Origin of the sequence: Demequina globuliformis, assembly GCF_000975155.1 — a bacterium.
Lineage (GTDB): Bacteria > Actinomycetota > Actinomycetes > Actinomycetales > Demequinaceae > Demequina > Demequina globuliformis.
Map to the genome: position 1 here is coordinate 1,264,289 of NZ_BBRG01000001.1, position 54,823 is coordinate 1,319,111.

A 54,823-nucleotide genomic window follows, 5' to 3' on the forward strand; every position below is an offset into this window, starting at 1 on the left:
CCTTCCCCGCCCCCTTCCCCGCCCCCTTTCCCGCCAAATGGCTCCATTTCGCTGTTTTAGCGCCCTATAACAGGCGTTTTGTGCCACTTCAGTGGCGCTAGAGGCGCTCACCGGGCCGATGCCGTGGTCACCGCCCGCTCTCGGCGAGGGCTGCCGCTGGCGTCCCCAGGGCTGATGAGCGTGCCCGGTCATCCACGGATCGTGTCCGCGTGCTGGGCGGGCCAGCGCAGCGTACCTAGCGTCTGTGCCATGACACCGCGTTCCAGGTTTGCCGTCTTCTCGCTCGTCGCCGCGTTCCAAGACTCTGGGCTGGCTCATCACCGGCGTGAGGTGGAACAACGCTGGTCCACTGCAACCCTGACGGAGGCGTTGCGCTCCGGCGACGTGGTGCGGGTGGGCCCGGCCTTGTATGCGCATCGCGATGCCGCGCACACGCTCGGGTGCAAGCTGTCGGTCGCCGCGCAGTGGCTGCCGGCCAGTGGAGCAGTGGCCGGCCGCGCGGCACTGTGGTGCGCTGGCTGGCGCGATTCCGAGCCTGCCGCGCTCCACGCCGTCGTGCCACGCGTGGTGCGGGCGCCCGCACCACGCGTCCTGACCCTCCGCCGCACTGACGTTCCGATGGATACCGACGTCATTGATGGTGTGCGCGTGGTCAACCCCGCAGATGCCCTGATCCTCGCGTGGCAATGGACGGCTTCACGTGATCGCATGGGTTTCGCGCTCGATGCCTTCCGGTCAGGGATCGTGGAGCCTCGCGATGTGGCGCGCCGGTCCGCGTTCCATCCGCGGGTGCCCCAACGCGCCCTCCTCGAGGAGGCCTGCTTGCTCGCGAGCCGCGGCGTCACGTCCATGCTGGAGTACCGGGCGCGGACAGAGGTCTTCACCGGCGACGAATGGAGCGACTGGGAGATGCAGGGTGAGGTCCGTGCGGCCGGCCGTACCTTCATCGTCGACTTGCTGCTCCGAGAAGCAAAGGTGGCCGTGGAGTTCGACGGCTCTCGCTACCACTCCGACGATGCCCGCCGGCGTCGCGACCTTGAGCGCGATGCGTTGCTCGCGAGTGAGGGGTTTGTGACCATCCGCCTCACGTGGGAGGACATCGTGGGCCGCCCAGAGTGGTGCCGCGAACAGGTGCGCAAGGTCGTGGCGCAGCGGACTGCGCAGGTGGGGTTTGGTGTCTGAGCGCCCTGAAGTGGCACAAAACGCCTGTTATAGGGCGCTAAAACAGCGAAATGGAGCCATTTGGCGGGAGGGGGCGAAGAGGGAAGGGGCGCGGCGGGACGGGGCGGAGCGCGGAAAGAGCGGCGAAGTCAGTCGACCGGGATGCGCACCGTGAGGGCCGCGGGCTCGATGTGGCCGCGCAAGCGGATCGCCCTGCCCAACGACTCTCCGTCCACCTGGACGCGCTGCGGGCTCTCCATCTCGATCGACACCGACTTGGCGCGCGCATGGTCAATCCGCGAGGTCCGCCAGGCGCGCAGTACTTCTGATTGCTTGATGCCCGCACCCTGAGCGACGACTGAGCCAAACAGCTCCGTCCACCCGACCAGCCCGCCGCGAGCGTCGAGCGTCGCGATGTCGAGCTCGCCATCAGTGATCGAGGCATCGGGGATGAGCTGCAGACCGCCGGGAAGGCGCCCCGCATTGGCCAGCAGCACGGTGCGCATCTCCGTGGTGGTGGATGGCCCGTCGTCCACGGCTACGGTCACCTTCATGCGCTTGTCGCCCAAGTGCTCGATGGCTGCGAAGAAGTAAGCGAGCCAGCCCACACGCTTCTTGAGTGTGGCGTCCGCGCTCGCGACCATCTCTGCGTCCATCCCTGCGCCAGCCATCACGAGGAACAGGTGTCGACCGTCCTCGCCATGGCCAGGGAACGCGCGCTCGACGTCCATGTATCCGACGTCGACGCGCTGGTCGGCGCCCTCGAGCACGGTGCGGAGCAGCGCGGTCGTGTCCGTCAACGGCAGGTCGAGATTGCGTGCGAACAAGTTTCCGGTCCCCATGGGGATGATGCCCATGGCGACGTCGGTGCCTGCGAGTGCATCGGCCACCGCACGAACGGTGCCGTCGCCGCCAATGGCGACCACGACATCGGCCCCCTGCGCGATGGCGGCCGCCGCCTGCCCAGTCCCCGGGTCCTCGACGGTGGTGTGCAGCCACAACGGCTCCGGCAAGTAGCGCTCCGAGCACGCGCGCATGGCGCGCTCACGCAGTTCCGCGACGCCATTCTTTGACGGGTTGGCGACGAACGCAATGAGTTGCCGCTCGCGTCCGGCGAGGGCGCCCGTGTGTTCGGCGGTGGCGGCGGAGATGGGCTTGATGCGGAGCATGCGGCGCCAAAACGGCGGCACCGACAAGGGGTCACGCGATCCGATGCGCCGTACGACCGTGATCGCCAGCGTCAACGCGATCACCGCGATGACAAGGGCGGATACCCCGAGCGTGATGGGCCAGATCATGACAGGAGCCTACCGAGCCTGCGCCCGTTAGACTCGCGCACATGATTGACCTCAAGCTTCTGCGTGCTGAGCCCGAGATTGTTCGCGAGAGCCAGCGCTCCCGCGGCGACGACCCTGCGGTGGTGGATCAGGTGCTGGCGGCGGACGCTGAACAGCGTGCGGCCTTGACGGAGTTCGAGGTCAAGCGCGCTGAGCAAAAGGCGATGGGGAAGCAGGTGGCGCAGGCCCAGGGTGACGAGAAGCAGGCGCTGCTTGCGCACACCAAGGAGCTGGCAGCTGAGGTCAAGGAGCTGCAGGCGAAGGCCGACGCCGCGGCGACCCGCGCGGTTGAGCTCGCCCGGTCGCTAGGCAACATTCCTGAGCCGGGCGTGCCGTCCGGTGGCGAAGACGACTTTGCGGTCCTGCGTCACGAGGGCACGGTGCGCGACTTTGCTGCCGAAGGCATTGAGGTGCAGGACCACCTGGCCATTGGCGAGGGCCTGCAGGCGATCGACATGGAGCGCGGTGCCAAGGTGTCTGGCGCGCGCTTTTACTTCCTCACGGGCGTGGGAGCTCAGCTGGAGTTGGCGGTGCTCAACGCCGCGATGAACCTCGCGAGCGAGCGCGGCTTTAGCCCCATGATCACGCCCACGTTGGTGCGCCCGGAGACCATGGCTGGCACGGGCTTCTTGGGCAAGCACGCCGACGAGATCTACTTCCTTGAGCGCGACGAGCTGTACCTGGTGGGCACCTCCGAGGTTGCGCTGGCGGGGTATCACTCCGACGAGATCATCGACCTGAGCGATGGCCCCAAGCGCTACGCCGGGTGGAGCGCGTGCTACCGCCGCGAGGCCGGATCGGCGGGCCGGGACACGCGCGGCATCATTCGCGTCCACCAGTTTCACAAGGTGGAGATGTTTGCCTACACGCGCGCCGAGGATGCCGCTGCGGAGCACGCGCGCTTCCTGGCCGTCGAGGAGGAGATGCTGAAGGCGCTCGAGTTGCCGTACCGCGTGATTGATACGGCGGCCGGCGACCTGGGCTCGAGCGCTGCCCGCAAGTTCGACTGCGAAGCGTGGCTGCCGAGCCAGGAGCGGTGGATGGAGGTCACGTCCACCTCAAACTGCACCACCTACCAGGCGCGACGCCTCGCGATTCGCGAGCGCGTTGACAAGGGCACCACTCCCGTCGCGACCATCAACGGCACCATCGGCACCACGCGGTGGATTGTCGCGTTGCTCGAGAACCACCAGCAGGCGGACGGTTCCGTCTATGTCCCCGAGGTGCTGCGCCCGTACCTGGGCGGCCGCGAGGTCCTGACCCCCGTCATTTAGGGCCGATGCCCCGGGGCCGCACCCTGGCACCTCACCTGTGGTGCGGGTCGGGCGGCGTGGGGGCGTCACTGGCGTGTCACCTGGCCGTCGTAGGCTCGTGTCATGAGCCCGGCCCTGGAAGACATGAATCCTCCGCTCGGTCCCGACACGTGGAGGCTGCTGGGCCTCGACATTGACGGCACCCTGATGCACTGGGGCGGTGAGATCTCGCCCGCGATTGCGCGGGCCGTCGAACAGGTGCGGATGTGTCGCAACCACGTCATCCTTGCGACGGGGCGCAACATTGTCGCCACGCTGCCCGTCGCCGAACAGCTCGGGATTCGCCGTGGCTGGGCCGTGTGTTCCAACGGCGCGGTCACGATTCGCCTGAACCCCGCGACGCCCGGCGGCTACGACATCGTGGAGACCGTGACGTTCAACCCGCGCGCCGCGCTCGAACTCATCCGGTCGGAGATCCCTGACGCGTTCTTCGCGGTCGAGGACCTGGGCGTGGGTTTCCGCGTCAGCCGCGAGTTCCCGATGGGCGAGTTGGTGGGGCGCCAGCGGGTAGTCGAGGACTTCGACGAACTGTCCCATGAGGAAGCCACTCGCGTCGTGATCCGCGCTCCGGGCGCGGACGTGAGCCACTTCGACGACCTCGTCCACCGGATTGGCCTCAACGACGTCACCTATGCCGTCGGGTACTCCGCATGGCTGGACCTCACCCCTCCAGGGGTGACCAAGGCATCGGCTCTCGAGGCGTTGCGACGCAAACTGGGGGTCTACCCCGACCACACGGTGGCCGTGGGCGACGGCAACAACGACACCGAGATGCTGCGCTGGGCCGGCCAGTCCGCGGCGATGGGCAGCGCTCCTCGAGAAGTGATGGAGGCGGCCGACGAGGTCGTGGGTTCCGTGGATGAGGACGGCCTGCTCACGGTGCTGGAGCGCCTGATCGATCCCGAGCGGCTGGCGGTTCTCTAGGCGCGGGTCGCCGGGCCTCGCTAGGGTGGCGCCATGACGTGGCTGACCACCCCTGCACATCACCGTTGGCTCGAGTCGGAGAGCGCGCGCCTCCTGGACTTTGGGCGGGGTAGTCGCCACCCGCGCGGCGGGTTTGGCGGCGTCGATGCGCAGGGAACGCTCGCGGAGGACGCGGACGCCGAACTGTGGATTACCTGCCGCATGACCCACTGCTACGCGCTGGCGACGCTCATGGGCCGGCCGGGTTCGGCTGCGCTCGTCGACCACGGCATCGACGCCCTGCGCTCGCGGCTACGGGACGACGAGCACGGTGGCTGGTTCGCCGCGGTAGGTGCCGAGGGCCCCACTGACGACTCCAAGCAGGCCTACGCGCATGCCTTTGTGGTGCTTGCCGCGTCCTCCGCGGCCGCTGCGGGCAGGCCAGAGGCGCGCGACTTGCTTGACGAGGCGCTCGAGGTGATCGAGAAGCACTTCTGGGATGACGATGCGCAGACCACGCGCGAGGACTTCAGCCGCGATTGGGAGGCGCTCGAGGACTATCGAGGCTTGAACTCCACGATGCACATGGTGGAGGCCTTTATCGCGGCAGCTGACGTCACCGGTGAGCGGGTGTGGCTCGACCGCGCCACGCGGATCGTGGAGCGGGTCATGTATGACCTCGCTCCGCGCCACGACTGGCGGTTGCCGGAACACTTCGACTCCGCTGGCACGGTCCAGCTCGACTACAACGCAGACGATCCCAAGCATCCGTTCCGGCCCTTTGGCGCCACCATTGGCCACGGCTTCGAGTGGGCTCGGCTCACCGTGCAGTTGGCGGTGTCCCTGCAGCAGCGAGGGCTAGGGGCACCCGAATGGATGGTGGATTCGGCGCGTGCGCTCTACGACGCGTCCGCGCGTGACGGTTGGACGGTTGACGGCCAGCGTGGGTTCGTCTACACAGTGGATTGGGAGGGCCAGCCGGTGGTCCGCGAACGGATGCACTGGGTGAGTGCTGAGGCCATCGCGGCCGCGGCGGTCCTGTGGCGCGCCACCAAGGTGCCGATGTACGCGGAGAATTACCAAGAGTGGTGGGACTTCGTGGGGGACCACCACCTGGACCTGAAGGACGGGTCGTGGTGGCATGAGCTGGATCCGCACTTGCAGGTAGCGGGCACGGTCTGGCCCGGCAAGGTGGATCTGTATCACGCGCTCCAGGCGACGCTCATTCCGCGCCTGCCGGTGACGCCTTCGCTGGCCTCGTCGCTGGCGGCGGGCAACCTCCCCTAACCCCCGCCCCCCCTTCGCCAAATGGCTCCATTTCGTTGTTTTACGGGGCTATAACCGCGGTTTTTTGCCATTTCACAAGGTGGGACCTGTGCGCGGGGTGCGGCGGCATCGGCCGCACAGCGATGACAGGGACGGGCCGATGCCGTGGTCACGGTGAGTGGGCGTTGTCGCGTGCGCGAGGGGTCGCCGCGCGCCGGCGCTGAAGCGGCACAAAGTGCGCGTTTTAGGGGGCTATAACAGCCAAATGGAGCCATTTGGCGAAAAGCGGGGTGGGGCGCTAGGGCGCTAGGACGCCGGGGTGAGGACCAGCTTGCCGAAGACGCCTCCGGCCCTGAGCGCGTCGTGGGCGGCCTGCGCCTCACTCAACGGATAGGTCGCGTGAATCACCGGCGCCACCTGCTCCGGAATCCACGGCCACACATGTGCGCGCACCGACGCCACAATCGCGGCCCGTTCGTCGAGCGGCCGCGATCGCAAGGTGGTGCCCACCACCCGCGCGCGCTTGGCCAACAGCCGCCCCAGGTCGAGTTCGCCGCGCGCACCGCGCTGCAGGCCAATGACGACAAGCGCACCGCCTGTGGTGAGGCACCGGAGGTTGGCGTCCAGCGCGCCTGCGCCAAGGACGTCGAGGATGACGTCCGCCCCGCCCGCCTCTCTCACCCGTGCGACCACGTCCTCGCTACGGTGGTCGATCGCGACGTCCGCGCCAAGGTCGAGGCACCGCTGCACCCGCTCGGGCCCACCGGCAGTGGTCAGCACCCGCATCCCGGCCGCGCGTGCGATCTGGATCGCGAGACTTCCAACCCCGCCGGAGCCGCCGTGGATCAGGACCGTCTGGCCTGCACGGGCGCCGGCGGCCTCGAAGTTTGACCAGGCCGTGCACGCCGCTTCCATGAGCCCGCCGGCCGCCACGAGGTCCACGCCGCCGGGTACTGGCAGCACCAGGTCGTGGTGAACGGCAACGCGGTCGGCGTAGCCGCCGCCTGGCAGGAGCGCCATGACGGCGTCGCCTGGCCGATGCCCGCTCACCTCAGCGCCCGTCCTCACCACGGTCCCGCTCACTTCAAGACCCGGCCACTCGGGCGCGCCGGGGGGAGGGGGATAGTGGCCCTCGACCTGGAGTAAGTCGGCCCGATTGACGCCGGCGCCGGCCACATCGATGAGCACGTCGTGCGGCCCTGGTTCAGGTTCGGGCGCCTGGGCCGGTGCCAGGAATGCCCCAGAAGTTCCCGTCTGGGAAGTGGAAATGATCACACCGCACCCCTAAGGTTTCGCGTCGTCACCGCCACGTTATAGCGTGTCCACTCAAAGATGGGCTCACATCTCTTCAAGGTTGTTGGTGGACGCGCCGATAACCCGAGGAGCCGGGACGGCAGTGACGTCGCCCCGGTGATTCGTGTGTGGCGGATCATGATGGCTCGTGAGGGTGAGGGTAAATGCTCGACAGACTGGGTATCCGGGGCAAGGTGCTGGCGGTTGTCGCCGTGCCAATTCTGGTCCTCATCCTTGCCGCAGGCTTCATTGTCGCGCAGGCCGCTCAGTCGCTGGGCCAGGCCCGCGACGCCGAGCGAGTCCTTGGCGTCCTAACGTCGATCCAGGACGTCCAAGGCGACTTCCAAAACGAACGCTGGGCCGCGACCAACTTTGTGCACGCCATTCAGGACGGCGGGAGCAAGTTGGACGACTCCTACGACTCCACTGACGCCGCGCTGGCCGACATCCAGGAACAACTCGACGTGCTCGCCGCGGACTCCGAGATCACCGCAGAGGGGCCGTCGGTCGAGGAGATTCAGACCGAGCTCGACTCCGCAATCTCGCGCACCGCCTCGGGCGCGTACCTTGCTGACCCTCGCTCAGTGACCATTGGCGTGCCGACCGAGGAATCCGGCGGCTGGGTCGTGTTCCCCACCGAGGACGCCATTGCCGGAATGCAGAGCGGGTATGAGTCTGCTGCGGATGCCGTTGACGCGCTCGCGGACTCGCTGCCGGATGAGTACGACCTTGACGTGCCGCTCGCCGCGCTCGCCTTCCGTATCGGAAACGAGTCTTCCTTCGCCACCAACCTTTTCACCGAGCCGCAGGAGTACCGCTCGGAGCTCGAGCAGGCGGCCAACGCCGTGAACAGCTCGGTGCAGCAACTCGGTGTCGACTCTTCGCTGCTGCAGGTTAACGCTGAGAACGAGCAGGCGATCGCGGTCCTGAACGAGGCAGAGGAAGCACTCGCCTCGCTGCCGCAGATCCGTCAGTCGACCATGGACGCCAGCGTCAACGTGTCCTTCCTGACGAACTTCTACTCCGCGGTGATTGACGCGACCGTGCGGTCCTCGAACGTCGTGGGCGTGACGATGGGCAACTCGGACATCGTGTCGAACCTGCAGGCATTCGCCGACCTTGACCTCCTCGTCGAGTCCATGCTCTTCGAGGAAGCCGTGACGCAGCGCCTGATCCGTGCGGGTGAGTACCTCCCCGGTGAAGAGGCGCAGGTTCGTACGATGACCACGCGCACGGACATCGCATTGTCTTCCTCGCAGCAGGCGAACGCTGGTATCGACGGTGCTCCCGAGGTGCCCGGCTATGGCGCCTCTGCGGCTGACGTCGACGGCGACGCCGACTCGTTTGTCTCCGTGCGAACCCAGGTGCTGTCCGGCCTGAACGCGGCCCTGGTGGGTGAGCGCGAGTCCAACTGGCCCGCTCAGGTTGAGGCCGAAGTCGCGGTTTACCAGGATATTCGCACCGAGATGTGGGACCGCGTCGAGAGCGCCGCGTCGTCGGCTCGCTCGTCTGCGCTTCTCCAGACCATCCTGACCGCCGTCGCGGCCGTCGTGATTATTGGGTTCTCGCTCGTGGTGGCGCTCCTGATCGCTCGCCGCATCGTTGGTCCTATGCGCCGCCTGACCACGACGGCTACCGCCGTGCGTACCGAGCTTCCGCGTCTCGTGGAGCGTGTCGCGGTCCCCGGTGAAGACGTGGACGTGTCCGAGGTGCAGATCCCCGTGGAGTCGCAGGATGAGGTGGGCCGTCTGGCCGATGCCTTTAACGCGATTAATGCCACGACGCTGGGCATTGCGGCTGAGCAGGCCGCTCTGCGTGGATCGATCTCTGAGATGTTCGTCAACGTCGCGCGTCGCGACCAGGTGCTGCTGAACCGCCAGCTCGCGTCGATTGATGACATGGAGCGCACTGAGGACGACCCGGACACGCTGACCAAGCTGTTCGCGCTGGACCACCTCGCTACCCGAATGCGTCGTAACTCGGAGTCGCTGCTGGTGCTCGCAGGCATCGACACCGGCCGCCGTCTGCGCCGGCCCATGCCGCTGTCCGACGTGATCCGTACGGCATCGTCCGAGATCGAGTTGTACGAGCGGGTCGAGCTCGACCTGCACGACGACCCCGCGATGCTCGGTCACGCCGCGTTGACGACCGCCCACCTGTTCGCGGAGCTGCTCGAGAACGCGACGGTGTTCTCTGACCCGGGCTCGCCGGTCACCGTGACGACGTCGCGTACCGATGCGGGCTACATCGTGACCGTGTCCGATGATGGCATCGGCATGACCGAGTCCGAGGTCGGTGACGCAAATGCGCGTGTGGCCTCGACGGCTGCGTCCGAGATTCTGGGTGCGCAGCGACTGGGCCTGTTCGTGGTCGGTCGTATTGCCCGCCGTGTGGGTGCGACCGTGTCCATCGAATCCCGCGAGGGTGAAGGCACCGTCGCGACGGTCACGCTGCCGTCGGCACTGTTCGCCACGGATGCCCCCGACGCGTTCGCTCCGCAGACCACGTCGCCTGCTGCGTCCGCGCCGGCTGCTCCCGACCACAACCGTCCGGCTGCCGCCCCCGCAGCCTTGGCGGGAGCGGCGTACGCGCCCGCTGCCGTCGAAGAGGGCGCGATCCTCGCTGGGCGCGGTGGCGACGCACTGCCCGCTCGCGGCGGCGACGCGCTCCCGGCACGCGGTGACTCGCTGCCCGCCCGGGGTGGCTTGCCCGCTCGCGGACAGGCGCCGGCAACTGACGGCAACTCCATCGATGAGCTCATTGCTGCGGATGCCGCTGCGGCCCCTGAGGCTGAGCCGACCAACCCCGAGTCGCTGACAGACGGCTCCAGCGCGGCGGGCCTCCCTGCACGCCGTCGCCGGACGGCGCCCACCGCAGCGGACGAGGACCACGAGCGCAAGTCCGTCGTGGGCCTTCCTGCCCGCGCCACGGACGCACAGCTGAGCGCCTTGGCTGCCGAGGCGGACTCGGGCTTCATGCCTGCCGTTCCCGCTGGGGAGATCGCGCCACAGTCGGCCGAGGAGCGCGCGTCGATGTTCCGTGGCTTCCGGTCGCGCCGCGAGACCGAACAGGAAGTGGGCGGCGCTGCGCCGCTGCCCTCGCGCCGCCGCCCCGAGCAGGAGGCCGATGCTCTTGGCTCCGACGAGGCCGACGCCGCTCCAGTAGTGCCCGGTTTGGAGCCGGACGACGATGCTTCCGGCGACGACTCCTCGGGCGTGGCGACGGCTGCTGGTGCCGCCGCCGCTGGCGCGGCCGCGTTCTCTGCGGCCGCATTCTTTGGCGGGCGCGACCGCTCCGCTCAGTCGGTGCCTGGCGGTGTCGACGAGCACGCCGGTGCCACGGCAGCCGAGCCGTGGGACGCGCAGGATGCCTTCGCGGCGCCCGCAGCCACAGACAGCGCACCCGCAGCGGCACCCGAGCCCGAGCCCGAGCCCGAACCGGAGCCGGAGCCCGAACCCATCCCCACGTACGAGCTTGAGCCCGACGCCGACGCTGGCGTCGCAGGCTTCCGCATGCCGAAGTTCGACGCCGCGACGACGGGCCAGTTCGCCGCGATCCGTGACGACGAGCAGCCTGCGGGCAGTGACGACAATGCCGCCGACGAGGCGCCAGCAACCGAGGCGGGCGACATGCCCGCGCCTCAGGTCAACGAGCAGCCGTCCCTCGCGCCGGAAATCCTGCACGACGATGCGCGCGCCGCGGAGACTCCGCAGCCTGCGCACGAGCCGTCCTTGCCCGGAGCCCAGGAACCCGCGTTCGATCCCGCCGCTGCGTTCGTGATCCCCTCGCTTGAGGATGACGAGCCGGCAGCCGAGGAAGCGTACGAAGACGCGGAAGAAGCGAGCCCTCAAGCCGCTCCGCCGGTCAATCCGTTCGCGCCCGTCTTTGGTGCCGCCGCCAGCGCGCCCGAGCAGCCCTCGGTCGTGGATGACGAGCCCGAAGCGATCGCACCCGCCCCATGGTCCGTGCCCGAGCAGCCCAGCGAGCAGACGCAAGATGAGCCCGGCTACGGTCAGCCGTTCTCCTCGAGCGCCCCAGAGCCCGCCGCTCCAGAGCCATGGGTGGGAATCGACCCGTCGGCCCCTCAGACCCCGGTCGTCGCCCCGCAGCCGTGGACCCGGACCCCATCACCTGTGTCGGCAGCATCCGCGGCTCCCGTCGCGGCTGCCTCCGCGGACTCGCCGCAGCTGGACGCACTGATCCAGAGCGCGGTCGAGGACGACCACAAGCCCGGCTTCTTCTCCCGCCTGTTTGGGCGTGGCAAGTCGGAGTCCCCGGCACCGGTCCAGGAGAGCCCCGTGTCTGCGCAGTCGGCAGCACCCGCCTCCGCGCCATCGGCTGCCACCTTCGAACCGGCACCCGAGCCCGCGCCTCAGGCGGATGCCCCCGCGCAGCCGGATTCGGCGCCTCAGCGGGCATCGTTCATGCCCGTCGCGACCCCCGCACCCGAGCCCGAGCCCGCCCCAGCGGAACCGGAGCCCTGGGCGCCGCCGGCGTACGCCGGATCGCAGGCATCGGCCGCAGAAGCCTGGGCACCACCGGTCCCCGAACCGTCCGCGGACCAGCCCCGTGCGTACGAGCCTGCACCGCAGGCATTCGCGCCTGAGCCCCAGGCCCAGCCGCAGTCCTTCCAGCCTGCCCAGTCGTTTGAGCCCGAGCCTCAAGCACCTCAGGCCGAACAGTGGCCCGAGCCCACGCCGACCGACAGCCCCACGTCGTTCACGCCCGACGACCTGGCACGTGCGACCGGGTGGGAGGCCGCCGGCCAGAGTGCGTTGCAGGCCGCCGAGCCCGAGAACGCTGCGGGCGGCTACCAGCCGATCATTCAGCCCGAGCCGCTCGAGCACGATGAGCCCGACGTCACCTCTGCGGTGTTCTCGGAACTGTCGTCGCTGGCTTCTGAACGGCCCAAGATCGAGAAGACCCGTGCGGGCCTGCAAAAGCGCCGTCCGTCCGACGCCCCCAAGGTCGAGGTGAAGCCTCTGGAGGCCGAAGCCGAGGTCAAGCCGGCAGAACGTGACGCCGACGCAGTGCGCCAACGGTTCAGTTCCTTCTACTCTGGCACTCAGCGGGCCCGCTCGGACGTTGAGTCGATGGACAATATCCCGAGCAACCCCGGATCGCAGCAGTAGCCGCTGATGATGATCTTCAACCACCTACACGCGCTCCCTACAGGGAGCAGCAACCTCAAGGAGGACCAGTGACCGAGCTGAGTACGGAGGCCACCAACTTCGGATGGCTCCTGGACAACTTCGTCCAGACGGTGCCCGGCACCCGCCACACGCTCGTCGTCAGTGCCGACGGCCTACTGATGGCGATGTCGAAGAACCTGGACCGCACGGGCGGCGACACGCTCGCCGCAGTGGTCTCGGGTATGGCAAGCCTGACGCGTGGCGCCGCGCGCCAGCTCCAGGCAGGTGAGGTGCGTCAGTCCATCATCGAGATGGACGAGCTCTTCCTGTTCCTGATGAGCGTGTCCAACGGTTCGGTTCTGGCCGTGGCCGCCGACTCCACGTGCGATGTGGGTCTGGTGGGCTACGAGATGACGCTGCTCGTGTCGCGTACGGAAAACGCGCTCACGCCGCAGCTGATCACCGAGATGCGCCAGAACCTGCCGACCGACGGTGAAATTCGCGCCTAGGGGCAGACCATGAGTGATCAGGCTTACGACGACGAGGCCTACACAGTCCGGCCCTATGCCGTGACCGGTGGGCGCGTGAGTGCCGCCAGCAAGGACCTTCCCATGGAGGCCCTGGTGGAAGCGCGCCCCGACGCACAGAATTCCCGGGGTCTGACCCCGGAGAAGAAAAAGATCCTTCAGCTCGCTGAGGGTCAATATCAATCCATCGCCGAGCTCTCGGCCCACACCCGGCTGCCGCTGGGAGTGGTCCGTGTCTTGGTGACGGACCTTGCTACTGAACAACACCTGGTGATTCATACCGGCGGCACCGTCAACGACAAGTCAACGCATGACGAGTCCGGCGAATTGTCGCTCAGTCTTCTGGAGAGTGTCCTTGATGGCATCGCAGCCCTCTGACGCCGCGGTCGCGCCCAGCGCCCCGCACGTCGCTCCTACCGTCGTCAAGATCGTGATTGCTGGCGGCTTTGCCGTGGGCAAGACGACCTTTATCGGCTCCATCTCCGACATTGATCCCCTCAACACTGAGGCGGCGATGACGGAGAAGTCCCTTGGCGTCGACGACGCAGGCGGCGTGACGGACCGCAAGACCACGACCACGGTGGCGATGGACTTCGGTCGCATCGCCCTTCCCGGCTCGCTGTGGCTGTACCTGTTCGGCACGCCTGGACAGGATCGCTTCCTGTTTATGTGGGACGACCTGGTGCGCGGCGCTATTGGCGCCGTGGTCCTCGTGGACACGGAACGTCTTGAGCAGTGCTTCCCCGCCGTGGACTACTTCGAGGGACGCGGCGTGCCGTTCATTGTCTGCGTGAACTGCTTCGATGGCGTGGCGCGTCACAAGCTCGAGGATGTGCGCGAGGCGCTCGGCATTCCCGACGAGGTGCCCATGATGTACACGGACGCCCGCGAGAAGTCCGCCACCAAGCAAGCCCTGATCGCGGTCGTTCAGCTCGCGATGCGCCAGCTCCAGGGGAGCTGACCATAGACGGCCGATGCGTGCGCAACGGCGCGTACGCATCGGCTGGCCCGCGCGGGCTATCCTGTCTCGCGTGATCTACCTCGACGGCTCCGCACTGTGCAGGTTTCTGCCTGGCGTGCGGTACTTCGACGAGTTCAGTGCGTGGGTCCTGCCACGGCTCGATCAGGTGGCGACCACCCAGTTGGGCCTCACTGAGGTGCGGCAGACGGCGGAACTGTATCCCCGTGAAGAGAAGTCGCGCGCGTTTGGTGTGGTCGAGCAGATTCGTACCAAGGTGCCGGTGATCCGGTTTTCCGACCAAAACGTCGGCATCTCGACGCATGCGTCTGCGGTGTTGCGTCCGTTCGCGGCGTTGCACCTGGGCGCGGCGGTCGCTCACCCCCATATCGACACCGTGTGCACCTATGATGCGGACCTCGCCAAGGTGGCGGAGATCTACGAACTCCGCGTCGTTTCGCCAGGGATGCCAGAAGGCTGGCACAATGGCACGGCCAGGGCGTGAGTCCTGACGGGAGAGTTGACCGAGTGGCCGAAGGTGACGGTCTTGAAAACCGTTGAGGCGTTTTAGCGTCTCCGTGGGTTCGAATCCCACACTCTCCGCTCATGCCCCTCCGGGGGCCGGGCCGCTTTGCTCAGCGCGGCCCGCGACCGGTACCCTGTGGGGGCACCACTCATGGAGACGTGACTGAGCGGCCGAAAGTGCATCCCTGCTAAGGATGTGATGGGGTAACCCATCCGTGGGTTCGAATCCCACCGTCTCCGCTGCCGCGAGAGGGGCTGGCCGGTGTTCTTCGGGACATCGAAAAGCCTGTATACTCGTGTCTCGGCCCTGATGGGCCACGCGCCCGTAGCTCAACGGATAGAGCATCTGACTACGGATCAGAAGGTTGGGGGTTCGAATCCCTCCGGGCGCGCTTTTGATGGTTAAGGCCCTCACCTCGCGGTGGGGGCCTTCGCCGTTTCCGGGGAAGCATGGTGGCCTCGCTTGCGTTACTCCTGAAGCCGACCTGCCGGTAGCGGCGGCTCGGTATGGAGCACGCGACCGGGAGGAAGCATGATGCAACGCAACGAAGCGCTGGGGGCTGACCAATGCGCGCATTGACGTGGCAAGGACGTGAGAACCTGCGAGTCGAGACCGTCCCTGATCCCACCATCGTCGACCCAACCGATGCCATCATTCGGGTGACCTCGACCGCCATATGTGGCTCGGACTTGCACCTGTATTCGATGCTGGGTGCCTACCTGTCGCCAGGCGACATCCTGGGCCACGAGGCCATGGGCGTGGTGGAAGAGGTGGGCTCGCAAGCCTCACGGCTGTCCCCGGGCGACCGCGTGGTGGTGCCGTTCGGGATCGCGTGCGGGAGTTGCTTCATGTGCCGGCGCGGCCTGCAGTCTCAGTGCGAGACCACCCAGGTCACGGAAGAAGGCAAGGGCGCGGCGTTGTTTGGCTACACGCGCATGTACGGTTCCGTTCCGGGCGGCCAGGCCGAGTACGTGCGTGTTCCGCAGGCACACGTGGGCCCGGTGGTGGTCCCCGATGATGGCGAACCGGACGAGCGTTACCTGTATTTGTCTGACGTACTCCCGACCGCATGGCAGGCGGTCGAGTACGCGAACGTGCCGCATGGTGGCACGGTCGCTGTGGTGGGACTGGGACCCATTGGGCAGATGGCGGCGCGCGTGGCGCGGCTGCGAGGGGCGAGCACGGTCATTGGACTCGACTCGGTTCCCGAACGCCTCGCGATGGCGCGCCGGCACGGCATTGACGTTATTGACCTGAACGACGTCGACGATGTGGTGGCGGCCGTGCGGGAACGCACGGGCGGCAGGGGCGTCGATGGCTCGATCGACGCTGTCGGCATGGAAGCGCACGGCTCACCGGTCGCGCACATGGGTCACAGCGTGGTGAGTCGCCTGCCCGATGCACTGGCGGAGCCACTCATGGAGCACGCCGCCGTCGACCGGCTCGATGCCCTGCACACCGCGATTGCGCTGGCTCGTCGCGGTGGCACGGTGTCGGTGGTGGGCGTGTACGGCGGCGCGATTGATCCGATGCCGATGATGGAGATCTTTGACCGGCAACTGACGCTGAGGTTCGGGCAGGCGAATGTGCTGCGATGGATCCCGGACATTTTGCCGCATGTCTCCGACCCTGCTGACCCCCTGGGGGTGCTCGACCTGCGCACTCACAGGGTTGCGCTCGAGGACGCCGTTGGCGCATACGACATGTTCCAAAAGAAGCATGACGGGTGCATCAAGGTCGTGCTCGACCCGAACGCGAGCGCCACCGCCGCGGCGAGCGTCGACTCATGAAGGTGGCGGTGATAGGGGCCAGCGGCAACGCTGGCACGGGCCTGTTGCGGGCTTTGCGTGGGGCCGCAGAAGTGACCGAGGTGGTCGCCGTGGCGCGCCGCACACCGCGGTCAACGCCCCCGGCGCCCTACGACGTGGCCCGGTGGGTCAGCGCTGATGTCGCGGCAGACGACGGTGAGGCGGTCGAGGCCGCGTTGGTCGCCGCCATGCAGGGCGCTAGCGCGGTAGTGCAGTTGGCATGGGCGATTCAGCCCAACCATGACCGCGAGCTCCTGCGCCGCACCAACGTTGACGGCACTCGCCGCGTGCTCGCTGCAGCGGCGCGCGCCGGGGTGGGGCACGTCGTCGTCGCCTCGTCGGTGGGCGCCTACTCGCCGGCGCACGACGACGCACTGCATGACGAGACCTGGCCTGTGCGGGGGATTCCCGCCTCCGAGTACAGCGTCGACAAGGCAGATGTCGAGCTGCTGCTGAACGCCTTCGAACGGGACCACCCCGAGGTGGTGCTGACACGCCTGCGACCCGCGCTGATTTTCCAGCGCGACGCGGGCTCACAGATGACGAGGTACTTCCTGGGGAAGTGGATGCCCGGCGTTGCTTTCTCCGGTCATCTCCCCGTATTGCCGTGGCCGACGGGCTTGCGGCTGCAGGCAGTGCACGCGGACGACATCGGCGAGGCCTATCTGGCTGCGATTCGTCACAGTACGGGCGGAGCCTTCAACGTTGCTGCTGACGGCGTGTTGGGGGGCGAGGAAGTCGCGAGCGTGCTGTCCGGCGGCCGTTGGAGGGACGTGCCGGTCCCTGCGGCGCGCGCCGCGGTCTCGGCGGGCTGGAATGCTCGGGCGCTTCCTGTGAGTCCCGGCTGGATCGACATGGGTAGCGGTGCGCCCCTCATGGACACCTCGCGAGTGAGGGATGAGTGGGGGTGGGCTCCGTCGTACACGGCGCTTGAGGCGCTGCGGGAGGTGGTTCGCGGGATCAGGGACTCAGCGGGCGCAGCGAGCCCGCCATTGCGCCCTCGATAGCCGCAGAGCCATCGGTGGCTGCGCGCAGAGAGTGGGACCACAGTCCCAAGTGTGAGCGAGATCACACAGGGATGATGGAACTGGTCACAACGATATGACCAGCCGGTGTCACCGCCTCGAGGCGAACACCAAGATTGATCTTCACACTCCAGGCGAGTCCGGTCCCCACCTCGCTTATAGGAGTTCGCCATGTGGTCCCCACTGTCCACCGTTCACCCCCTGTCATTGCCACGGGTTCTTGCCCGTGCCATCGCGGTGCTCGCCATCGCAGTCGTAGCAATGGTCGTCGGCTTCGCCGGCGCCACCCCAGCGCTCGCCGCGAGCGCAGACTCGGCCGCCGTTGCAGCGGTTGACGACGCCGCCACTCCCGCACCCGTCACGAGCCCCGACGCCACTGTGCCCACCCCCACCCCGGCTGAGCCCTCGACGGCCGACGTGCCGGCATCGGCCCTTCCAGAGCCCTCGCCCCAGCCGACTGCGGCAGCAACGGCTGCCACGCGCGCCAGTACCGAGAACGACGCCGGCGCCCGCGCACCCACGCCCGTCGCCACCCCCGAGCCTTCAGCCACCCCCGTCGCCGACGTCGACTCGCTTGACGTGCCGAACCCCGCGCCTCCCGCCGCAGTGGACGCGATCACCCAGGTGTCCACGGATGCAGCCCGTGCAACCGACGGCTCACCCCTCACCCTTAAAGCCCAATGGGCCCTGCCGACCGGCACCGTCGCCGGCCAGCACTTCGGACTCGACCTCCCGCCGGCCCTCACCGGCCACGACATTGCCCCATTCCCCCTCCTGGACTCCGCGGGCGACGAGGTCGGCACCTGCACCGTCACGCCTCGCGCCATCGACTGCGTGACCGGCGACTACGTCGAACACCACAGCAACGTCCACGGCGACGTGTGGATCACCGTCACGGCCCACGCCACCACCCATCAGCAGGAAGTCGCCCTCACCGACCTCGCCGGTGTCCGCCACACTGTCGCACTCGACCTCACCCCTCGGACGCCATCACCCACCCGTCCGACCGTGCACCACGCTTACGTCCCGCGTACTGACGTCACCAAGCGCGCCGTCGGTTCATCCGCGGACGCGCACCGCATCGACTGGGAAGTCACGTTGCCGGCGCACCCTGGGCGTGTGGACCTGGCCGATGCCTGGACTGCGTCAGGAGTGGACGCTTCAGACATCTCGCTTCACCGCACACCCTCCGTGACCTGCAAGGCTGCCGACAGCGGCCACACTTCCGCGGTGGGCAGCCAGCACCTCAAGGTGACAGAGACCAGCGACGGATTCGAGCTGGGTATCACCGGCAACTGCACCGGCACCTACATCGTGAAGTACTCGACCGACGTGCCTGCCACGGCTACGCACGCCTCCGTGAGGAACGAAGCGAGCGTGCAGGGGATCGGCACTGCCACCGCGCACAAGGACTGGAGCGCTCCCAGCAGCCTGCGCAAGAGCGTGAAGGCAGACAACAACGCCCGTTCAGCCGCGTGGACCGTACGCGTCGACGCCACCCTGCCCCGCAGCGGCGCGCTGACGGTGCGGGACACCTACTCCGACCGCCTGACGGTGGACATGAGTTCCATCAAGGTCGCGTGCCAGGTACTCGGCACCAACCGGCACATGGATGCACACTCATGGACCTCAGCGTCCTCTGACGCCAGCAAGCACGTCCTGCAAGTCGACATCACGGACACCGCGTGCGCGGTCGACGGGGGCGTATACCTGTTGAACTACACCACGGCTTACCCGCGCGACGCATTCAACGGCGAGGTGTACGACAACGCTGTCCAGGTCGCCACCCAGCACACCACCCGCTCGGTGACCTACGAAGCCGCCGCGGGCGGTGCTGCAGCGGGAACACCCATGTGGGCGCTGAAGATCACCAAGGACGTCACCGGGCCCGGTTCCGACATGGTCGGCGGTGCGTCGTTCCCCGTGCAGTGGTCCTGGAGTGCCGGTGGCCGGAGCGATCACGGCACCGTGAATGTCTCGGATGGTGAGAGCGCCACCGTGGCTCGCATCCCTGCGGGCGCCACCGTCACCCTCACCGAGGGCGTTACCGCCGTTGACGGCGTGTGGTTCGCCGCCCCCGAGTTCTCCGGCGACCACGTCACCGCCACCGGATCTCGGTCGGCCACAGTGACAGCAGATTCCGGCACCGCCGCGGTGTCGTTGGAAAACCCGACCTCACTGGTCCCCGTCGCCACGCCGCACGCGGCACCTCACCAGGTGCCTAGCTTGGTGCCGACGCCGACTCCGGTTGCGACGCCTGGTTTGGTGCCGTCGCCGGTGGTGGCTCCGTCGCTGGTGCCGAGCTTGGTGCCGACGCCGACTCCGGTTGCGACGCCTGGTTTGGTGCCGTCGCCGGTCGTAGCCCCGCACCGGGTGCCGACCCTGACTCCCACCCCGACCCCCATCGCGACACCCCCGCTGGTACCGGCGAAGCTCACTCCGCTGAACCCTGGCGAGGTGACCCCGCCCACGCAGGTGACCCCGCCCACGCAGGTGACCCCGCCCACGCAGGTGACGCCGACCACGCGCGTGACGACCACGGAGACTCCTGCCACTCCGCACCGGCCCGTGCCCGTGCCGGAGCCCGCGGCACACACTCCTCACGTGCCCCAGTCGCTCGCGCACACCGGCCCCAACCCCATGCCATACGTGGGCGTTGCCATCGCCTTGCTCGGGCTGGGCGCTGGCCTTGTCGTCGCGGACCGTCGGCGAAAGGTTAGGGTCGAAGGGTGAGCACACTGACTGATCTGGCCGACGACTACTACGCCTATCGACAGAGCACGGACATCAACCGGCTCATGTGGGACGGCTCGCTCGAGCGGCTCGCCGAGTGGGAGGACGTGTCTCCCGAAGGTGTCGCTGAGCGGCAGCGTGTGCTTCACGAGTTCGCCGACCAGGCGGAGTCCTGCGAGATCGACCAGACCGATCCGCACGCCGTGGCCCTTCGCGACGCAGTGATCCACACCGCTCGCGCTGAGGCCGTGCAGTTGCAGTGGTCGGTGGAACTGGGAGACGTCAACCCGCACATGGGCGTACTTGCCCTCGCACAGGTGTTCTTGGCACGGTTCCCGCTGGCAAGCGACGAGGACGGCGAGGCCTACATCGCCAAGCTGCGAGCGCTGCCCACCATGCTCGACGACATGGTGGCGGTGGTGCAGGCGGCGGCGCTTGAAGGACGGGTCGCGTTGGCGCTGCACCTGCGCCGCACCGCTGAGTCCTTGCGTGCGCTCGCGGCTGAGCCCGCGCCGCTGATGGCCCAGGCCGCCCCCACGCGCGCCACCGACGCTGGCCACTGGGCTCAGGAGCGGGACATGACGGTGCGCGAGCACGTGGTGCCGGCGTTGGAACGGTGCGCAGAGGCGCTGGACGCGGCCGCGCGCCGTGGCCGTCAGGAGGAGCAGCCGGGTCTGGTCCACCTTGAGGGCGGCGCGGAACTGTACGAGCGCCTTGTCCACGCGTACACCACGGTGCCTATGAGCGCCGCCGAGGTTCACGAGCTTGGCCTCCAGGTCATCGACGCCCTGGAGGTCGAGTACCGGGAGGTGGCTGGACCGCTTCTTGGTACGGACGACAACGCGGAGATCTACGCACGGCTGCGCGACGACTCGTCTATGCATTACACCTCGGGAGAGGACATCGTTGCGGATGCAACGGCGGCGCTCGAGCGCGCCACTGCGGCTGCGCCCCAGTGGTTTGCAACCATCCCGCAGTCGCCGTGTGTTGCGCACGCCACCCAGGCGGGACCGGTCGCGTTTTACTCGCCGCCGTCACCGGCCGCAGGCAAGCCCGGCGAGTTCTTCTTCAACGCAGCGGATCCGGCGGTGTGGTCTACCTATGAGCTTGAGGCCATCGCCTTTCACGAGGCCATTCCCGGCCACCACTTGCAATTCGCCCTACACGCGGAAGCCGACAACCTCCACCCCGTCCTCAAGCACCTCAACGTGACGGCTTACCTCGAGGGGTGGGGCCTGTACACGGAGCGGCTGGCGGATGAGATGGGGCTGTATTCGTCCGACATGGCCCGCATGGGTATCCTCGCCGCCGACTCGCTCCGCGCCTGCCGCCTCGTGGTTGACACGGGCATGCACGCGCTGGGGTGGTCTCGCGGCGAGGCCATCGACTACATGGTTGCCCACTGTCCGCTGAGCCGGGACCAGATCACGCAGGAAGTGGACCGCTACATCGGCCTGCCAGGGCAGGCGCTGGCATACATGGTGGGCCGGCGAGAGATCGAGTCAATCCGTGCTGAGGCCCAGTCGCGAGAGAACTTCGACATTCGCCTCTTCCACGACGCAGTCCTGCGCTACGGCATGGTTCCCCTTCCCACGCTGCGCCGCCTCGTTTTGGGTGCGCAGAGCCGCTAGGCTAACAACGTCGCCGCTTGAGCGCGGAGACCGCAACATTTCCGTTTCTCAAGGAGCAACCCCGTGGACTTCTTCGCCAGCATTCTCGACATTCTGTTCCTGACGCTGTGGATCTTCGTCATGGTCGCGTTCTTCGTGGTCATCATCCGCATCATCATGGACATCTTCCGTGACCAGGAGCTTGGGGGTCTGGGCAAGACGCTCTGGACCATCTTCGTCATCCTGCTGCCCGTCCTGGGCGCCCTGATTTACCTGATCGCTCGTGGCCGTGGCATGTCCCGCCGCGACGCTCAGCAGGCGGCCTCTGTGCACGCCGCACAGGTGGAGTACACCAAGAACCTCATGTCGGAGGCTGGTCCCGCCGGTGAGATCAAGGCTGCCAAGGAGCTCCTCGACTCCGGCGCCATCTCGCAGGAAGAGTTCGAGGCTCTCAAGGCCAAGGCTCTCAGCAAGTAACGCGTCTACTCGCGCGACGGCGCTCGGACCCCTTCGGTCCGGGCGCCGTTCTTGTGTGCGGGCACGGAACGCTCCGCTCGCAGCGCGCCGACCCAGCCACTGCGGTCTGCCCCGCGCCGCTAGTGAGTGCGTTCGCGGGGAAGCCCTCGCTCGTCGAGAGAGACCCGGGTGACGTCGTCGCCGGAAGACGTGCGGATCGTCAGTGCCACCGGGCGCCCCTCGGGGTGCAGGCGCACCGTGACGTCACCGGTGCAGGTCGCGTCCAATGCGGCGACGATCGCGTTCACCATGCGCGCGACCGCATGCCCATCCGCGACCTGAGACCCGCGGTCGTCCAGCAAAGTCACGGCCACCCCGCGTTCACGCGCGCGGTTGGTCGCCTCCACGACGCTGGGCAGCGCGATCGCATGCCCACGTACGCCGTCGCGCAGTTGTGCCTCCGCGCGCGCCATGGCGCCGCGCTCGGCGTCGCTGAGGTCGTCGCCTGAAGCAATGCGTTCGAGTAGCGGGGTGACCAACTGAGCCAGCTCGTCGGCCCTGGTGCGCCTGATCTGCGCACTCGCCGCTGCGGCCGCCGCCTCTGAGGCGCCATCGACGGTGCGGTGGTTCAGGTCCGTGATCTGCTGCGCGGTGCGGCGCAGTGACAGGGCGAACAGTGACCCGACGGCGAGGATCCCAATGTGGGTGTCCAGCATCGACAGGCCCGTGAGCGCGCCGCGATCAGTGCGGATCGCCCACTCTGTGCACTGGGCGAGCATGACGGCCATGCCAAGCCAGGCAATGCCGATGCGGCCGCGCATCGCCACAAAGAACAGCGCCCACGTGGCTGAGCCAAGATTCCACGTCGCACGCCCCAGGTCGTCGTGGTCTAGCAGGTTCGTGAACACCATCGCATTGCCCGCTGTGAGGCAGGCGAGGATCACAAAGCAGTCGCTGAGCGGGAACGGGGAGGGGCGGTGCCGGACCACCAAGAGACCTGCAGCGGAGATAAGGACCACGGCGGCCAACGCCTGCCATGACCGCGCCACGTGTTCGAGGTTGCCGAGCGCGAACAGCGTGTTCGTGATGACGAACAGGCCCACGATGACACGCGCCGGGGGCCCGGACAGCGGGAGAAGGTCGGCGGCACGCACGTCGCCGTGAAGCGTCTCACTGGCGGTGGGTTCTGGTGGCGTGGGCGACGCGGGTGGCATCGATGCGGCGGGCGCGGTCACTGCTGCCTCCACGAGACGGTGACGCTTGTCCCCTCGCCGGGCCGCGACGTGATCATCGAACTGCCGCCACGGACCGAGTGCATGCGTTCCGCGATGGATACCGCGATTCCGAGGCGACGGGGGTCCACGTCCTGGGGGTCAAATCCGGGGCCGTCGTCATGAATCGTGATGGACGCCCCGGTGGCGGATACTTCGACGTCGAGCTGGATCGTTGCCTGCGGCCCCGCGTGTTGGGCGCAGTTGCGCAGCGCCTCGGAGGCTGCTTCCGTGAGCGCGGCGACGGCTGCGCCAGGGAGGACTGCTGACGGGCCGATGCTGTCGTGGACCTGGGCGGTCACTCCGGCGTCCGCTGGGAGGCCGCGAACGGCGGCGACAAACTCGGCGCCTTCGTAGGTGCGGTGGGTGGTGTCGGGCGCTTCGGTGAGGCTAGCGATGGCTACTTGTGCGCGCGCGGCTTGTTCTTTCACGGCGGCTGTCGCGCCCACGCGGCTGGCCGCGAGCAGCACGGACATCACGTCGTCGTGCACAATCGCGTTGATGCGGGTGAGTTCGCGCGCCCGGCCGCGTTCCATGGACCGGCGAGCGGCCACGCGCCGCGCCTTGCTCGAGGCCGCGTCCAGGGTGTCGCCTGATTCCACGACAGCCAGCGCCATTCCGGTGAGGATGGAGCAGAAGATCACCGCTCCGCATCCGTCCAGGATGGCGTCGCCCACGGTGGTGTCGGACGAGGACAACTGGACCAGGGGGACCAGGAACAGTTGCGAGGCAGGGAAGACCCAGACCACACGGTTGGCGAACAGCACACCGGCGAGGGTGGACGGCAGCGCGTTAATACCCTGCAGCCACGGTGTGGCGCCGTTGTGCAAAGTGAGTTCGTGCATGGCCGGCACCCACAGCAGCTGAACCACCACGAAGCCGACCACGGTGACGAGCGCAATCGCGTGCAGGTACCGCAGCGGGACGGTGAAGGCCGTGACGAGGTAGGTGGAGGGCAGTGCCACACCAATGATGAGCGCGGTCCACCAGTACCAGTCGTCGAGCTGGCCGCGTGCCGCAAGGATCCCCGAGTCCCCAAACGCCATGAGCAGTCCGAACACCACAGCGCCAATGCCGCACGCGAAGTACAGGACGCGCTGCAGCCTGTGCCGCGCTGCGTGGTGGCTGGGACTCATCCGAGCAAGCCATCCTCCATAGCGCGCCGGTACAGGTCGACGCGGGATGCTGCGGGCCGGCCGGCCTCGAAGTACTTGCGCCGGATGCGAATGACGTAGTCCGCGACGGTGGCCTTGGAGATGCCCAACTCGGAGGCGACTGACTGGGCGGTCTCGCCCGCGGCATACATGGCGAGCACTTCCATCTCGCGCTCGCTCAGGCCGGCATCGACGAGGTCAGCGGCGGCATCGATGGCCGCCGCCCATTCCGTGGTGAAGACGGCACCTCCTGCGGCTGCGACGCGAATAGCCTCAAGCAGTTCTTCTGGTGCGGCGGACTTGCGGACCAGGCCGGAGGCGCCGGAGCGTGCGGCGGACTGGATGAGCGTGCGGTCCTCTGCGCCGGTGTAGATCAGCACCGGGGTACGTGTCGCCAGCACTGTTGCGACGTTGTCTGCGGGCGCGGAACCGTCCGCGAGCCTGAGGTCGAGCACGACCAGGTCGAGCGGAGTGGCGGGGAGGTCGCGCACAGTCGTGACGGCGGCGACGAGCTCGATGTCCGGGGCAGAGGCCACCAGATCCGTGAAGCCCATGGAGATCAGCGCATGGTCTTCCACGAGAGCGATCCGTTTGCACTGCTCCATGGAGGTTCTCCTGCGCCAAGAAAATGATGTCCTCAGCACACGATAGCGCTGGTGGCAGCGCATGTGGCGCGCGCGTGGCGGTGCTCGCACGGTGTGGCGCACGGCGGTGGGGCCGATGCCCGGGAACAGTCGACCGGCGCAGGCTCCACAGTGCCCACTTCACAGTGCCTACTCCAAGGGGCCCTCTCCGCGGTGCCTACTTCACAGTGCCCTCTCCACAGTTCCCTCTCCGCAGTGCCCACATAAATGTGGGCTTTACGGGTCTAGAGGGCGGTGGGATTCTTGAGTCATCGAGGGGTGGCCTGATGCCATCGCAGGCCACCCCTCGTCCTTAATAGGGGGGACCCGAACAGGCGGGGGCAAGGGGGGGCGCGCATGTCGTGGATCAGTGGGGAGCTGGTCCTCATCGTGACAGGCGTGCTGTTCGCCATAGGGGCCGCGCTCGGCGGAAAGCCGGGCGCGGCCCACCACGGCACCACCCGGGTGACCTACCTCGCCGTTGCGATGACGTCCCTGGCAGCCGGTCTCTATGTCGCCAGGAGCGACGTCACGACGCCGCCATGGTTCGGCCTTGTGGCGCTCATCCCGCTCACGCTCCTTGCGATCGTGCTGCGCGACCGGTCCCGTGCCGCCCGCGACCACGCGCTTACTGCCCCTGCCGCTGCCAGGCCGCGTGAGGCATCGGCCCCATCCCAAGGTGCGGCCCTGCGAGACCTCCACCGTGGTCAGTGCACGTGCGCGCCCACCCGGCACGCGTCGGTGACTGACCCCGTTGCCCGCGCCGCTGATCCCACAACGCCGGCGGGCGAACTCGCCACCATCGCCTTCGTATGCCCGCAAGCGCGCGTCGCGATCGCGGGCAACCCTGCGACGCCCGCGAACCTGCTGGAGTGGCTGGTGGCCGTGGGGGATGAGGCCGTCGTCGCATCGGTCGCCCAGCGCGCACACGCCGCTCCGTAGCGGTGACGAAGCGGCGGCAGCGTCGCGGCGGTTAGGCGTCCTGCGTCTGCGTGGTCTCGGTCTCGCTCGTCGACTCGAGGAAAGAGCCCGTGATGGGGGAGTCGCTCACCACCACGCACGTGACAGTGCGGTCCCCGCGCTGCCACGAGTCCTCGCTCGGAATCCACGTGGTCCACGTTGCGTCCTCGGGGATGTCAATGGGGATGCGCGGCTTACACGCCTGCTCCGCCTCATCCAGCAGCGCGTCGTTGCCGGGGTAGACCTCGATGCGCAGGTCCTGCGTCGCGACCACTTGGGCGCGGTGACTTTCTTGGCAGTTCACGACGGTGACCTCACCCACCGCCCCATCGTCGCCAATCGTGACGAGGCACATGCCCTCCACCACGCGGGTGGCGTGCATGGATCCGGTGTCGCCGGCGTCTGCGGGTCCCTGGAGGCCATCGAGCACCGTCAGCATCACGGCCCACACGATGCCGAGCGCGATCGCGACGCCAGCCACCACGGTGACCCACAGTGCCCAGCGGGGGGCTTTGCGTGTTCGTCCCGTTCCGGTGCGTCCCGTACTCGGGCCGCGCGGGCCGGGCCCTGGGCCCCCCGGCCCGCCAGACGTCGGCGTGGACGCTGGGGGGCGAGGCGGCCCTGGTGGGGCGAACTCGGGGCCCGTCATCAGGACTCGATGTCCAGCACGACTGGCACGTGGTCGGAGGCGCCCTTGCCTTTGCGCTCATTGCGGTCGATGGTGACCGCAGTGGCGCGCTGTGCGAGCGGCGCGGAGCCGTAGATGAAGTCGATGCGCATGCCCTCGTTCTTGGGGAAGCGCAGCTGCTTGTAGTCCCAGAACGTGTAGGTGTTGTCCGCAGGGATGAACCGCCGCGACAGTTCCTCGTAGCCGGCGGCCTCGAACGCGTGGAAGGCCGCGCGGGCCTCGTCCGTCACGTGCGTCTCAGCCTCCGAGTCTTCCTCGGACCAGATGTCTGCCGTTCTGGGCGCCACGTTGAAGTCGCCCACCAGAGCCGTCGGGGCATCGGCCCACCCCAGGGCCTGCTCACGCAACTGCTCCAGGAACGCCAACTTGTACGCGTAGTGCGGGTCGTTCAGACCGCGTCCATTGGGCACGTACAGGCTCCACACGTTGATCCCGCCACACGTGGCCCCGAGCGCGCGCGCCTCCACGACGGGGTCCTGCCCCGGCTTGCCGAAGGACGGCTGGTGGGGGAAGGACGTCTGGACGTCCTTGAGGCCCACCCGCGACGCGATCGCGACGCCATTCCACTGGTTGAGGCCGTGGATGGCAAGCTCATAGCCAGCCGCCTCGAACGGCTCGCGCGGGAACTGCTCCGGCTTGCACTTGATTTCCTGCATCGCGAGCACGTCGGTGTCCGAACGCTCCAGCCAGTCGACAACGCGGTCGCAGCGAGCACGGACAGAGTTCACATTCCAAGTGGCCAATCGCATGGCCCCACGGTACCGGTCGCACCGGCCCGGCGTAGGGCATCGCGAGCACCCGTGCGTACGCTGGTGCGCATGGCTACCGCACTGATCACCGGAGCGTCCAAGGGGCTGGGCGCAGAGTTCGCCTGGCAACTGGCCGCCGCCCGCCACAACCTCGTGCTCGTTGCGCGCAGCGAGGATGCGCTCGACACCCTGGCCGCTCAACTCCGGGGTGCTGCCGGCGTCGAGGTGGAGGTGCTGGTGGCGGACCTGTCCGACCCACAGGCCCTCGAGAAGGTCGCCGCGCGTGTGGGTGACCCCGAGCGGCCCATCAGCCTGCTGGTCAACAACGCGGGCTACGGGATCGGCAAGGACGTCGTGGATACCGACTGGGAGACGGAGAAGGCCGTCCTCGACGTGCTGGTCGCCGCACCGCTACGGCTGTCTCAGGTCGCGGCGAAGGCCATGTCGGAGCGCGGCCATGGCGCGATCCTGAACGTGTCGTCAGTGGCCGCACACCTGGCGAACACGACGTATGCCGCTCACAAGCGGTGGGTGCTGGACTTCACCCAGGCGCTTGCCTCCCAGTTGCAGGGCACCAACGTGACGGCGACGGCAGTGCTCCCTGGTCTGGTGACCACCGAGTTCCACTCTCACCCCTCACTCGCGCACATGCGTGACGACTACCCGGACGCCGCGTGGCTCACGCCGGAGCAGGTGGTGTCCTCCGCGCTCGCGGCGGTGCGTCGCGGGGACGCGGTGGTCACGCCGTCGGCGCGGTACGCGATCGCGGGATCGCTCATGCGGGCGGTGCCCAAGTCCTTGACCCGGCGCCTGGGGGCCATGCGCTCGCGCTAACCCACCCCACCCCTTCTCGCCAAATGGCTCCATTTCGTTGTTTTACGGGGTCATAACGGCTGTTTTGTGCCACCACGGCAGCGGGCCGATGCCCCGGTGACCACGGCATCGGCCCTTCAGTGGGGTGGACGGGTACCTGGGCCGAGCACGCCGGAGTGGCACAAAACGCCCGTCTAGGTGAGTTAAAACAGCCAAATGGAGCCATTTGGCGGAGGGGCGAGGGCAGGGGGCGGCCGCACAGAGCGCGCCGGTAGGCTGGTCCGCATGACCACCGGTACCCCGCGCGAGCAGCTGCGCGACCTCATCAAGGAACTGGCGGTCGTGCACGGCCGCATCACCCTCGCTTCCGGCAAGGAGGCCGACTACTACGTCGACCTGCGCCGCATCACCCTTCACCACCGCGCGGCGCCGCTCGTTGGCCACGTGCTCTTGGACGCCCTCGAGGTCGCTGGCTACGGCACGGCAGACGTCGACGCGGTTGGCGGCCTCACCCTCGGGGCCGACCCGGTTGCGACGTCGCTCCTGCACGCCGCCGCCTCCCGCGGCCAGGACCTCGACGCCTTCGTGGTGCGCAAGGAGAACAAGGCACACGGCCTGCAGCGTCGTATCGAGGGCCCGGACATCGCCGGCCGTACCGTCGTCGCGGTGGAAGACACGTCCACCACCGGTGGCTCCGTGCTGACCGCAGTCGAGGCCATCCGCGAGGCAGGAGCGACCGTTGCCGCAGTTGCCGTGATCGTCGATCGCGACACCGGCGCGCGCGAGAAGATCGAGGCCGAGGGCTTGCCGTACATCTCGTTGTTTGGGCTCGAGGACCTCGACCTCAACTAGCCTTTACCGCCGCTAAACGGGGGCGTACCAGGGATAGCGGAAGGGCGTTGTCGAAGTGTGACGAATGTCACTACAGTTACGCCATGACCTCGTCCTTTTCCGCGCGCCGTTGGGGCGCCCCGGCCGTCATGAGTGGCCTGGGACTCGCCGGGTTTTTTGGTTTCTCCGGCAGTGCGGTCCTCATGGGAGTGGCCCTTGGGTTGCTCGCCATTGGCCTCATCTGGCTCGCGTTCGACGTGTGGAGTGCGGCGCGTCACAGCGACGACTACCGCCGCTTCGCTCGCGACCACGGCTGGGACTACACGGCTCAATCCGGTGCCTACACCGCGAGGTTCCGCGGGTACCCGTTTGACAGCGGCGCGACCGCGCGCCAGGAGTCCGTGGTGACCGGCACGTTCAACGGCATGCCCTGCGCAACGTTCGTGCACGCCTACGAGCCTCGCAGGGACGACAACTCCCCGGCGCTCGTGGTGCCGCACCAGGTGACGGCCGCCGAGCTCGACGTGAACCTTCCTCGCATTGACCTCATGCCTGAGGGGATTGGCCAAGCGGTCGCGAGCGTGGTGGGTGGCGGCGATCTTGACACCGAGTCACACGACTTCAACCGCCTGTGGCGCGTGATCTGTGACGACGACCGCTACGCGCGCTCGCTCCTGGACCCACGCATGATCGAGCGCCTTACGTGGGCGGACGCCGTGGGCAAAGCCATCCGCATCGAAGGCTCCGCGGTGTACGTGTGGGAGCCGGGCCGCGTGGCGCCCAAAGACCTCGCCGCCCGCCTGTCGCTGGTGACGGGCATTGCGCGCCGTATCCCCGACCACGTGCTGCGCGAGTTCCGTGACCTTGGCTACGGCTCGGGGCGCCACGACGTGGATGGCAGCGGGCCGATGCCCGGGCCGGCCTGGGCGGCCGAAGGCGGCGTGTTGAACGGCCGTAGGTATACAGGGGTGGGCGTTGACGCCGACGGTGACGGAATCGAAGACGCGCAAGTGATGCGCGGCTAGACTCGGCTTCACATTCGAGGGGGAGGACCGCCATGGAAGCGTTTTTTGTTGCGCTGGCAATCGTCATTGTGGGGATCGTGTTGTGGGGAATTGCCCTCTACAACTCGCTGGTCCGGCTGCGGAACCTGGTGCAGGAGTCGTGGCGCCAAATTGACGTGGAGTTGCAGCGCCGTCACGATCTGATCCCCAACCTGGTGGAGACCGTCAAGGGTTACGCCGCACACGAGCGCGAGACTTTGCAAACCGTCATCGAGGCGCGCGCGACCGCGGTCGAGCCCGGCTCGACCAGGGCGCAGCAGGCGCAGCAGGAGAACGTGCTGTCGGAGGCGCTGGGGCGGCTGTTCGCTCTTGCGGAGAACTACCCAGACCTCAAGGCCAACCAGAACTTCCTCGAATTGCAGCGGGAACTGGCCAACACCGAGGACCGCATTGCCGCGGGTCGCCGCATCTTCAACGCCAACGTGCGGGCACTCAACACCAAGATTGAAGTCTTCCCATCCTCGGTCGTAGCTGGCATGTTCGCCTTCACTCGCGAGGACTACTTCGAGGTCGTCGATCTCGCAGTGCGACGCGCCCCGAACGTCCAGTTCTAGGCTTGGTGTTCGTGGAGAACATCTTCCCCGTCCTCTTTCTGGGGTCAATCGCTGCCCTGTGGTGGTGGATGCTGAAGCGTCGCTCGGGAAACATGGCGTCCGTGGGTGCGCAGGCGGCTACCCGCGGCTACTCCTATGAGCCTCACGACGACGCGGTCCTGACGCAGTTCAGCACCGCAACGTTCCGAACCGACCAACAGGCCGCCCGCGACGTGGTGCGGGGCACCGCGCACGGGGCCAGGTTCGTGGCGTTCACTCACACAGCATCGGGCGACGACCTCGTGGCAGCACTCGAGCGTGCGCACGGTGCGCCGCTTCCCGAACACGAGCGCTCGATGTTCCAGCGCAGAGAGACGGCGGTTGTGGCGGTCGAGCTGCCCAGGCACGTCAGAACGCTGGAGTTCGGCTCCCCGCTGAGCGAGCGCGAGGCGCAGATCGTGGGGGAGCAGCGGCTGAACGTGAGCGATGAGACCTTCTTGCACCGGTGGTCGCTGCGCCATGGCGAGCTGGACGTCGCGCATGGCGAGTTGACTGACGAGGTGATGGCAGCGATGGCCGCGGTGGATCCCAGCGTCCTCCGCATCGCGTTCAACGGCGAGTACCTCGTTGCTGAAGGCGCCCCAGACTCGGGCCCGTTGGGCCTGGTGGACTCCGCACTGGACGGACTCGTCCGCGTGCGCGACGCCGTTCGCCACCGCTGATCCCACCCACTGGCGGGACCTTGCGCCCCACGGGCGGGCGCACGTCAGTGGCACACTGTCGCCATGACAATCCTGGGCACCCCGCTCACTCCCCATGCCACCCGCGTGCTCCTGCTGGGCTCCGGTGAGCTGGGCAAGGAAGTAGCGATTGAACTGATGCGCCTCGGCGTCGAAGTCATCGCGGTGGATCGCTACCCGGACGCTCCCGCACATCAGGTCGCGCACCGCGCTCACGTGATCGACATGCTGGATCCGGTGGCCCTGCGGGCCCTCATCGAGCGCGAGCAGCCCCACCTGATTGTTCCTGAGATTGAGGCACTTGCGACGGACGTGCTGCTGGACGTGGAAGAGGCGGGCCTCGCCACCGTCATCCCCACCGCGCGTGCCGCCCGCCTGACCATGGATCGCGAGGGCATTCGCCGCCTCGCTGCCGAGGAACTCGGGCTACCTACGTCTCCGTACCGGTTCGTTGACAGTGCGGCAGATTTGGACAAGGCGGTCGCGGAATTGGGGACGCCCTGCGTGGTGAAGCCCGTCATGTCCTCGTCCGGCAAGGGCCAGTCGGTGGTGCGTGAACCCCATGGCGCTCGGGCCGCATGGGAGTACGCGATGGAGGCTGGCCGCGCCACGCGCACGCGCGTCATCGTCGAGGCGTTCGTCGAGTTCGACTACGAGATCACCCAATTGACCGTACGCCACGTGGGCGGCACGGCACTGCTGGAGCCCATCGGGCACGTGCAAGAGGACGGCGACTACCGCGAGTCTTGGCAGCCCCAGCCAATGTCCCCGGCCGCGCTCGCCCGCGCCCAGGAGATCGCCGGTCAGATTACGGCTGCCCTGGGCGGCTACGGAGTCTTTGGCGTTGAACTCTTTGTCCGCGGCGACGAGGTCCTGTTCAACGAAGTCTCCCCGCGGCCTCACGACACGGGGCTCGTGACGCTCGCGTCGCAGCGCCTCAGCGAGTTCGCGCTGCACGCCCGCGCGATTCTAGGTTTGCCGCTGCCGGAGGCCATCACCGCTCACCCCTCTGCCTCATGCGCCGTCCTTGGCGAAGGCGACGGGATTCCCGTGTTCGGCGCGATCGACCAGGCGCTCGCGGTGCCGGAGACGGACGTGAGGTTCTTCGGTAAGCCGCGCGTGGAAGGCCGCCGCCGCATTGCCGTGACGGTCGCCCGCGGTGACACCGTGGAGATCGCGCGCGACCGTGCCCGCGCGGCCGCCAACGCCCTGACGGTGAGCCTCGCGTGACCGAAGAAACGCCCCACCCGAACGAGCCCATCGACCGGGGCACCCCACGCGAGTCCCAGCTCGCTCCTGGAGTGGCACCCATGGAAACGGAAGCGGCCGCCACGGACAGCGAGGGTGATCTGGAACCCAGCCATGGCATCGGCCCGTACCCAGGTGGACGGGAAGCGTGGCCAACGGACGCGCGCTACGACAAGGAACTCCTGGAACATGGAGACCGCCGTAACGTTGTCGACCGCTACAGGTACTGGCGGCACGAGGCGATCGTCGCGGACCTGGACACCCGTCGCCACGGCTTTCACGTTGCGATCGAAAACTGGGCGCACGACTTCAACATTGGGTCCGTGGTGCGCACCGCGAACGCGTTCATGGCGCGTGAAGTGCACATCGTGGGACGCAAGCGCTGGAACAGGCGTGGGGCGATGGTGACGGACCGCTACCAGCACGTCCGGCACCACCCCACGGTCGAGGAGTTTGTCGCGTGGGCGCATGGCGAGGTACTCGCGGTGATCGGCATCGACAACCTGCCTGGGTCCGTGCCGTTGGAGACCTATGCGTTGCCGCGCGAGTGTGTGCTGGTGTTTGGTCAGGAGTCGGTAGGCCTGACGGACCAGGTGCGTGAAGCGGCGGATGCCACGCTCGCCATCGCGCAGTACGGCTCGACCCGGTCGATCAATGCGGGCGCCGCGGCCGCCATCGCGATGCACGCGTGGGTGGGCCAACATGGAGACGTCGCGGCGGGACACGAGGGCTAGCACCCTTTCCCCACAGTTCTAGGAGGCAACTCATGTCGATAAGCGACGAGGACCTCGAGCCCTACGAGAAGTTCCACGCGGACGGCTCCATTTGGGCTCGCGGGCAGATGTACCAGGGTGTCGAGCACGGCTACTGGGAGTTCTTCCGCAAGGACGGCACCCTGATGCGGTCCGGCACGTTTGATCGCGGCCGGCAGGTAGACGAGTGGATCACCTACGACAAGACGGGTGCGCCCTACAAAGTGACGCAGATGGGCTCGTCGTAGCCTCCAGCGCCGTGGATTTTTCGGCCCACCGGAGTTAGAGTTTTCGGTATGCCGAAAACTTCCCGCGCGCATCGTCGCACCGCCGCGGCGACGCTCGGCGCAGTCGTCGCGGCGGGTGCACTGGTCCTGGCGGCGTGCAGCCCAGAGCCGACGCCGGCGGGCGGTGCTGCCACCGGTGGCGCGGCGGCGGAGGCGCCCTTGGTCCTCACGACCTTCACGGTGCTTGCAGACATGGCTCGCAACGTGGCTGGTGACGATCTGCGCGTGGAGTCCATCACCAAGGTGGGCGCGGAGATTCACGGCTACGAGCCCACCCCAGGGGACATCCGTGCGGCCCAGGACGCGGACCTGATCCTCGACAACGGGCTGGGGTTGGAGGCGTGGTTCGCGCAGTTCGTGGACGCGGTCGACGCTCCGCACGTGGTCGTCTCCAGCAGCGTAGACCCCATCGACATCGCCTCCGATGCCTACGCCGGCCTGCCCAATCCCCACGCATGGATGAGCCCCTACGTGGCGCAGGGCTACGTGAGCCAGATGATCAGCGCCTTCGCCGACCTTGACCCCGACAACGCGGAGGCTTACGCGCGCCGCGGCGCGCAGTACAAGGAGGAGCTCCGCGAGGTGGGCGAAGAGTTGGAGGCAGACCTCGCCGAGGTGCCTGACCCGCAGCGCGTTCTGGTCACGTGCGAGGGCGCGTTCTCGTATCTGGCGCGCGATGTGGGCTTGGACGAGGTCTACATCTGGCCCGTGAACGCCGAGCAGCAAGCGACTCCGCAGCAGGTCGCCGCCGTGATCGAAGAGGTCAACGAGCGGCGGGTGCCCGCGGTGTTCTGCGAGTCCACCGTGTCTGACAAGTCCATGCAGCAGATCGTGGACGCGACGGATGCCGAGTTTGGCGGGACTCTCTACGTTGACTCGTTGTCGGAGGAGGGCGGCCCCGTGCCGACCTACCTTGACCTGATTCGCCATGACGCCGCGCTCATCGTGGCCGGGTTGACGGGGAACGCATGACCCCTGCGCTAGAAGTGGACGGCGTCAGCGTCGCATACGGCGACGTCGAGGCACTCACCGAGTGCAGCCTCACGCTCGAGCAGGGGCAGGTGACGGGACTCATCGGCATGAACGGTTCGGGTAAGTCGACGCTGTTCAAGTCGGTGATGGGGGTGGTGACCCCGCAGGCGGGGCGGGTGCGTGTCGCGGGCGCCCCGGCGCGCGAGGCCAGGCGCGCGCAACGCATCGCGTACGTGCCGCAGAGCGAGGATGTGGATTGGGATTTTCCGCTGTCGGTCTGGGACGTCGTGATGATGGGGCGCTACGGCCGCATGGGGCCGATGCGCCGTCCACGCAAGGCGGACCGGGCGGCGGTCAGCGAGGCGCTTGAGAGAGTCGGGTTGGTGGACCTGGCCGGGCGCCAGATCGGCGCGCTCTCTGGTGGGCAGCGCAAGCGCGCCTTTGTAGCCAGGGGCATCGCGCAGGAAGCGTCGCTCATGCTCCTTGATGAGCCCTTCGCCGGCGTCGACAAGCGTTCCGAGGGGACCATCGTCGCGCTGTTGCGCGAACTCGCCGCCGAAGGCCACACGGTGCTGGTCTCGACTCATGACTTGCATGCGTTGCCTGCACTCGCGGACCAGGCGATCTTGCTGTTGCGCCGCGTCCTCTACCAAGGGGATGTCGCGGGCGCGTTGGAGCCGCAGAACCTCACGCGGGCGTTCGGCCTTGACCTTCCCGACTCGGGAGATGGCGGTGAGAGCGCATGAGCCTGATCGACATCCTCGTGGAGCCGCTGCAGTACGACTTCATGGTGCGCGCCCTCCTGGTCACAGTGATGGCGGCAGTGGTGTGTGCGCTGTTGTCGTGTTGGTTGGTCTTGGTCGGGTGGTCGCTGATGGGGGACGCCGTGTCGCACGCGGTGCTGCCTGGGGTGGTGCTCGCCTACGTCGTGGGCGCGCCGTTTGCGCTGGGGGCGCTGGCGTTCGGCGTGCTGGCTGTGGTGTTGATCGGGGCGATTCGCGGCACGAGCCGCGTCAAGGAAGACGCCGCGATAGGCATCGTGTTCACGACGCTCTTTGCGCTGGGCCTGGTGCTGGTGTCCGTGATTCCGTCCCAGACGGACCTGTCTCACATCCTCTTTGGCAACATCTTGGGGGTATCGACGAGCGACCTGTGGCAGATTGGCGCGCTCGCGCTCGCCGCCCTCGCGGTGCTGCTGTTCAAGAGCCGCGACCTGACCCTCTTCGCGTTCGACCCGGTGCACGCGCACGGGATCGGCCTCAGTCCCAAGCGCCTGGGATGGCTCCTGCTGGGGCTCTTGGCGATCGTGTCCGTCGTGGCCCTGCAGGTGGTGGGCGTGATCCTGGTGGTCGCGCTGCTGATCATCCCGGGCGCGACCGCGTACCTGCTGACCGACAAGTTCACGCACATGCTGTGGATCGCGCCGCTGGTGTCGTCGGCGTGCTCGGTCGTCGGGATCTACGTGAGCTACTGGTTCGATGCGTCGTCTGGCGGCCTCGTCGTCGTCACGCAGGGCGTGTTCTTCGCCCTGGTGTACCTCTTCAGCCCTCGCCACGGCCTGCTGACCCGCAAGCGCCGCCGCCCCTCCTCGCCAGATGGCACCATTTCGCCGTCTAGGCACGCCTAGACGGTCATTTCCTGCCATCTCAGATCTTCCGTAGTGAGGGCCGATGCCTGGGCAGCGCTGCGTACGGCGCGTCACCCCGGCATCGGCCCGCATGGCGGTGCTGAAGTGGCACGAAGTGCTCGGTATGCGTCGCTAAAACAGCGAAATGGAGCCATTTGGCGGGAAGGGCGGAACAATGGGGGGCGCAACGATTGTCGATCCAGCGACCACGGAGGCTGACGCCATGGCCGGACCCACCGTCACGGAGGACTACCTCAAGGCGATCTTCAACGCCTCAGAGTGGTCCGAGGGCCCCGTCACCGTCACCGCACTGTCGCAGCGCCTCGCGCTCGCACCGTCGTCCGTGTCTGAGGTCGTGAAGAAACTCACCCAACGCGGATTGATCACCCACGAGCGCTACGGATCCATCGCGCTTACCGCCGACGGCGAACGGATCGCGCTCGCGACCGTGCGCAAGCACCGGCTCATCGAGACGTTCCTTGTGGACTACCTGGGATACGGCTGGCACGAGGTCCACGACGAGGCCGAGGTTTTGGAACACGCGGTCTCCGACACCTTTGTGGAGCGCCTCGCAGAGAAACTGGGCCAGCCCACCCACGATCCCCACGGGGACCCGATCCCCTCTGCGAAGGGGCACCTTCCTATGGAGGAGCTCACCGCATTGCCGGAGGTCCAGGCCGGCGCGCAGGTGCGGATCGCACGGGTGTGGGACGACGACCCCGACTTGCTACGCCACCTGCGCACGGTTGGACTGGACATTGGGGCGGTGCTGACGGTGGTGGCGCGTCATCCGGCAGCTGGCACCGTGGAGTTGTCGCTGTCGGGTGCTCCCGTGAGCCTTGGACTGCCCGCCGCGGGCGCGATTCTGACGGCGCCGGCGTAGCGTTCCTCATGTGTTGGCCCTGGACGCGGGACGTCGGGCCCATACCGCCTTCCGTCGATATCTGACAGAATGGACGACGGTTCCAACCGCACAACTTCAGGAGAGACACATGGCTATCGCCACTGTTGAGTCGTATTCCGCGATGCTGGACGCTGCTAAGGCCGGCGGCTACGCGTTCCCCGCGATCAACATCACTTCGTCGTCGTCCATCACCGCAGCCATCCAGGGCTTCGCTGAGGCCGAGTCCGACGGCATCATCCAGGTCTCGGTCGGTGGCGGTCAGTACGCCTCCGGTTCGACCATCAAGGACCAGGTCGTCGGCTCGCTCGCGCTGGCCGCCTACGCTCGCGAGGTTGCTGACTCCTATGGCGTCACCATCGCGCTGCACACGGACCACTGCCACAAGACCTACCTCGACACGTGGCTTAAGCCGCTGTTGAAGATCGAGGCGGACAAGGTCGCTAACGGCGGCGCGCCCATCTTCAACTCCCACATGTGGGACGGCTCGACCGTTCCCATGGAGGAGAACCTCCTGATCTCGGAAGAGCTCCTGGAGCTGTCGCAGGCCGCCAAGACCATCCTCGAGATCGAGATTGGCGTTGTCGGCGGTGAAGAGGACGGACACTCGGCAGAGATCAACGACAAGCTGTACTCGACCCCTGAGGACGGCATCGCGACCATCGAGAAGCTGGGTCTGGGCGAGAAGGGCCGCTACCTGACGGCCATGACGTTCGGCAACGTGCACGGTGCGTACAAGCCCGGCGCCGTGAAGCTGCGTCCCGAGATCCTGGGCGACATCCAGAAGGCTGCTGCCGAGAAGTTCGGCAAGGAAAAGCCCTTCGACCTGGTCTTCCACGGTGGCTCCGGCTCGACCGCTGAAGAGATCGCGACCGCCGTCTCGCACGGTGTCATCAAGATGAACATCGACACGGACACGCAGTACGCCTACACGCGTCCCGTGGTCGACCACATGATGAAGAACTACGACGGCGTCCTCAAGGTCGACGGCGAGTGGGGCAACAAGAAGGCCTACGACCCCCGTGCCTGGGGCAAGCTCGCCGAGGCCGGCATGGCCGCTCGCGTCGTCGAGGCATGCCAGCAGCTCGGTTCCGCGGGCAAGAAGATCTAAGTCCGATATTCGGCGCGTCAGCCCCGGGGAGTCGGACAGACACCCCGGGGCTGACGTACGTCCGGCCTGTGCGCGGAGCGCCTTCCGTATGAAGCGTCGCCGTGTGGTCGGATAAAGACGGTGGGACACGCCCGCCGTACCAAGCCCCCGGCACGTTCCGGGGTGAGGGGAGAGGGCAGATGCCCGGAGTAGTGATCGTCGGAGCCCAGTGGGGTGACGAGGGTAAGGGGAAAGCCACTGACGTGCTCGGTTCGCGCGTCGACTATGTGGTGAAGTTCAACGGGGGCAACAACGCAGGCCACACGGTCGTCATTGGCGACCAGAAGTTCGCACTTCACCTGCTCCCCTCTGGCATCTTGACGCCGGACGTCACGCCCGTGATCGGCAACGGCGTGGTCGTCGACATCTCCGTGTTGTTCACCGAGATCGATGCGCTTATTGAGCGCGGCGTGGACCCGTCGAAGCTGTTAATCTCCAACGCTGCACACGTGATCGCTCCGTATGCGCGCACGCTCGACAATGTCACCGAACGCTTCCTTGGCGCCCGCAAGATTGGCACCACGGGCCGCGGGATTGGTCCCGCCTACGCGGACAAGATCAACCGCCTGGGAATCCGCATGGGCGACCTGTTTGACGAGCAGCTGCTGCGCGACAAGATCGAGGGTGCGCTCGAGCAGAAGAACCACCTGTTGGTGAAGGTCTACAACCGGCGTGCGATCTCCGTCGACGAGGTCGCCGACGAGCTTCTCCAGTACCGCGACCGCCTGGAGCCCATGGTGACGGATACGTCCCTGGTGCTGAACCAGGCGCTTGACCGCGGCGAAACCGTCCTGTTCGAGGGCGGCCAGGCGACCATGCTTGACGTCGACCACGGCACCTACCCGTTTGTGACGTCGTCGTCTGCCACCGCAGGTGGGGCGTCGACGGGATCGGGCGTGGGTCCCACCCGCATCGACTCGGTGATTGGCATCGTGAAGGCGTACACCACCCGCGTGGGTGAGGGGCCGATGCCCACGGAACTGTTCGACGAGTACGGCGAGCACCTCGCGAAGGTGGGCCACGAGTACGGCACCACCACCGGTCGGCCGCGCCGCTGCGGCTGGTACGACGCTGTCATTGCTCGTTACGCCGCGCGCATTAACGGCTTGACGGACCTGGTGCTCACCAAGCTTGACGTGCTTACCGGTCTCAAGGAGATTCCCGTGTGCGTGGCGTACGACGTGGACGGCGTCCGCTACGAGGAACTGCCGCAGGATCAGGCTGCCTTCGCAGCGGCGACGCCGGTGTACGAGTACTTGCCCGGATGGGACGAGGACATCTCCGCGGCGCGCGAGTTCTCTGACCTCCCGCAGACGGCGCAGGACTATGTGCTGGCGCTCGAGAAGATCTCGAACTGCCGCATCTCCGCCATTGGAGTGGGTCCTGGCCGCGACGAGATCATCGTCAACCACGACCTGCTCCACGCCCGCGGCGAGTAGTCCGCAGGCGTCAGCAGCAACTGCCCCCATCCTCAGGCCGCGCGACAGCGGCGAGGCGTGGGGGCACATGCTGCAGTGGCCGCCGCCTGCGGGTGCCACTGGCACCTGTGGCGGTGGCCACGACAGTGGTGATCCACGTGGTGACGGGGTCGAATGCTGGCGCCGCCAGTGTGTAGTGGCGGTGGAGCCCATCGTGCTGGACGGTCACGAGGCCGGCGCGAGCAAGCACCTGCAGGTGGTGCGAGCCGCGCTGCGAAGAGATGCCAAAGGTGTCGGCGGCAGATGCGGCAAGCGACATCGCGCCCGCACCATCGTTCTCGAGGATCTCGAGCAGAAAGCGTCGAACCGGGTGCGCGAGCGCGGGGAACGCCTCGTTGAGAGCCGTCTGTGTGGCAATGCTCTCGTATCCGTCCATGCGCACCCTCCTGGGGGTGGTGCGGTCAGCGCTGGCCGGTGGTCGCTGGCGTGCGATGTCCGCAGCCCCCGCCCCGCGCGCGGGCAGCACCCACTACACCGTTTTTGCCTATTCTCGACTTTCCGAGACTAGGCAAATCGAGTCCGGTCATGGTCGCGCTCGCCGTATCTGTGGATGACGCCCACGCGGGCCATCTCAGGTGGCTTTACCTGCACCACAGACGCGTCACGAAGAGTCCCGGGATCCGCTGCGCGCGCTCCTCGCTAGACTCACACGCGTGAAGGTACTGATTGTCGGCTCGGGAGCCCGCGAGCACGCTATTGCCCGCTCCCTCCACCTCGACCCAGCGGTCACGGAAGTGCACGCCGTTCCCGGCAACCCTGGCATCGGCCAGATTGCTCAGCTGCACACCGCGGACCAGAACGATGGCGCCTCGGTGGCCGCGCTCGCCACGAACCTTCGCGCTGACTTGGTTGTCGTGGGCCCCGAGGCTCCGCTTGTGGCGGGCGTGGCAGACGCGGTGCGCGAGGTCGGCATCCCGTGCTTTGGGCCCACCGCTGCGGCAGCAATGCTCGAAGGCTCCAAGGCGTTCGCGAAGGACGTCATGGCCGCCGCGAAGGTCCCGACAGCGGAGCCGCGCGTGTGCGCGAACCGCGGGGACCTGGACGCTGCCCTCGCCGAGTTCGGCGCGCCCTACGTAGTGAAGGACGACGGGCTCGCGGCCGGCAAGGGCGTGGTCGTGACTGACGACCTCGCGGAGGCGACCGCACACGGCCAGGCGATCCTCGATGCGGGCGGCGCCATCGTCATCGAGGAGTACCTCGACGGGCCTGAGGTCTCCCTGTTCTGCATCTGCGACGGTGCGACGGTGGTTCCTTTGCAGCCCGCGCAGGACTTCAAGCGCGCCTACGACGGTGACGAAGGTCTCAACACCGGTGGCATGGGCGCGTACACGCCCCTGCCGTGGGCGCCCATTGACCTGGTCGACCAGGTGGTCGCCCACGTCGCTCAGCCCACCCTCGACGAGATGGCCCGCCGCGGGACCCCCTTCCAGGGCGTTCTCTACTGCGGGCTCGCGCTGACCAGCAAGGGCATGCGGGTCGTCGAATTCAACGCGCGCTTCGGAGATCCGGAGACGCAGTCCGTGCTGGCCCGCCTCGAGACCCCGCTGGGCGGTGTTCTCTTGGCCGCTGCGGAGGGCCGCCTCCATGAGCTTGACCCGCTGGAGTGGAGCGAGGACGCCTTCGTGACCGTGGTGCTCGCCTCCCACGGCTACCCAGAATCCGCGCGCAAGGGCGATCCCATCACGGGCGCTGACGACGCGGATGCTGTGGATGGCGCCCACGTCTTGCACGCTGGCACGGCGATGGACGACGGCCAGCTCGTGTCCGCAGGCGGGCGTGTGTTGTCCGTCGTTGGACGCGGCTCCACTCTCGCTCACGCGCGGGATGTTGCCTACCGGGCGCTCGGCACGATCGACCTGCCTGGCTCGCACCACCGCAGCGACATTGCGCTGAAGGCCGCCGAGGGCGAAGCCAACGCGCGTGAGGCGCTTGCCTGATGCCCGGCCACGTCGTACCTCCCACCGCCCCGGAACTCGCCGGCTGGCGCCATGTCTACTCGGGCAAGATCCGTGACCTCTACGAGCCGGTCGAGCCCCACCCCCGCGGCGACGTGGTGCTCGTGGTGGCTTCCGACCGCATCAGCGCCTACGACTGGGTTCTTCCCACCGAAATCCCCGGCAAGGGCGGGGTCCTGACGGGGCTCAGCATGTCGTGGTTCGATCAGGTCGCGGACATTGTGCCCAACCATGCGATTGAAGCTCCCGTCCCCGCGGAGGTTGAGGGTCGCGCGATGGTTTGCCAGCGACTCGACATGTTCCAGGTGGAATGCGTGGCGCGTGGTTACCTCACCGGCTCCGGCCTGGCTGAGTATCGCGAGTCCGGCACGGTGTGCGGCATCGAACTGCCCGAGGGGCTTGAGGACGGCTCGCGCCTGCCCGAACCCATCTTCACGCCTGCGACTAAGGCGGAGGTAGGCGAGCACGACGAAAACGTCAGCTTCGAGGCCGTCGTGGCATTGCTGGGCGCAGATGACGCCGAGGAACTGCGCCGGCTCACCATCGAGGTGTACAAGCGCGCACACGAGATCGCGGCCGCGAAGGGCATCATCCTCGCGGACACCAAGTTTGAGTTTGGCCGCGACGGTCAGGGCCGCATCATCCTGGGCGACGAGGTGCTGACCCCTGACTCCAGCCGGTTCTGGCCCGCCGACACCTGGGAGCCCGGCAAGGCGCAGCCCAGTTTCGACAAGCAGTTCGTGCGCGACTGGCTCACCGGACCCGAGTCCGGCTGGGACAAGAAGTCAGACGTCCCGCCGCCGGCGCTGCCCGCTCACGTGGTCGACAAGACCCGCCAGCGCTACCTCGAGGCCTACGACCGGCTCGCGAAGCACTAGGCGCGCTACCAGTCGATTTGCGCCGACTCGTGGAACGCTAGCCCCGCCCGGCGCCACGCCGCTGCGGCCACTGCCACGCGCGCGCGGTAGGACTCCCAGTCCTTGCGCTCAGGTGCTGTCCACGCGACCTCAGCGATCGCGGTCAGGCGCGGCAGCAGCATCGTGAAGAGGTGGTCGTCCGTGGATAGCGTCTCTGTCCAGATCGCGGCCTCGACTCCTCGCACCTGTGAGCCTGGGACTCCGTCGATGACGGTCGCAGGGTCCCATTCGTAGGCGTGGCGCACATCGATGAGTCCCGCCCAATCCTGGCCCAGCGGGAAGCCCTTCGTGTAGTGCATGTCGAGGTACGCGTGGTTGCCCGGGGACATGATGAACTGCGCGCCGCGTTCGGCTGCGGCGACAAACGGTGCGGTGTCCGCACGGGTGTCCCAATACTGCACGAGCGTGCCGGGGCGGGTTGGTGCCGAGGCGGCCTCCTGCCACATGATGACCTGCTTGCCGGTGTCCGCGACCACGTCCTCCAGCAAAGTGATGAACTTCGCGTACTCCTCGGCACCGAGCGTGAGAGCCTCGTCGCCGCCCACGTGCAGGTACTGGCCGTCGGTGATGCCGGCCATGTCGCCCAGCACGTCACGGATGAACGGCTCCGTCGTGGGCAGGTCGAACGTGAGTTGTGAGAAGCCCACCTCCATGCCCTCGTACTTGTCGGTCGCCTTGCCGTCGGGGCGGAGGTCGCCGTAGATCGCGGTCGCGGCGTTGGTGTGCCCCGGCATGTCGATCTCGGGCACGACCGTGATGAACCGCTCCGCCGCGTAGTCCTGCAGCTGGCGGAAGTCCGCGAGCGTGAGATAGCCGCCCGCCTTCCCGCTGTTCGACGTGTCGGAGGACAACTTCGCCAGCTCGGGGCGCGAGGGGCTCTCGATGCGCCACCCCTGGTCATCGGTGAGGTGGAGGTGGAGGACGTTGAACTTGTACGACGCGAGCACGTCGATAACCCGCTCCAGCGACGCGAGCGGGAAGAAGTTGCGCGCGATGTCGAGGGTGAGCCCGCGCCAGGAATAGCGCGGCGCGTCAGACACCTGCGCCGCCTCGACGACCGCTTCTCCCTCGGCGGCGACGATGAGCTGGCGGAGCGTCTGCACCGCAGAAAACAGTCCGGCCGCGCTGGAGCCCGCCACACGCATCGGCCGCACCGACGTGTCCACCTCATACCCGTCGGCAGCGCCCTCCGGGCCCGCAGCAGAGTCCAGCCGCACGTCAATCACGGTGACCCCGGGCTCGGGGGCGTCGGTCAGCGGCACGGTGACCCCGGCATCGGCCTGCAAGAAGGCCGATGCCTGCAGGGCGATCCGCTGTTCCGTGGCACTGGGGCCGGCGACGAGGACAGTGCCAGCGAGCGCCGTGACGGTCGCGTCCGCCGGAACGGAGAGGTGGAGGGGCTGGGGGATGATGGCGGGCATCGCGTACCTCGTTGTGCGTGGGGTGGCCGGGCTGCCGGTACACGCTGACCGGCGGTGGATAAGCGCGTGAATGGCGAGAATATCTCACCTTCAGCGGTGCTACCCGCCGTAGTGGCCCACGTTCGGGTGCCCGTGCGGCGCATCGACATCGACCCGCTTGCCGCCGACCGTTGGCACTCCCCAGCCAAACTTGATGGACGCCAGGCGCATCGCGAGGATCACGACCATGGGCACCCAGAACACGACGGTGCGGGGGACATCCGCCCACAACAACACCGCATAGACGGCCGCACCGGCAAGCGCCGCCGTCGCATAGAACTGGCCGTTGCGCAGCACGTCGGGGACGTCGTTGGCAAGCATGTCGCGAATGATGCCGCCGCCCACGCCTGTGAGCACCCCCATGACCGCCGCGATCAGCAAGGGTGCGCCAGCGTCGATCGCGACGCCCGTGCCCACGACCACAAAGACCGCGAGGCCAATGGCATCCGAGGCCTGCACAATCCTGAACCGCCCCAAACGGTCCGGCGGGTGCCAGCGCGCCAGCAGCGCCACCGCCAGCCCTGTCACGGCACCCACGATCAGGAAGCTCGGGCTCTCAATCCAGAACACAGGAACATCGAGAATGACGTCGCGGACCGTGCCGCCGCCAATGGCCACCATGCACGCGAGCACCACCGCGCCCACGAGGTCCATGCGCTTGCGGCCCGCGGCGACCGCGCCGGAGATCGCGAATGCGACCGTGCCGATGTATTCGAGCACGGTGCGCAGCGTGCCCAACGCGGAGTCGATGAGATCCGGGGCGGTGGCGAGATCCAGTAAAGCGGGCATGGCGGAGGCCGTTCGTTGGGCGTCGTTCTGAGTCGAGGGGCGAACCCATGGTAGTCAGCGCGCGCTCCGGCACAGTACTTGCTACGTTGAGCGTGCTGAGACCGAGCCGCTGAGGGCCCGCAACGGGATGCCGGCTGAGACATGACCCGAGGAACGTGCCATGAAAAAGGTGGGAGTGGTGGTGGCTGCGCTCGCGGTCGCCGCATTGTCGGGATGCTCGCTGTGGCAGAGCACAGACGTGAGCTCATTCGAGATGGCCGTAGGTGAGTGTGTGATCGCTCCTTCCATCACGTCTGACACGGAAACCGAGGTGGGTGCACTACCCGTCGTCGACTGTGCTGAGCCCCACCATGGCGAAGTGTTTTATGCAGAGATACTGAACGCACCCATCTATCCGCAGGACACCGCGGAAACCCTCCAAGAGGCATGCCTGGGGGCCTATGCGGACTACGTGGGTGTCGAGTACACGGACTCGCGCTACCGCATCTCTCTTGTGTACCCATCGGAGCTGACCTGGGACGAGGGCGACCGGCAATCCGCGTGCCTCGTCACGGGCGAGGCCGAGGAGGAACTGACGGGGTCCGTGAGGGGCTCAGGGGAGTAGCCGCCTCGCGGTAGACTTCGGCGCATGGCCACGATTGTCGTTCACGTCATGCCCAAGCCCGAGATTCTTGACCCTCAGGGCAAGGCAGTGGGAAACGCGCTTCCGCGACTCGGATTCGAAGGCTTTGCCTCCGTGCGCCAGGGCAAGCGCTTTGAGCTCACTGTTGACGGCGACGTGACAGAAGAACTGCTCGCGCAGGCGCGGGAAGCTGCGGAGACCATGCTGTCCAACCCGGTCATCGAAGACGTGGTTGCCGTGGAGGTTGTGAACTAATGGCACGCATCGGCGTCGTCACCTTCCCCGGGACGCTGGACGATCGCGACGCGGCCCGTGCCGTGCGCCTGGCTGGCGGCGAGCCCGTCAACCTCTTCCACGCCGATCACGACCTGCAGGGCGTTGACGCGGTCGTGCTGCCCGGAGGCTTCTCCTATGGCGACTACCTGCGCGCCGGCGCCATCTCCCGCTTCTCTCCGATCATGGAGCAGGTCGTCGACGCCGCCAACGGCGGCATGCCCGTTCTGGGTATTTGCAACGGCTTCCAGGTGCTGACCGAGGTGCACCTGCTGCCCGGATCGATGATCAAGAACAACCACCTGCACTTCATCTGCCGTGACCAGGTGCTGCGTGTCGAAAACAACGACACCGCGTGGACCAACGCCTACGAGCTGGGTGAAGAGATCACCATCCCGCTCAAGAACCAGGATGGTCAGTACGTCGCGGACGAGCGCACGCTCGACGAGCTCGAGGCCGAGGGCCGCGTGGCGTTCCGCTACGTCGACGTGAACCCCAACGGGTCGCGCCGCAACATTGCCGGCATCACGAACGAACGCGGCAACGTGGTGGGCCTCATGCCGCACCCCGAGCACGCCGTTGAGGCCGGCTTTGGCCCCGACTCTCGCGAGGCCGGCCGCGGCGGCACCGATGGCTTGGGCTTCTTCGCCTCGGCGCTGAACGCCCTCCTCGCCTCCGCCTAACCCTTTCCCGCCAAATGGCTCCATTTGGCTGTTTTAGCGCCCTATAACAGGCGTTTTGTGCCACTTCAGCCGTGGCGCAACTGACCCAGCCCGGGCATCGGCCCTCTGACGTGTCCGTTAGCGGAACCGGCGGCCCTCGTCGCGGCGGTACAGCCATGCCGCCAAAGCCCCAAGCAGGACAGTCCACGCGAGGATCCCCAGGATCGCCCACGGAGGTATGGCCTCTCCCAAGGCCGTGTTGACGACGATCTCCCGCGCCTGCCGGACGGGGAGGAACGATGACGCGGTGTTGAGCCAGTCGGCAAACATTTGGGGCGGCAGGAACAGTCCGCCACCGAACGCGAGCAGGAACATGGCGACCTGGGTGACAGCGATCGCGGCCTTGGGTCCGCTCACGGTCCCGATCACGAAGCCGATGAGCATAGAGGGAACAGCGGTCAGGATGGCCAACCCCATCGCGGCCACCAGGTCCGTGACCGCCGGTGCAGCCGCAGTGAACAGGGCACCCACGATGAGCAGCGGGACCATCGCAAGCGTGCCGATCGCCAGGGTTGCGAGGAGCATGCCGCCGATGCGTGCTCCGGGTTGAGCGGGAAGCGTCCGCAAGAACGGGACCCAGGGCTTCGCACGTTGCTCGGCGAGGTCGATGCCGATCGAAAACAGGCCCGACGCCATGAACGCGAACACCACCATCGATGCGACCGATGCGGTGGCCATCGCAGGGTCTTGTGTCACGTAGGACTGCGGTAGAACAAACAGGCAGAACGCAAGAGTCGGGAAGACCATCGAGCCGATGACCGCGATGGGCACGCGGGCCGTCTCGATGAGGTTGTACCGGGCGTGAGTCAGCGCGAGCTGGGCGGTGGACATCAGACTGCCTCCTTGGTGAGCGCGAGGAAAGCCTCCTCGAGCGTGGCTCCACGCACGGTGAGTTGTGAGAACGGTTCGCCTGCCTGAACGAGGCTTCGCACGAGGGAATCGGCGTCGGCGACGACGGCCTCGACAGTGCCACCGTCCTCGGTGACGGCGGCCGTGGGGTCGAGCTCCGCGATGCGCTGGGCGGGCACTCCGCTGAGAGTGACCCGGCGACGTGCCACCGAGGCGACAATGCTGCTCAGGGTGCCGTCTGCGCGTACGGCCCCCTGGTCGATGACCACCACCCGCTGAGCCAACTGCTCGATCTCCTCCAAGTGGTGGCTCGTGACGACGACCGCGCATCCTGCTGCGTGGCGTGCGCGAACCGCGTCCCACAGAGCGCGCCGCGCATCGACGTCCAGGCCGGTCGTGGGCTCGTCAAGGAGGACAAGCTCGGGGTTTCCAATGAAGGCGAGTGCGACCGCCACGCGCCGCTGCTGTCCTCCGGACAAGGCGCCACATTGCTTGCGCAGCAGCGGCTCCAGGCCGAACTCGTCGATGATCTGGTCGCGTGGCGACGGCTCGTCGTAGTGCGCGGCTACGAACTCAAGGACCTCTCCCACTCGCAATGCCTCTGGTAAGCCAGTGGTTTGCGGAGTGGAACCGAGCCTTTGCCGATTGGCGGCGTCGAGCGGGTCGCCGCCAAAGATCTGGACCGAGCCGGTCGTGGGGCGGCGAAGTCCTTGCGCTAGGCTGAGCAGGGTGGTCTTGCCGGCGCCGTTGGGGCCGAGAAGTCCCACGCATTCACCTGCGTCGATGTCGAGGGTGACGGAGTCGAGCGCCGTCACGTCGCCGAAGACCTTGGTCAGGTCCCGGGCACTGAGCAGGGTAGTCATGAGGCTCCTCCCAAGAGGTCGAGTAGGTCCTTGCGGTAGGTGTGAAAGGCGTCGCGTCCCGCATGGGTGAGGGCGATGTAGGTGACGGGCTTGCGTCCAGCAAAGGCCTTGGTGACTTCGACATAGCCGGCCGCTTCGAGCTTTGCCAAGTGGGTGGTGAGGTTTCCGGCGGTCATCCCTAGGAGCTTCTGCACGCTGGGAAAGGTGACTTGGTCGCCGTCCGCGAGGCTCTCATCGAGGGTGGTCATGATCCTGAGCCGTGCCGGGGCGTGGATCACCGGGTTGAGGTCGCTCACTGTGACTCCTCAACTAGCGCCGGAAGGACACCGCGAAGCTGGAGCGCTGCGACAGCGAGCATCGCGACGGGGCCTGCCGTTGCGTAGATTAGATAATGCGTGGGAGTTCCCACGTAGGTCGCGATGACGACGATGAGGATCATGACGCATCCCAACGCGAACTGTGCGGGGGAGCGCTGCAGTGCCGCACCCGTGAGATACAGCACCCCCACGAGGGTCACAAAGAGCCCCGGGTAGAGCAGCGCAGCGAGTTCGTCGCTCATGCCCTCGCGCTGGAGGCCGGCTGTGAAGAGGCCAGCCCCCATCATTGAGACGGACCACGACCATCCGTACAGCGCGCCCGACAGCCGCGAGACCCCACGGAACCCGCGCCCGCTCAGGATGCCAGTGACGATTGACCATACGATGCCGGCCACCATCACGCTGCCGAAAATCAGCCAGGCGGTCAGTTCCGGGATCCGGAACAGGGGATTGCCCCCAATGCGCTCACCGCTCCACAGCGCGAAGAAGCCGATGGCCCACGCTGCGGCCCACACCACGAGGAGCACGCTGAAGCGGCGGTCGAGTTTGGCTCGGACGGACCGGCGCTGGCCCTCCATGAGGGCGAGCATGTCTGCCGCGGAGGCCTGGGAGTCGTCGGCGGAGCGGGATTCTACGTTCATGCAAAGTAGTTTGCATTGCAAACTAGATGCTGTCAACAGATGCGGAGGTTTCCGTGGCACCATGCCCCCATGACAGATGAAGGAGTGTCACGCTTCTGGGCCGCGCGGCGCGCTGCCGACCCTTCCCTGCCCGAGCGGGTGCCGGAGGCCTGGGCCTTCGGCGCCACCGAAGCCCACGCCGACGAGCTTCTCTCCCTGGTGACTCAGGGAGTCAAAACTGCCACGGCATCGGCCCTATGGGACCACGAGGAAACGGGAGAGCCGGTACCCAAACCGGGCAACTTCAGCATCATCCTTGACGGCCGTGGAGTGCCACGCGCCGTCATCGAGACCACCCACGTGACCGTGGTGCCGTTCAACCAGGTGAGCGCCGACCACGCAGCCGCGGAGGGCGAAGGTGACCGCAGCCTCGCCGCATGGCGCGACATCCACGAGCGCTACTGGCGCGAGCACTCGGAGAACCCTCGTGGTTACGCGCCGGATATGCCAGTCGTATGCGAGCGGTTCCGCCTGGTGTATTCACAGGACGCGGACCGCTAACTGCCGTCCTCACGCTCGAACGTGAAGTGAGTGACGCCGCTGTCCGCAGACTCGGCGGTCACGCGGTAGCCGGACTCGAGCCCCCGGAGGTCGTCCCACAGGTTGATGCCGCGGCCTAGGACGACGGGCACCACGGCCACATGCAGGCTGTCGACAAGTCCCGCCCGCAGGTAGTGACGCACCGTGGTCGGGCCGCCGCCGATCCGCACGTCTGCGCCGCCCGCAGATTCGCGCGCGAGCAGCAGGGCCTCCTCAGGGCTGGCGTTGAGAAACTCGAAGCGCGTGCCGTTGGCGAACTCAAGCGGCTCGCGTTCGCTGTGGGTGAGGACGTAGACCGTGAACCCGAACGGCGGAGTGTCGCCCCACCAGCCGCGCCAATCCGGGTCATCACGGTGGTCCGTGAGCCCGAACATTCCCGCGCCCATGACCTCCGCGCCCACACCCTCGAAGTACTGGGCTGCGTAGTTGTCATCGACACCGGTCGTGCCGGAGCCATCGGCCTTGCCCAGCACGCGCTCGCGGAAGGTGCGGGTGCCGACGTAGGCCGCCGTGAGCCGGGCCCAGTCCTCTCCGAACGGGTCGTGGGGCCCGTCTCCGACGGTGCTGGCGTAGCCGTCGAGCGAGATGTTCAGATCAACGCGGACACGAGTCATGGATCCTCCCTGGGACGTGAGGGTGCCAGGCTCTCACCTTTAGCGGGCCGATGCCCGGGGAACGTGGGCGGCATCCGCTGACCGGGCGGCGGGGCCTGGCCGGGCATACGATCGGCCAAAGGGAAAAAGGGAGGGCGCCATGCGTCGTGTCACCTATTCGATGGGCCTGTCTGTTGACGGTTATGTGATGGACGCGCAAGGCAATTTCGACTGGGCGGAACCTTCGCCAGAGGTGTTCGCGTTCCACATCGAGCGAGTTCGCGAGGCGGACGTGCAGGTGATGGGCCGGCGGCTCTACGAGGCGATGGTCTACTGGGATGACCCTGCCAACGCCGAGTCCTTCGACGCCGCCGAGCGCGAATGGGCTGACCTATGGAACGCATTGCCCAAGGTGGTGTTCTCGAGGACCCTGACCGAGGTCGACGCGAGTGCCCGGCTGGCACAGGGGAGCCTTGCGGAGGAGATTGCGCGCCTGCGGGCCGAGCCGGGCGACGGCGAGATCGCGATCGGCGGAGCACAGCTCGCTCACCAGGCAGCGACCCTGGATCTCATCGACGAGTATCAACTGTTCGTCGACCCGGTGCTGTTGGGCGCGGGCACCACGTTTTTTGCGCACGACGAGCGCCGGCACAACATGGAACTGCTCGAAAGCCGAACGTTCGCATCGGGAACGGTCTTCTTGCGCTACGGGGTTCGGCGCTAGCCCACCGCACCCCCGCGTTTGCGCCAAATGGCTCCATTTGACTGTCATGGCGGCCTATAAAGGGCATTCTGTGCCACTCCAGGCCGGCTCCTCCTGTACGGGTGGGTGCTGCAACGCGGAACTGGAGCGCGCCGATGCCAGGGTCACCCGGGCATCGGCCCTCGCGAAGTGGCACTTTCTGGCTGTTACGCGTGGCTATAACGGCGAAATGGAGCCACTTGGCGGGAGGGGTTAGGTGGTGGTGGGGCGGGGGCCCGTGTGATGTGGAGCCAGGCGGTTCCGGAGCTCGACAAGGGCGTCAAAGGTGGTGCGATTGAAGTCCGCTCCGAGCTGGTTGGGGATCGTCACGAGCACGGTGTCGGCGCTCATCACGGCCTCGTCATCGCGCAGTTCCGCCTCAATCTTGTCCAGGTCGCCCACGTAGGTCTTGCCGAACGTCGCGATGAAGTTGTCGATCTTGCCCACCTGGTCCCGGTTCGCGCCCATGCGATCGCGCTCAAGGGTGGTGCCAAAGTAGGTGCGCGTCGCGGCGTCGAAGATAGGCATGATCGAGCGCGAGACGGACACACGCGGCGTGCCCTCGTGCCCGGCCGCGTCCCACGCGCTGCGGTAGGCGTCAATCTGACGTTGTTGGACGACCCCGAGCGGCTCGCCCGACCCACCCTCGACAAGGGTCGAGGACATCAGGTGCATGCCTAGTGAGCCAACTCGCTTTGCGGACTCCTCGCCGCCGGCGCCGTACCAAATGCGGTCGCTCAACCCGGGCGACTGGGGCTGTATCGCAAGCTTCTGCCCCGCTCTCACATGCGCATTCGCGCCTGGCGTGGCGATCTCGGCACCGGAGATGGCCTCGCGAAACTGAGCGATGCGCTGAGCCGCGTCCTCCGCAGGCGTCATACCCACGGGCAGTGGGTAGCCGAACTCACCGGGGCCGTCGGCCGCCGGCTCAGGTGACCCGCGGCTCACGCCCAACTGCAAGCGCCCACCAGAGATCAGGTCCGCAGTCGCAGCCGCCTCCGCCATATACAGCGGGTTCTCGTACCGCATGTTGATGACGCCGGTGCCCAGTTCCACGCGGGACGTGCGAGCGCCCATGGCGGCAAGGAGCGGAAACGGCGACGACGTGTTCTGTTCGAAGTGGTGGATGCGGATCCACGCGCCGTCCATGCCGGCGTCTTCTGCGCCCTCGGCGAGCGCGATGGTGTCGTGCATCAGGTCGCTCGCCGTCCGCACGTGCGAGCCGGGTGCGCCGGAGAACCAGCCAAAGGAGAGGAAGCCGATGTTGAGCATGCTCAAGGAACACTAGGGAGCAGGCGAAGATTCCTCCGCCAGGGCCTCCGTGGGACGCGTGACGCGATACGCGCGGACGTACATGTCGACCCAGCTAGCGGCGACCAAGGCAAACAAGGCGTACCCCAGCGGCATCATCGCCTGCTCTGCCCAGGAGGGCGGGTCCTCCAGGCTGAACCAGATGGCGGCCAACGCGACAACCACGCAGGCTATTAGCGGTAGCGCGACAAACCAGTACCACCGCCGCGGGCGCTCCCTCAGCCAGAACTGCCCCTGGGCCCGCTTGTGCCGGTTCCAATCCATGACGACCCCCCTGTCGCACGTGCGTTCGTGATTCCACGTGCGCCCACCATAGCGAGCCGGGGGACGCGGCGGCGAGGCGTACGCCAGGATGGGGGGATGAGGGAGGACGGGCTGCCTCGCGGCTCGTGGTCCGGTCATGCGATCCGGCCGCGCTCGAGAACCACCCGCGGCTGACGAAGCCGATCCTCTCCGCGGGCTCGAAGCGCGCTGGGCACGGGTGACATTCCACAGGGCCAGCGATTCCGCGAGAGCTTCTCGCCTGCATGACGATGACCTGGCGCCACGAGAAGTATTGACGTGGGTCCAGGCGCGCCCTACGATTCGAGCCAGCCGAGCGCGGAGTCCCGCATTCCTGGACAGACCTCGGGGACGTTTGAGTTCACAGGGGGAATGCCATGGAGGCACGCGCTAGTACTGCTCGTCGAGTCGCATCAGCGGTTCTCATTGCTGCCATTGTCGAGGTCGCTCTCGCCGGCAGCGGCGCGGCACTTTCCGAGTCGGATGATGCGGCCCACACCGCTGCTCCGCGTGCCGATGCGGTCGGAACGGTCGGAGAGGGCGAGATCGAGGCTCGGGCCACTGCCGGGGGTGAGGTCGAGCTGTCATTCGTGAGCGACGTGGACCAGGAACTGGCGTCGGAGCGCGCAGTCGCCGCATCGGCTGGCGACACAGTGTCTGCGGATGACGTGTGGTTCGAGTGGAACGTGTCCTCGACCGGCGCCGTTGAGCTCACCTGGAGTGAGGTGGCAGGTGCGATCAGCCAGCAGGTCTTCCGTGACGGCGTTCTGCAAGGCCACGTTCGTGACGAGAGCTGGGCCGATGACACGGCAGTTCCCGGTGCTGTTCACGAGTACAGAGTGGAGATGGAGGTCGACGGCGGCAGTGAGCTGGTCCGCGACCCCTTCACGGGTGAGGAGGTGCTCGCGCCGCAGCGCTCCAGCGTCACGATCGTGACCTCGGTGCCCGTGCCTGCACCGCACCGCGCGTCGCGCTCCGGCCTCGCGCAGGTCGAACTCGCGGCGGAGGCGACCGCGGCAGCTCGAGTGGCAGCGACGGGCAACTCGAAGTTTCGGTATCTGACGTTCATCGCCCCCGCCACAGCGCCCGGGTTCCCCTGCGTCGCGTTCCCCACCAACACGTACTTCGGCGGCGACAACAGGAGTTACTCGGCGACGTCGACGAAGTACCGGACTCGAGCGACGATCACCATGAACTGGTCTACCGGCAAGCTCACGCAGTCCCGCGGTATCGGCACCACCATCAACTACAACAACAACGGTACGGAGCGCAGTCGAAAGAGGGCGTCCGCCTCGGAGATGGTCATGTCGAACACGTCCGTCTCGTCGACGCGCGCCTCGTTCCGCCTTAACCACCGCGCGTCGAACCCCTACTGCTCAGGCGCGCAGGCGATTCGCTACGACGTCTCGGTCTCGCTCTACAAGTCCGGCAGCTACATCATCTCGGGCTATCGCCGTCCTGTGCCGAACCACGAGGCATACGTGCAGTCCGACTCAGGGGCGTGGCGAACGGTCTTCCGGCTTCCGAACGAGGGCTTTCACTGCCTGACGGGCGTGTGCGGCACAGACTCACTGTCCTACTCCAACTGACAGAGACGGGGTCCCAACATGACAGAGAACGAGGGCGTCGCGGGTCCGAGTCGCATTGCAACAGCGGCGGAGCGGCCGAGCGAGGTGCGCGGTGCAGGCCTCACAAACCCCGTGCACGTGCTCCATCTCCTCGCCGTGGGAATGCTGCTGGCACTCGTGGTCGGACTGGCGCTCATGCCGATCGCCGGGCAGGCGTGGGCGCTTCCCGTGATCGCCGCCGTGCCGATCCTGTGCGGCGTTGGTCTCGTCGGCTTGCTGTACCGGGTGCATCCGTGGTGGGCGCGTCACCGCGTCGTCGCGGCCGTTCTGGTCGCGACGGTGGTCGGGCTGATTGCGGGCCTCGTCATCTTTCCTCCGTGGAACTTCGGCGCATTCGGCGTCCTCATCTGCGTACCGATCGCCATCGTCGCCGCGCTTCTCGGAGCGCTTG

At 67.3% G+C, this 54,823-nt stretch carries 55 protein-coding genes and 3 tRNA genes (1 of these 58 only partly in view); 41 read left to right on the plus strand and 17 right to left on the minus strand.

Annotation, left to right across the window (positions count from 1 at the left end; genetic code table 11):
* Window positions 1-249: 249 nt before the first annotated feature.
* Window positions 250-1,182 (plus strand): endonuclease domain-containing protein, encoded by a 933-nt coding sequence (locus tag AOP75_RS05745; RefSeq protein WP_062077332.1) that lies wholly within the window; start codon window positions 250-252, stop codon window positions 1,180-1,182.
* Window positions 1,183-1,310: 128 nt separating this feature from the next.
* Here the strand turns inward: AOP75_RS05745 and AOP75_RS05750 are convergent, their stop codons facing one another.
* Window positions 1,311-2,459, minus strand: a complete 1,149-nt coding sequence (locus AOP75_RS05750) for a diacylglycerol/lipid kinase family protein (RefSeq protein WP_062077333.1) — start codon at window positions 2,457-2,459, stop codon at window positions 1,311-1,313.
* Between the two features lie 41 nt (window positions 2,460-2,500).
* On the opposite strand from AOP75_RS05750, the gene serS reads away from it, so the two are divergent.
* The 3 genes from serS (at window position 2,501) to AOP75_RS05765 (ending at window position 6,001) form a co-directional block, all read left to right on the plus strand.
* Window positions 2,501-3,772, plus strand: coding sequence for a serine--tRNA ligase (serS, locus tag AOP75_RS05755; protein ID WP_062077334.1), 1,272 nt, complete (start codon window positions 2,501-2,503; stop codon window positions 3,770-3,772).
* 102 nt (window positions 3,773-3,874) lie between these two features.
* On the plus strand, window positions 3,875-4,735 hold the full coding sequence (locus tag AOP75_RS05760) for an HAD family hydrolase (protein WP_236683080.1): 861 nt from the start codon (window positions 3,875-3,877) through the stop codon (window positions 4,733-4,735).
* Window positions 4,736-4,768: 33 nt separating this feature from the next.
* Window positions 4,769-6,001 (plus strand): AGE family epimerase/isomerase, encoded by a 1,233-nt coding sequence (locus tag AOP75_RS05765; RefSeq protein WP_062077336.1) that lies wholly within the window; start codon window positions 4,769-4,771, stop codon window positions 5,999-6,001.
* Window positions 6,002-6,286: 285 nt separating this feature from the next.
* On the opposite strand, the gene AOP75_RS05770 is transcribed toward AOP75_RS05765, so the two are convergent.
* Entirely contained in the window at window positions 6,287-7,255 is a 969-nt protein-coding gene (locus AOP75_RS05770) for an NAD(P)H-quinone oxidoreductase (RefSeq protein WP_062077337.1), read from the minus strand.
* Window positions 7,256-7,437: 182 nt separating this feature from the next.
* Here AOP75_RS05770 and AOP75_RS05775 point away from each other — a divergent pair, with 182 nt between their 5' ends.
* From AOP75_RS05775 to AOP75_RS05835, 13 genes are all read left to right on the plus strand, one after another.
* Window positions 7,438-12,405 (plus strand): ATP-binding protein, encoded by a 4,968-nt coding sequence (locus AOP75_RS05775; protein ID WP_062077338.1) that lies wholly within the window; start codon window positions 7,438-7,440, stop codon window positions 12,403-12,405.
* 68 nt (window positions 12,406-12,473) lie between these two features.
* Window positions 12,474-12,914 carry a roadblock/LC7 domain-containing protein gene (locus AOP75_RS05780; RefSeq protein WP_061961390.1) on the plus strand — a complete coding sequence of 147 codons (441 nt, stop codon included), beginning with the start codon at window positions 12,474-12,476 and terminating at the stop codon, window positions 12,912-12,914.
* Window positions 12,915-12,923: 9 nt separating this feature from the next.
* On the plus strand, window positions 12,924-13,310 hold the full coding sequence (locus tag AOP75_RS05785; RefSeq protein WP_062077339.1) for a DUF742 domain-containing protein: 387 nt from the start codon (window positions 12,924-12,926) through the stop codon (window positions 13,308-13,310).
* Window positions 13,291-13,893: a GTP-binding protein gene (locus AOP75_RS05790; RefSeq protein ID WP_062077340.1), complete on the plus strand. Its 603-nt coding sequence runs from the start codon at window positions 13,291-13,293 to the stop codon at window positions 13,891-13,893. Before AOP75_RS05785 ends, AOP75_RS05790 begins: the two co-directional genes overlap by 20 nt.
* A 70-nt stretch (window positions 13,894-13,963) precedes the next feature.
* Window positions 13,964-14,395, plus strand: a complete 432-nt coding sequence (locus tag AOP75_RS05795; RefSeq protein WP_161794538.1) for a PIN domain-containing protein — start codon at window positions 13,964-13,966, stop codon at window positions 14,393-14,395.
* Window positions 14,396-14,404: 9 nt separating this feature from the next.
* Window positions 14,405-14,493: transfer RNA gene (locus tag AOP75_RS05800), tRNA-Ser, on the plus strand.
* Window positions 14,494-14,568: 75 nt separating this feature from the next.
* A tRNA-Ser gene (locus tag AOP75_RS05805) sits at window positions 14,569-14,655 on the plus strand.
* Window positions 14,656-14,734: 79 nt separating this feature from the next.
* Window positions 14,735-14,807: transfer RNA gene (locus AOP75_RS05810), tRNA-Arg, on the plus strand.
* Window positions 14,808-14,982: 175 nt separating this feature from the next.
* Window positions 14,983-16,206 carry a zinc-dependent alcohol dehydrogenase gene (locus tag AOP75_RS05815; protein ID WP_062077342.1) on the plus strand — a complete coding sequence of 408 codons (1,224 nt, stop codon included), beginning with the start codon at window positions 14,983-14,985 and terminating at the stop codon, window positions 16,204-16,206.
* Window positions 16,203-17,231, plus strand: a complete 1,029-nt coding sequence (locus tag AOP75_RS05820; protein WP_062077343.1) for an NAD-dependent epimerase/dehydratase family protein — start codon at window positions 16,203-16,205, stop codon at window positions 17,229-17,231. Before AOP75_RS05815 ends, AOP75_RS05820 begins: the two co-directional genes overlap by 4 nt.
* A 189-nt stretch (window positions 17,232-17,420) precedes the next feature.
* Window positions 17,421-19,982 carry a DUF5979 domain-containing protein gene (locus AOP75_RS05825; protein ID WP_062077344.1) on the plus strand — a complete coding sequence of 854 codons (2,562 nt, stop codon included), beginning with the start codon at window positions 17,421-17,423 and terminating at the stop codon, window positions 19,980-19,982.
* Entirely contained in the window at window positions 19,979-21,613 is a 1,635-nt protein-coding gene (locus AOP75_RS05830) for a DUF885 domain-containing protein (RefSeq protein WP_062077345.1), read from the plus strand. Before AOP75_RS05825 ends, AOP75_RS05830 begins: the two co-directional genes overlap by 4 nt.
* A gap of 63 nt (window positions 21,614-21,676) precedes the next feature.
* Window positions 21,677-22,069 carry an SHOCT domain-containing protein gene (locus AOP75_RS05835; RefSeq protein WP_236683081.1) on the plus strand — a complete coding sequence of 131 codons (393 nt, stop codon included), beginning with the start codon at window positions 21,677-21,679 and terminating at the stop codon, window positions 22,067-22,069.
* A gap of 119 nt (window positions 22,070-22,188) precedes the next feature.
* On the opposite strand, the gene AOP75_RS05840 is transcribed toward AOP75_RS05835, so the two are convergent.
* From AOP75_RS05840 to AOP75_RS05850, 3 genes are read right to left on the minus strand one after another with little or no spacing between them, the layout of a single operon-like run.
* Window positions 22,189-23,283 carry a DUF8320 family protein gene (locus tag AOP75_RS05840; RefSeq protein ID WP_062077346.1) on the minus strand — a complete coding sequence of 365 codons (1,095 nt, stop codon included), beginning with the start codon at window positions 23,281-23,283 and terminating at the stop codon, window positions 22,189-22,191.
* Window positions 23,280-24,455, minus strand: a complete 1,176-nt coding sequence (locus AOP75_RS05845; RefSeq protein WP_062077347.1) for a sensor histidine kinase — start codon at window positions 24,453-24,455, stop codon at window positions 23,280-23,282. Before AOP75_RS05845 ends, AOP75_RS05840 begins: the two co-directional genes overlap by 4 nt.
* Window positions 24,452-25,078 carry a response regulator transcription factor gene (locus AOP75_RS05850; protein WP_062077348.1) on the minus strand — a complete coding sequence of 209 codons (627 nt, stop codon included), beginning with the start codon at window positions 25,076-25,078 and terminating at the stop codon, window positions 24,452-24,454. The genes AOP75_RS05845 and AOP75_RS05850 overlap by 4 nt, the downstream gene beginning before the upstream one ends.
* A 375-nt stretch (window positions 25,079-25,453) precedes the next feature.
* Between AOP75_RS05850 and AOP75_RS05855 the strand changes: the two genes are divergently transcribed.
* A complete protein-coding gene (locus AOP75_RS05855; RefSeq protein ID WP_062077349.1) occupies window positions 25,454-26,038 on the plus strand; it encodes a variant leucine-rich repeat-containing protein in 585 nt (194 codons plus the stop codon).
* A gap of 31 nt (window positions 26,039-26,069) precedes the next feature.
* Here the strand turns inward: AOP75_RS05855 and AOP75_RS05860 are convergent, their stop codons facing one another.
* Both AOP75_RS05860 and AOP75_RS05865 read right to left on the minus strand, forming a co-directional pair.
* Window positions 26,070-26,537, minus strand: a complete 468-nt coding sequence (locus AOP75_RS05860) for a septum formation family protein (protein WP_161794539.1) — start codon at window positions 26,535-26,537, stop codon at window positions 26,070-26,072.
* A gap of 167 nt (window positions 26,538-26,704) precedes the next feature.
* A complete protein-coding gene (locus AOP75_RS05865; protein WP_062077351.1) occupies window positions 26,705-27,493 on the minus strand; it encodes an exodeoxyribonuclease III in 789 nt (262 codons plus the stop codon).
* Between the two features lie 69 nt (window positions 27,494-27,562).
* On the opposite strand from AOP75_RS05865, the gene AOP75_RS05870 reads away from it, so the two are divergent.
* From AOP75_RS05870 to AOP75_RS05935, 14 genes are all read left to right on the plus strand, one after another.
* Window positions 27,563-28,327, plus strand: a complete 765-nt coding sequence (locus AOP75_RS05870; RefSeq protein ID WP_062077352.1) for an SDR family NAD(P)-dependent oxidoreductase — start codon at window positions 27,563-27,565, stop codon at window positions 28,325-28,327.
* Window positions 28,328-28,591: 264 nt separating this feature from the next.
* On the plus strand, window positions 28,592-29,158 hold the full coding sequence (gene pyrE, locus AOP75_RS05875; protein ID WP_062077353.1) for an orotate phosphoribosyltransferase: 567 nt from the start codon (window positions 28,592-28,594) through the stop codon (window positions 29,156-29,158).
* Window positions 29,159-29,241: 83 nt separating this feature from the next.
* On the plus strand, window positions 29,242-30,162 hold the full coding sequence (locus AOP75_RS05880; RefSeq protein WP_062077354.1) for a DUF3137 domain-containing protein: 921 nt from the start codon (window positions 29,242-29,244) through the stop codon (window positions 30,160-30,162).
* A 32-nt stretch (window positions 30,163-30,194) separates the two neighbouring features.
* Window positions 30,195-30,755: a LemA family protein gene (locus AOP75_RS05885; RefSeq protein ID WP_062077355.1), complete on the plus strand. Its 561-nt coding sequence runs from the start codon at window positions 30,195-30,197 to the stop codon at window positions 30,753-30,755.
* An 11-nt stretch (window positions 30,756-30,766) separates the two neighbouring features.
* Window positions 30,767-31,456 carry a hypothetical protein gene (locus tag AOP75_RS05890; RefSeq protein WP_152649968.1) on the plus strand — a complete coding sequence of 230 codons (690 nt, stop codon included), beginning with the start codon at window positions 30,767-30,769 and terminating at the stop codon, window positions 31,454-31,456.
* A gap of 63 nt (window positions 31,457-31,519) precedes the next feature.
* Window positions 31,520-32,704 (plus strand): formate-dependent phosphoribosylglycinamide formyltransferase, encoded by a 1,185-nt coding sequence (gene purT / locus AOP75_RS05895; protein ID WP_062077357.1) that lies wholly within the window; start codon window positions 31,520-31,522, stop codon window positions 32,702-32,704.
* Window positions 32,705-32,784: 80 nt separating this feature from the next.
* Window positions 32,785-33,456 (plus strand): TrmH family RNA methyltransferase, encoded by a 672-nt coding sequence (locus tag AOP75_RS05900; RefSeq protein ID WP_062078447.1) that lies wholly within the window; start codon window positions 32,785-32,787, stop codon window positions 33,454-33,456.
* Between the two features lie 32 nt (window positions 33,457-33,488).
* Window positions 33,489-33,722, plus strand: coding sequence for a toxin-antitoxin system YwqK family antitoxin (locus tag AOP75_RS05905; protein WP_062077358.1), 234 nt, complete (start codon window positions 33,489-33,491; stop codon window positions 33,720-33,722).
* Window positions 33,723-33,770: 48 nt separating this feature from the next.
* Window positions 33,771-34,733 carry a metal ABC transporter substrate-binding protein gene (locus AOP75_RS05910; RefSeq protein ID WP_062077359.1) on the plus strand — a complete coding sequence of 321 codons (963 nt, stop codon included), beginning with the start codon at window positions 33,771-33,773 and terminating at the stop codon, window positions 34,731-34,733.
* A complete protein-coding gene (locus AOP75_RS05915) occupies window positions 34,730-35,479 on the plus strand; it encodes a metal ABC transporter ATP-binding protein (RefSeq protein ID WP_062077360.1) in 750 nt (249 codons plus the stop codon). The genes AOP75_RS05910 and AOP75_RS05915 overlap by 4 nt, the downstream gene beginning before the upstream one ends.
* Window positions 35,476-36,360: a metal ABC transporter permease gene (locus AOP75_RS05920; RefSeq protein ID WP_062077361.1), complete on the plus strand. Its 885-nt coding sequence runs from the start codon at window positions 35,476-35,478 to the stop codon at window positions 36,358-36,360. The genes AOP75_RS05915 and AOP75_RS05920 overlap by 4 nt, the downstream gene beginning before the upstream one ends.
* A 175-nt stretch (window positions 36,361-36,535) precedes the next feature.
* Window positions 36,536-37,243, plus strand: a complete 708-nt coding sequence (locus AOP75_RS05925) for a metal-dependent transcriptional regulator (RefSeq protein ID WP_236683082.1) — start codon at window positions 36,536-36,538, stop codon at window positions 37,241-37,243.
* Between the two features lie 109 nt (window positions 37,244-37,352).
* Window positions 37,353-38,372 (plus strand): class II fructose-bisphosphate aldolase, encoded by a 1,020-nt coding sequence (gene fbaA / locus AOP75_RS05930; RefSeq protein WP_062077362.1) that lies wholly within the window; start codon window positions 37,353-37,355, stop codon window positions 38,370-38,372.
* Between the two features lie 179 nt (window positions 38,373-38,551).
* On the plus strand, window positions 38,552-39,850 hold the full coding sequence (locus AOP75_RS05935; RefSeq protein ID WP_062077363.1) for an adenylosuccinate synthase: 1,299 nt from the start codon (window positions 38,552-38,554) through the stop codon (window positions 39,848-39,850).
* A 10-nt stretch (window positions 39,851-39,860) separates the two neighbouring features.
* Here the strand turns inward: AOP75_RS05935 and AOP75_RS05940 are convergent, their stop codons facing one another.
* Window positions 39,861-40,265, minus strand: coding sequence for an ArsR/SmtB family transcription factor (locus tag AOP75_RS05940; protein WP_062077364.1), 405 nt, complete (start codon window positions 40,263-40,265; stop codon window positions 39,861-39,863).
* 277 nt (window positions 40,266-40,542) lie between these two features.
* Here AOP75_RS05940 and purD point away from each other — a divergent pair, with 277 nt between their 5' ends.
* Both purD and AOP75_RS05950 read left to right on the plus strand, forming a co-directional pair.
* Window positions 40,543-41,826, plus strand: coding sequence for a phosphoribosylamine--glycine ligase (gene purD, locus AOP75_RS05945; RefSeq protein WP_062077365.1), 1,284 nt, complete (start codon window positions 40,543-40,545; stop codon window positions 41,824-41,826).
* The gene (locus AOP75_RS05950) at window positions 41,826-42,722 is read left to right on the plus strand and encodes a phosphoribosylaminoimidazolesuccinocarboxamide synthase (RefSeq protein WP_062077366.1); all 897 of its coding nucleotides are present in this window, start codon (window positions 41,826-41,828) and stop codon (window positions 42,720-42,722) included. The genes purD and AOP75_RS05950 overlap by 1 nt, the downstream gene beginning before the upstream one ends.
* Before the next feature lie 5 nt (window positions 42,723-42,727).
* Here the strand turns inward: AOP75_RS05950 and AOP75_RS05955 are convergent, their stop codons facing one another.
* Window positions 42,728-44,182, minus strand: coding sequence for a beta-N-acetylhexosaminidase (locus AOP75_RS05955; protein WP_062077367.1), 1,455 nt, complete (start codon window positions 44,180-44,182; stop codon window positions 42,728-42,730).
* A 99-nt stretch (window positions 44,183-44,281) separates the two neighbouring features.
* Window positions 44,282-45,010, minus strand: a complete 729-nt coding sequence (locus AOP75_RS05960; RefSeq protein ID WP_062077368.1) for a trimeric intracellular cation channel family protein — start codon at window positions 45,008-45,010, stop codon at window positions 44,282-44,284.
* A gap of 160 nt (window positions 45,011-45,170) precedes the next feature.
* On the opposite strand from AOP75_RS05960, the gene AOP75_RS05965 reads away from it, so the two are divergent.
* From AOP75_RS05965 to purQ, 3 genes are read left to right on the plus strand one after another with little or no spacing between them, the layout of a single operon-like run.
* Window positions 45,171-45,614, plus strand: a complete 444-nt coding sequence (locus AOP75_RS05965; protein WP_062077369.1) for a septum formation family protein — start codon at window positions 45,171-45,173, stop codon at window positions 45,612-45,614.
* A gap of 24 nt (window positions 45,615-45,638) precedes the next feature.
* Window positions 45,639-45,887, plus strand: a complete 249-nt coding sequence (gene purS, locus AOP75_RS05970) for a phosphoribosylformylglycinamidine synthase subunit PurS (RefSeq protein ID WP_062077370.1) — start codon at window positions 45,639-45,641, stop codon at window positions 45,885-45,887.
* The gene (purQ, locus tag AOP75_RS05975; RefSeq protein ID WP_062077371.1) at window positions 45,887-46,588 is read left to right on the plus strand and encodes a phosphoribosylformylglycinamidine synthase subunit PurQ; all 702 of its coding nucleotides are present in this window, start codon (window positions 45,887-45,889) and stop codon (window positions 46,586-46,588) included. The genes purS and purQ overlap by 1 nt, the downstream gene beginning before the upstream one ends.
* A 117-nt stretch (window positions 46,589-46,705) precedes the next feature.
* Here the strand turns inward: purQ and AOP75_RS05980 are convergent, their stop codons facing one another.
* From AOP75_RS05980 to AOP75_RS05995, 4 genes are read right to left on the minus strand one after another with little or no spacing between them, the layout of a single operon-like run.
* On the minus strand, window positions 46,706-47,458 hold the full coding sequence (locus AOP75_RS05980) for an ABC transporter permease (RefSeq protein ID WP_062077372.1): 753 nt from the start codon (window positions 47,456-47,458) through the stop codon (window positions 46,706-46,708).
* The gene (locus AOP75_RS05985; protein WP_062077373.1) at window positions 47,458-48,339 is read right to left on the minus strand and encodes an ABC transporter ATP-binding protein; all 882 of its coding nucleotides are present in this window, start codon (window positions 48,337-48,339) and stop codon (window positions 47,458-47,460) included. Before AOP75_RS05985 ends, AOP75_RS05980 begins: the two co-directional genes overlap by 1 nt.
* Window positions 48,336-48,635, minus strand: coding sequence for a transcriptional regulator (locus AOP75_RS05990; RefSeq protein WP_062077374.1), 300 nt, complete (start codon window positions 48,633-48,635; stop codon window positions 48,336-48,338). Before AOP75_RS05990 ends, AOP75_RS05985 begins: the two co-directional genes overlap by 4 nt.
* Window positions 48,632-49,297, minus strand: a complete 666-nt coding sequence (locus AOP75_RS05995) for a hypothetical protein (protein ID WP_062077375.1) — start codon at window positions 49,295-49,297, stop codon at window positions 48,632-48,634. Before AOP75_RS05995 ends, AOP75_RS05990 begins: the two co-directional genes overlap by 4 nt.
* A 69-nt stretch (window positions 49,298-49,366) precedes the next feature.
* Between AOP75_RS05995 and AOP75_RS06000 the strand changes: the two genes are divergently transcribed.
* Complete coding sequence (locus tag AOP75_RS06000; protein WP_062077376.1) at window positions 49,367-49,837, plus strand: ASCH domain-containing protein; 471 nt, start codon at window positions 49,367-49,369, stop codon at window positions 49,835-49,837.
* On the opposite strand, the gene AOP75_RS06005 is transcribed toward AOP75_RS06000, so the two are convergent.
* Complete coding sequence (locus AOP75_RS06005; RefSeq protein WP_062077377.1) at window positions 49,834-50,490, minus strand: dihydrofolate reductase family protein; 657 nt, start codon at window positions 50,488-50,490, stop codon at window positions 49,834-49,836. The two genes, AOP75_RS06000 and AOP75_RS06005, sit on opposite strands and share 4 nt — an antisense overlap.
* Window positions 50,491-50,629: 139 nt before the next feature.
* Between AOP75_RS06005 and AOP75_RS06010 the strand changes: the two genes are divergently transcribed.
* The gene (locus tag AOP75_RS06010; RefSeq protein ID WP_062077378.1) at window positions 50,630-51,193 is read left to right on the plus strand and encodes a dihydrofolate reductase family protein; all 564 of its coding nucleotides are present in this window, start codon (window positions 50,630-50,632) and stop codon (window positions 51,191-51,193) included.
* A 231-nt stretch (window positions 51,194-51,424) separates the two neighbouring features.
* Here the strand turns inward: AOP75_RS06010 and AOP75_RS06015 are convergent, their stop codons facing one another.
* Together AOP75_RS06015 and AOP75_RS06020 are read right to left on the minus strand one after the other, a co-directional pair.
* On the minus strand, window positions 51,425-52,483 hold the full coding sequence (locus AOP75_RS06015) for an LLM class flavin-dependent oxidoreductase (RefSeq protein ID WP_236683083.1): 1,059 nt from the start codon (window positions 52,481-52,483) through the stop codon (window positions 51,425-51,427).
* Window positions 52,484-52,495: 12 nt separating this feature from the next.
* Entirely contained in the window at window positions 52,496-52,786 is a 291-nt protein-coding gene (locus AOP75_RS06020; RefSeq protein WP_062077380.1) for a hypothetical protein, read from the minus strand.
* A 395-nt stretch (window positions 52,787-53,181) separates the two neighbouring features.
* On the opposite strand from AOP75_RS06020, the gene AOP75_RS06025 reads away from it, so the two are divergent.
* Entirely contained in the window at window positions 53,182-54,393 is a 1,212-nt protein-coding gene (locus tag AOP75_RS06025) for a DUF3238 domain-containing protein (RefSeq protein WP_062077381.1), read from the plus strand.
* 18 nt (window positions 54,394-54,411) lie between these two features.
* On the plus strand, window positions 54,412-54,823 hold the 5' portion of the coding sequence (locus AOP75_RS06030; protein ID WP_062077382.1) for a hypothetical protein. The gene runs 104 nt beyond the window's last position; the window shows 412 of its 516 coding nt (coding positions 1-412); it begins with the start codon at window positions 54,412-54,414; its stop codon lies off the right edge, out of view.

What these genes read in the sequence shown, in the direction of transcription:
- AOP75_RS05865 (WP_062077351.1), bottom strand. Translation starts at nt 27,493, where the DNA reads ATGCGATTGGCCACTTGGAATGTGAACTCTGTCCGTGCTCGCTGCGAC.
- AOP75_RS05995 (WP_062077375.1), bottom strand. Translation starts at nt 49,297, where the DNA reads ATGAACGTAGAATCCCGCTCCGCCGACGACTCCCAGGCCTCCGCGGCA.
- AOP75_RS05775 (WP_062077338.1), top strand. Translation starts at nt 7,438, where the DNA reads ATGCTCGACAGACTGGGTATCCGGGGCAAGGTGCTGGCGGTTGTCGCC.
- AOP75_RS05905 (WP_062077358.1), top strand. Translation starts at nt 33,489, where the DNA reads ATGTCGATAAGCGACGAGGACCTCGAGCCCTACGAGAAGTTCCACGCG.
- AOP75_RS05760 (WP_236683080.1), top strand. Translation starts at nt 3,875, where the DNA reads ATGAGCCCGGCCCTGGAAGACATGAATCCTCCGCTCGGTCCCGACACG.
- AOP75_RS05745 (WP_062077332.1), top strand. Translation starts at nt 250, where the DNA reads ATGACACCGCGTTCCAGGTTTGCCGTCTTCTCGCTCGTCGCCGCGTTC.
- purS (WP_062077370.1), top strand. Translation starts at nt 45,639, where the DNA reads ATGGCCACGATTGTCGTTCACGTCATGCCCAAGCCCGAGATTCTTGAC.
- AOP75_RS05910 (WP_062077359.1), top strand. Translation starts at nt 33,771, where the DNA reads ATGCCGAAAACTTCCCGCGCGCATCGTCGCACCGCCGCGGCGACGCTC.
- AOP75_RS05820 (WP_062077343.1), top strand. Translation starts at nt 16,203, where the DNA reads ATGAAGGTGGCGGTGATAGGGGCCAGCGGCAACGCTGGCACGGGCCTG.
- AOP75_RS05765 (WP_062077336.1), top strand. Translation starts at nt 4,769, where the DNA reads ATGACGTGGCTGACCACCCCTGCACATCACCGTTGGCTCGAGTCGGAG.
- AOP75_RS05750 (WP_062077333.1), bottom strand. Translation starts at nt 2,459, where the DNA reads ATGATCTGGCCCATCACGCTCGGGGTATCCGCCCTTGTCATCGCGGTG.
- AOP75_RS05955 (WP_062077367.1), bottom strand. Translation starts at nt 44,182, where the DNA reads ATGCCCGCCATCATCCCCCAGCCCCTCCACCTCTCCGTTCCGGCGGAC.
- AOP75_RS06010 (WP_062077378.1), top strand. Translation starts at nt 50,630, where the DNA reads ATGCGTCGTGTCACCTATTCGATGGGCCTGTCTGTTGACGGTTATGTG.
- purT (WP_062077357.1), top strand. Translation starts at nt 31,520, where the DNA reads ATGACAATCCTGGGCACCCCGCTCACTCCCCATGCCACCCGCGTGCTC.
- AOP75_RS05985 (WP_062077373.1), bottom strand. Translation starts at nt 48,339, where the DNA reads ATGACTACCCTGCTCAGTGCCCGGGACCTGACCAAGGTCTTCGGCGAC.
- AOP75_RS05900 (WP_062078447.1), top strand. Translation starts at nt 32,785, where the DNA reads ATGGAAACGGAAGCGGCCGCCACGGACAGCGAGGGTGATCTGGAACCC.
- serS (WP_062077334.1), top strand. Translation starts at nt 2,501, where the DNA reads ATGATTGACCTCAAGCTTCTGCGTGCTGAGCCCGAGATTGTTCGCGAG.
- AOP75_RS05845 (WP_062077347.1), bottom strand. Translation starts at nt 24,455, where the DNA reads ATGAGTCCCAGCCACCACGCAGCGCGGCACAGGCTGCAGCGCGTCCTG.
- AOP75_RS06000 (WP_062077376.1), top strand. Translation starts at nt 49,367, where the DNA reads ATGACAGATGAAGGAGTGTCACGCTTCTGGGCCGCGCGGCGCGCTGCC.
- AOP75_RS05935 (WP_062077363.1), top strand. Translation starts at nt 38,552, where the DNA reads ATGCCCGGAGTAGTGATCGTCGGAGCCCAGTGGGGTGACGAGGGTAAG.
- AOP75_RS06015 (WP_236683083.1), bottom strand. Translation starts at nt 52,483, where the DNA reads ATGCTCAACATCGGCTTCCTCTCCTTTGGCTGGTTCTCCGGCGCACCC.
- AOP75_RS05925 (WP_236683082.1), top strand. Translation starts at nt 36,536, where the DNA reads ATGGGGGGCGCAACGATTGTCGATCCAGCGACCACGGAGGCTGACGCC.
- AOP75_RS05960 (WP_062077368.1), bottom strand. Translation starts at nt 45,010, where the DNA reads ATGCCCGCTTTACTGGATCTCGCCACCGCCCCGGATCTCATCGACTCC.
- AOP75_RS05815 (WP_062077342.1), top strand. Translation starts at nt 14,983, where the DNA reads ATGCGCGCATTGACGTGGCAAGGACGTGAGAACCTGCGAGTCGAGACC.
- AOP75_RS05950 (WP_062077366.1), top strand. Translation starts at nt 41,826, where the DNA reads ATGCCCGGCCACGTCGTACCTCCCACCGCCCCGGAACTCGCCGGCTGG.
- AOP75_RS05855 (WP_062077349.1), top strand. Translation starts at nt 25,454, where the DNA reads ATGTCGTGGATCAGTGGGGAGCTGGTCCTCATCGTGACAGGCGTGCTG.
- AOP75_RS05965 (WP_062077369.1), top strand. Translation starts at nt 45,171, where the DNA reads ATGAAAAAGGTGGGAGTGGTGGTGGCTGCGCTCGCGGTCGCCGCATTG.
- AOP75_RS05885 (WP_062077355.1), top strand. Translation starts at nt 30,195, where the DNA reads ATGGAAGCGTTTTTTGTTGCGCTGGCAATCGTCATTGTGGGGATCGTG.
- AOP75_RS05785 (WP_062077339.1), top strand. Translation starts at nt 12,924, where the DNA reads ATGAGTGATCAGGCTTACGACGACGAGGCCTACACAGTCCGGCCCTAT.
- AOP75_RS05920 (WP_062077361.1), top strand. Translation starts at nt 35,476, where the DNA reads ATGAGCCTGATCGACATCCTCGTGGAGCCGCTGCAGTACGACTTCATG.
- purQ (WP_062077371.1), top strand. Translation starts at nt 45,887, where the DNA reads ATGGCACGCATCGGCGTCGTCACCTTCCCCGGGACGCTGGACGATCGC.
- AOP75_RS05790 (WP_062077340.1), top strand. Translation starts at nt 13,291, where the DNA reads ATGGCATCGCAGCCCTCTGACGCCGCGGTCGCGCCCAGCGCCCCGCAC.
- fbaA (WP_062077362.1), top strand. Translation starts at nt 37,353, where the DNA reads ATGGCTATCGCCACTGTTGAGTCGTATTCCGCGATGCTGGACGCTGCT.
- AOP75_RS05825 (WP_062077344.1), top strand. Translation starts at nt 17,421, where the DNA reads ATGTGGTCCCCACTGTCCACCGTTCACCCCCTGTCATTGCCACGGGTT.
- AOP75_RS05980 (WP_062077372.1), bottom strand. Translation starts at nt 47,458, where the DNA reads ATGTCCACCGCCCAGCTCGCGCTGACTCACGCCCGGTACAACCTCATC.
- AOP75_RS06025 (WP_062077381.1), top strand. Translation starts at nt 53,182, where the DNA reads ATGGAGGCACGCGCTAGTACTGCTCGTCGAGTCGCATCAGCGGTTCTC.
- AOP75_RS06005 (WP_062077377.1), bottom strand. Translation starts at nt 50,490, where the DNA reads ATGACTCGTGTCCGCGTTGATCTGAACATCTCGCTCGACGGCTACGCC.
- AOP75_RS05880 (WP_062077354.1), top strand. Translation starts at nt 29,242, where the DNA reads ATGACCTCGTCCTTTTCCGCGCGCCGTTGGGGCGCCCCGGCCGTCATG.
- AOP75_RS05870 (WP_062077352.1), top strand. Translation starts at nt 27,563, where the DNA reads ATGGCTACCGCACTGATCACCGGAGCGTCCAAGGGGCTGGGCGCAGAG.
- AOP75_RS05915 (WP_062077360.1), top strand. Translation starts at nt 34,730, where the DNA reads ATGACCCCTGCGCTAGAAGTGGACGGCGTCAGCGTCGCATACGGCGAC.
- AOP75_RS05940 (WP_062077364.1), bottom strand. Translation starts at nt 40,265, where the DNA reads ATGGACGGATACGAGAGCATTGCCACACAGACGGCTCTCAACGAGGCG.
- pyrE (WP_062077353.1), top strand. Translation starts at nt 28,592, where the DNA reads ATGACCACCGGTACCCCGCGCGAGCAGCTGCGCGACCTCATCAAGGAA.
- AOP75_RS05850 (WP_062077348.1), bottom strand. Translation starts at nt 25,078, where the DNA reads ATGGAGCAGTGCAAACGGATCGCTCTCGTGGAAGACCATGCGCTGATC.
- AOP75_RS06020 (WP_062077380.1), bottom strand. Translation starts at nt 52,786, where the DNA reads ATGGATTGGAACCGGCACAAGCGGGCCCAGGGGCAGTTCTGGCTGAGG.